This is a genomic window from Marivirga aurantiaca (assembly GCF_016679925.1).
GTDB classification, from domain to species: domain Bacteria; phylum Bacteroidota; class Bacteroidia; order Cytophagales; family Cyclobacteriaceae; genus Marivirga; species Marivirga aurantiaca.
In genome coordinates, this window is sequence record NZ_JAEQBW010000016.1 from 57,672 (window position 1) to 100,965 (window position 43,294).

Genomic DNA, 43,294 nt, shown 5'->3' on the forward strand with positions numbered 1-43,294 from the left:
ACCTTATCATTTTTTGAAGCAAAAAAGATGAAGTAAGGAACGTTTTTATCAGCATCAAAATAATACTCAAATCGTCCGTCTTCCACTTCTTCTTTAATAATAGCAACTTTACCATTTTCAGCAGAAACCTTGTACTTATCAACTGTAAAAGTTTCCAGGTCTACATCTCCTCCGTTAATTCGATAATACCTGTCCCGTACGGATTGAATGACTTCTTCATTTTCTTTATCCTGGCTGAATACGCTATGACCAATTACAAGAGAAAGAAGGAAGGTCACCGTAATAATTAACTTCATAGTACTGGTTTTATGTGATTGACATTGATAGTGGAAATAGTGATAATTTATTGATAAATACAAATTCTTTAAGTTGGATATGCTGCAGCTTACTTTGTATCGGATGCTTTTCTCAGTAAATAGTATATAAGGGCCTTTTGATGCCCCACTAATAAACCTATTGCATCAATAAACCTTAACCTCCGATACCACCCCGTCACTGTTAAAACAGGACTGTCGGCATCCCCTATATTATCACCATAATTTATAAATTTGAGTTTAACAGCCCTTTAAATCATAATATTCCTCTAATCATTTTAATCATAGTACAAGACTATTCATGGAGTAGAATGTCAATCAGCTTATTTTGTGCCCTACTCAATGTCTATCAGTAAATCCGTAAAATGCTGAAATGCTTTCACTCCCCCCATTTCAAAAAATAATTTCACCCTTTCATCCTATTTATTTGGAAATATGAAATGTATCTTTTACTATTGTACTGTATTAGTTAAGTAGTACAGTAAATCAGTTGATATGATCAGCATAAAAAATTTAGGATTCAGTTACACCAAAAAACAGCAGCCATTATTCCATCAACTGGATTGTGAGTTGCAGGCGGGGAGCATTGCCGGACTCCTTGGTAAGAATGGTGCCGGAAAAACCACACTGCTCAAGCTAATGATTGGCTTGCTCTTCCCCACTGAGGGGCAGGTGAGCATTATGGGGCATCAGCCGGCAAAGCGTGAGCCTTCTCTGCTTCAGGATATTTATTTTTTGCCTGAAGAGTTTTACATTCCCGGCATTTCCATGGCTAAATATGTAAAGGCCAATGCAGGATTTTACCCGCGATTTGATCAAGATTTGTTGAAGCGACTGATTAGCGACTTTGAGCTACCGGAGACAAAAAGTTTGCAAAAGCTTTCTTACGGACAGAAAAAGAAGTTCCTAATCTCTTTTGCGCTATCCACCAAATGCAGGCTGCTGGTATTGGATGAACCTACTAATGGGTTGGATATTCCCTCAAAAGGAATTTTCAGAAAAGTGCTGGCGGGCTCCCTGGACGAAGATCAGCTGGTCATTATCTCCACACACCAGGTAAGGGATGTGGAAAACCTGATTGACAGGGTGCTGATGCTGGAAAACGGCAGATTCATTATGCAGAAAGATCTTTTTGATATATCGTCACAATTGAATTTCAGCACAGCTTCCTCAGCAGAAGGTGAAAATGTATTGTACAGCGAAATGGTGCCAGGGGGTTATCGGGTAATCACCCCGCAAACCAATGGCAACTCTAATGTTGACATCGAATTATTGTTTAATGCCATCTCTCATGGCACAGAAAAAATGAAAGCTTATGTCCAGTAATATTTTTAACGGAAAGCGCTTCCTCCTACTTTGCAGGCAGCATTTCATCCACAGCAATAAAATGCTACTATTTTCTGCAGTGGCCTATATCGGGGTAATCTTCATTATCCTTTCATTGGTTCAGATGAGTAACGACCGCGTGCCTCATGATGCTGAAATTTTCCGAGAACTACTACTGACTTTTGTGGCCATATTTGGAATCTTATATGTTGGATATTCATTTCCCTCATTTAGATCGAAAGAAGCTACTATTAACTACCTCATGCTTCCGGGTTCTGTTCTCGAAAAGTTTTTGTTCGAGTTGATAATTCGTATAGGGCTGATGTTAATCCTCCTCCCCATCTTGTTTTGGATTACTTTTCATCTGCAAGGCTACTTTTTCAGTCTTTTCACCACTGAAACATTCCAACCGGTAGGATTTCAGCAGACCATGGATTTTGAAATGCCCAGCGAGATTAAAGAAGCCATGTTTTGGTTTTATACATTTATTGTCTCCCTTGTTGCATTAGGATTTGTATTACCTTTTACGGGTGGCGCTATGTTCTCCAAACAACCTCTGGTTAAAACGCTGTTTTCAGTAGCTATTATCATTATCGCCTATGCGGGTTTCACTTACATAGCTGTAGAGAAACTCGGTGTTGGGAGATATAATGTAAATGATTCTATGTGGCTGATTCCCACTGATAATAAAGGCATCTTTAGATTTCTTGCCTTTGCGGCTATTATAGCTAATGTGACCATGCTTTTTGTTGCTTATCGAAAGTTAAAAGAAAAGGAGGTATAATATGGAATTCCAAAATGGCAAAAGCATTTTCCTTCAGATTGCAGACACTATTACCGACAAAGTGGTGAGTGGTGAGTTTCCTGCCGGAGAGAAGATACCCTCCGTTCGGGAGCTGGCTGCCGAAATGGGTGTAAACCCCAATACTATCATGAGAACATACAGTGAACTACAAGCTATGAATATAATCGAAAACCAGCGCGGAATCGGATATTTTGTAAATCCTGAAGCTCAGCATATTATCCTGAAAAGCAAAAAAGAAGATTTCTTTAATAAAGTACTGCCTGAAGTCTTAAAACAGGCAGATCTGTTAGGAATCACATCCAGTGAATTGAAAAAACATTTAGATAACCTAAACTCAGCATCATGAAGCTCAGCAATAAAATACTCATCGGATTTTTCGGGTTGATACTGCTCTATATGACAGTCGCTTTTACCGAAATAAGACTGAAAGGCGATCTGAACAGCATGGACAATTCCAACAGTATAGCAGAAACCGCAGATATCCAATCGTTTTCTTACCTGATTTTACCTGAAATGGAGCAGCGCATTGATATAATTGGATCAGACCAAGCGAAACTGGAAGTACGGAGTATCTCAGGAGATTTACTCCAAAAGGTAAAGTACCAAATAGTTGGTGATACCCTTACAATAACACCTCCGGCACTTGAAGAAAATGAAAACGTCAAAATCACCCTTTATGTAAAGAAAAACTACTTCAGGGGCATGACTGTAAATAGTCCGGGTATGCGCATAGATTCATTGGACCAGCAGGAGCTAAATATTATCCAAAATTCCGGATGGATCAGAATGCTTGACCATAATAAAGTAAATCAACTCAATATTAAAGCCTCCAACGAAGGAAGCCTTAATATTGAAGGGATGGAACTTGACCTGCTGAATGTACAGCTTGATGATTCTAAAGTGGTAAGTAATGCCGGGATCAAAATTTTGGAAGGTTCCATATCAAATGAATCTTTCTTATATCTGGGAAGCACTGATGAAATCCGAATGAAAAAAGATGACAGCAGTCGGATTGATTTATATTAAAAAATAAATATTTACAAAGGCTGTAACAAAACGATTCTTTAAACTTCTTTAACCAAACAGATACAAATAGAAAATTTGCATCAACACCCAAGGTACGCCCAATTCAGAACGCTATGAACATACAAATAACAGGACTCACCAAGACATATCCCAATGGCCATACTGCCATCAAAAATGTAAATCTGGAGATAGGAAGTGGCATGTTTGGCTTATTGGGGCCTAATGGAGCAGGAAAATCCAGTTTTATGCGGGTGTTGGTTACTGTTCAGCAAGCCACAGCAGGCACTATCCTGATGGATGGTTTGAACATTAATGAGCACAGACAAAAAATCAGAAAACTGGTAGGCTACCTTCCTCAGGATTTCACCTTTTTCTCTAAGCTTAAAACCTGGGAATTCCTGGATTATGCCGCTCAGCTGTCAACCAATCTGAAGAAAAAGGATCGTTTAATCAAAGTGGATAAGCTGCTGGACCAGGTAGGATTGCTCGATGTGCGCGACAGAATGGCCAATAAACTTTCCGGAGGAATGAAAAGAAGGCTTGGCATTGCACAGGCGCTGATTGGCGAGCCGAAGTTGTTAGTAATAGATGAGCCCACTACAGGTCTTGATCCCGAAGAACGTATAAGATTCCGTAATATCCTTTCCGACTTAAGCCAGCAGGATGTCACCATCATCCTTTCCACCCACATTGTAGGCGATATCAGTAGTACCTGCCATAATATGGCCATGCTCAATAAAGGCGAGGTGGCTTTTAAGGGATCTCCCGAAGGCATGATAGATCAGGTACGTGGCCATGTTTGGCAGGTAAATTTAGATGATGAAGAATTTAATATCTTAAAAACCAAACATTCAGTGGTTTCCACCATCCCTGTGGATGGTAAATGGGAAGTGCAACTGATAGCTACAGATCAACCTCACCCTAAGGCTGTTAATGCCAATCCGAATCTGGAGCATGCTTATGTGTATTTTATGGAAAATGAATTAGGCGTTTCACTGGTATGATTTCCATTAAAAACATATTGACCATATCCCGATTTGAATCAAAAGTGTTGTGGAGAAACTGGTTTTTCAGAATTCTGGCAGTGGCGGGCATAGGATTCCTTTCCTTATTGTTCATATTAGAATTCTCTGAAGTTAATACGCCTGATTGGGACCAGCTTTCCAATAGCTGGATGATGCCCTATGCCGGCATGATACTCATAAGTATCCCACAAGTAGCTGCAGTGATTTTTTTAGCTACCGGGCTTATTAAGAAGGATAAGAAAGTTGATACTAACGAAGTATTCTTTGTAAGACCTATTACCAACCTGGATTATGTATTGGGAAAAGCACTGGCCCTTTTCAAGCTTTTTTTCCTGTTAAACATGGTATTGGTTTGTATTCCATTGATTATCAATATTACCAATCCCTACACCACATTTAACCCTTTGGCATATATCGTCTATCCGCTGCTGACGAGTATACCCACCATCATATTTACCACAGGGGTAGCATTTTTGGCGGTTACACTTCTTAAGAATCAGCCGATTACCATTGTATTATTGCTGGGTATTGCCGGAGTGCAGTTGATCTACTATTTTGATCAGTTCTCCAATATCCTGGATTTTATGGCTTTTCGCCTGCCCATGTATATTTCTGAGATCTCGGGCTTTGCCGACATGGAATTTGCACTTTGGCAAAGGGCTTTTTACCTCATTACAGGTGTGGCATGTTTATTCATTACTGCAATTTTTCTCGATCGTCTTTCCAGTCACAGAGTGGCTATTATTTCGACCGCAGTCATTGGTGTGGTATTTTTAGGCATCTCCTCTTTTATAATGCTTAGGCTTTGGGACATGCGACAGGAACCGATCAAATTGCGCCAGGAGATGATCACTGTTAACGGAAAATGGGCAGATGTTCCGAATGTAGATATAGTTTCGAATGCGATTGACCTGGAGTGGCTGGGCAGTAGCATCAGCGCCACTTCCGAAATGGTGGTAAGGAATATCAATCAACAACCGCTTGAGAAGGTTTACTTTACCTTAAATCCGGGCTTAATAGTAGATGAGGTTTTAGTTGGTAATAAGCCGCTGGAATTTAAAAGGAATCAGCATATAATCTCTTTGGAGCAGGGCTTTACATTAGCTCCAAATCAGGAGGTGAAGGTGCTGATAAAATATCATGGGTCGATTAAGGAATCAGCTGCCCATTTGGAAGTGGATCAGAAAAGATTTGAATCTGCCCGGGAATACTTTGTTCACTCCATGCAAAAGAAATATGCCTTTTTGCAACCTGATTATGTACTACTTACCAAAGACGTATTTTGGTATCCCGACATCGAAATCGGTTACAGCAGCAAGTCACCCAGAAAGGCAAGACAATCATTTATTGATTTTCAACTGAAGGTGAAAACGGCAGAAGGAAAAATGGCTATTTCTCAAGGTGATCCGGTAATAAAGGGAGACACTTATGAGTTCAATCCCGAATATCCTCTGCCTCAGATCTCCCTTGCTATCGGTGATTATGTGAAGAAGGAGATTTTGGTGGACAGCATTACCTATGCAGTTTATCATTATCCTAAAAATGATTACTTCCTAAAAGAACTGGATCAGTTGCAGGACACTCTGAGCTACCTGATCACAGATCTTGTCAATGAATATGAAGATGCGCAGAAACTCTCTTATCCTTTCAAAAGATTGAATTTTGTAGAGGCTCCGATCAGTTTCATGGCCTATAACAAGGTTTATGAAAGCCATCAGGCATATCTGCAGCCTGAGACTGTGTATTGGCCCGAGGAAGGAGGCAACATCAGTCAGTTTGACTTAAGAAGACAGAAGATCTACATGGATAAGCAGGCCAATGCTCAGAATCAGGTGCTTACAGACAAGCAAAAGCAAGCCAATGTTTTTAACGATCTGATAAAAAAAATATTTACCGGGCAAATCGGGGCAGAATATGTTTTTGATGGATATCATGAAGACGTAGCTGATTATTCTCTTTTTCCCAATTATTATGATTATAACGCTGGCATTGTCAGTCGGGAGTGGACATTGCTGAATCGCAGCATTGCCACCTACCTTAAGAATGAAAAGCCACCTCAAACTGATTATTCCAGAAACAAAAATGGGATCTCATTTACAGAAGAATGTAATAATCTGATGAGAGAATCTTCATTACAGGAAATCCTTTCCGGGGCTGAATTCAATAAAATCCAGAAGTCGGTATCATTGAAGAGCCAGTATCTTTTTTCCTATATAGGTCAACTGGTGGGAGAAAATAATTTTAAAACCTTTCTGTATAACTGGTTAAATGCACATCAACACCAGCTTACTCACTATGAGGAGTTAAGAGAGGCGTTGATTTCGGAATTTAGCTTAGACATAGATCCCATCATCAGAAAGGTGTACTCAGAGAGTGATCAAGCTGCATATGAGATTCTTGACATTCAGAAATATGAAGTGCTGGATGGCGATAGAAAGCGTTACCAGCTGCTTATAAAAGTGAAAAATTCAGGCGAGAATGATGGCGTTTTGGAAGTGAAATTTAATACAGGAGGTAATCTGATAGCCAATCAGGATGATGATGATGTTTTCCTGCAAAAAGTAAATAAAGAACTGGCGGAATCTACTGCACGGAACTTTGTACTCAGGCAGGGAGAGACCAAGTTACTGGGCTTTGTAATGGATGAAAAGCCAAATAACATTACTTTAAACACTATCATCTCCAAAAATATTCCATCAGAAATCGTGCTAGCCATCGGGCCTTTAACCAAACGTGAAGGAGGCGCCTTGTTCGAAGGAGAGCGCGTGATTATTGAAGAGAAAGCATCAAATCTGTATGAGATCATAGTGGATAATGAGGATTCGGAATTCAGCAGTTTCAGCCCGATTAAACCCACTTATTTAAAAGCTTACCTCGACAGTCGGAAAACAACTGAGCAAAAATATTATGGCAGCTGGGACCGACCCTATTCTTCGTGGCAGGCCACTACCGGATCAGAATTTTATGGGACAGTGATACGGTCAGCTCATTTCACCCGCTCAGGAAATGGTGAAAAAGTGGCCACATGGACTCCTGAAATTAAAGAAGAGGGCTTTTATGATATTTACACCTATATGAAAGGGAAAAACCAAAATGAATTCCGTGGGAAAGATGGCGATAACAAGCAGTTCTACTATCACTATACCATTCAGCATGCGGATGGTGCCGATAATATCACATACAATATTTCAAACGCAGAGCCGGGCTGGAATTTCCTGGGATCATATTATTTCAATCAAAACGGAGGAAGTGTTTCGTTGTCAGACGAATGCGGTCTCCGAACAGTCTATGCAGATGCGATAAAATGGGTTAAGCAATAAAAAATATATGAACAGTATTAAAGAAAATAAAACAAAGAGGTCCGCAGTTCATGGGAAACTGGCGATGGTACTCATGATCATTGGCTGCCTCATATCTACAGATATGATGGCACAGCGTACACTTACACTGGAAGAAGCCATTCAAATTGCCCAGCAAAGCAGCCCCACCATCAAGAAATCCATACTAAACCTTTATGGAAATCAAAGAAGCCTTGATGCGCAGCGTGCTGCCTTGAAATCCAGATTTTCACTGGATATCACACCCTTTGATTACAATAGAAACCGTAATTTTAATGACCTTTTCTCGCAGTGGAATACTAATGAAGATTATAACTCTTTCGCCAATTTTTCAGTAACCCAGCCCATAGTTGCCACAGATGGCACCATCTCACTCATCAACCGTTTGGGATATAGAGATAACTATTCTGAATTTCAGAACCTCAGAACAAAAACCTACAGCAATAATTTATACCTGCAGCTTGACCAGCCCATATTCACCTATAACCGAACCAAGCTTCAATTGAAAGAGCTGGAGCTTAACCTGGAAAATGCTCAAATAAGCAATGGAATACAACTTCTTAGCCTTGAGCAAAATGTGACACAATCGTTCTACAATTTCTACCAGCGTCAGAATAACCTGGAGATTTCCAGGGATGAATATGAGAATCAAAAAGTCAGTTATGAGATCACTTTAAATAAGGTAGAGGCAGATCTCCTGGCAAGAGAAGAATTGTACCAGGCAGAGCTGAATTTGGCTACTTCCAAATCCACAGTAGAAAATAATGAGGTGTTGCTGAGCAATGCAGCTGATGATTTTAAGCTATTGTTAGGAATCAGCCTGGAGGAAGAATTGGCCGTGATGGTGGATATCAACTTCATCACCCGCAAGGTAGATCTTAGTAAAGCCATAGCCTACGGTCTTGAGCACAGAATGGAATTGAGACAGCGAACCATCGACATTGAGCGATCTCAATTTGAATTAATCCGCACCAAAGCTTTGAATGAGTTTAAAGGCTCAATCGGCTTGTCACTGGGAGTTTTTGGCGACAATGTAAAGGCACCTGAAATATACGAAACACCCAATATGAACCCAAGAGTAGCTATTTCCTTCAGCATTCCGATATGGGACTGGGGCGAAAACAGAGCTAGAATGGATGCTGCCAATGCCAATCTTGAAATCAACAAAGTAGACCTGCAAGTGGAGGAAAACAACATCATCATCAATATCAGAAAGGTCTACAGGAACCTTCAGAATCTGGAGAATCAGGTGGCAATAGCTGAGCAAAATGTGAAGAATGCTAAACTAACCTATGATATTAACCTGGAACGGTATAAAAACGGAGACCTGACGAGTATTGATCTTAATAGGTTCCAAAGCCAGCTTTCCGAAAAGAAAAGTGCGCTTGCCGATGCCCTGATCAATTATAAAATGGAGTTACTGAACCTCAAGATCCAGTCGCTCTATGATTTTGAGAAAAATGAACCGGTTATTATAAGGAAATAGTAATTAGTCATCGGTAACTGGTAATTCAATGTTGGTTAGTTAAGACATGCTTCCTTCTACCCTCGGAGAAGGATGAAAGGATGAGGTCTAAAAAAAAGCTTAACTAACCGACATTGATAATTAACATTTAAATGCATAAAACAATTGACAAAAAACAGTAAACAAAAGTAGTAAGCAATAATGAGTAAATCTCAATACACACTACTTAATACATAACACAAAATATCAACATTCAAATTTAAAAATATGAAAAAGCTACTCAAATGGTTCACTCCTCTCCTGTTAATGACTGTTTTGTGGTCATGCAGTAACGAGCAGTCCAACATTCAAACTGAAATAAAGATTCCGGTATCGGTCGTGAGCATCAAACCACAAAGCATCTCGAGATTCATCGAAACTACAGGCACTGTCTATTCTTCCAAGGAAGGCACCATGAAGTCTGAGCTGGGAGGAATCTACAAAATCCAAAGAAACCCATCTACAGGAAAACCCTTCGCATTAGGTGATGCAGTAAAGGAAGGCCAAGTATTGATCAGGATTGAGGACAAAGAGTTTGTCAACAACCTGCAAATAGAAAGCAAAAAACTGAACCTGGAACTGGCAGAAAGTAACCTCACCAAACAAAAACCTTTGTACGACAAAGGAGGAGTTACCGAAACCGACCTAAAGAATGCCTCAATTACCCACGTAAATGCCAAATATGCATACGAAAATGCCGCAATTCAAATGGCCAAAATGGCTGTACGTGCTCCATTTGATGGAGTGATTGTGGAACTTCCTTACCACACCGATGGGGTAAAGATTGAGCAAGGTCAGCAGCTTTTTAAGGTAATGGAGTATGAAAAACTGTTGATGGATGTGAAGCTGCCTGAAAAACATTTACCTGAAGTTACCCTGGATCAGTTGGTACAAATTACCAACTACAATATTGCAAAGGATACTATTAAAGGAATAATAAGCCAGATTTCTCCTGTCATTGATGCGGATACCCGAACATTCAAAAGTGTTCTGCAAATCAACAATGACAAACATCTGCTCCGTCCGGGCATGTTCATCAAAGCAGCCATACTTTCCGAAAAGCGGGACAGCACCATTGTGATTCCTAAAGAAACCATTATTTCCCGGCAGGACGGCAAAGTAGTTTTCATAGTTGAAAATGGTATTGCCACAGAAAAGAGAATCACTACCGGGCTTGAAACAATGGATGTGATAGAAGTTGTGAGCGGTTTAAAAATCAATGACAGATTAGTAGTCAGTGGTTTTGAGACGCTAAGGAATAAGTCAAAGGTAAGCGTTTTACAATAATCGCTGATTTTAAATACCTATACCAATGTCGTTTAGTTAAGACCATTTTCCTTCTCACTTCGGAGAAGGATAAAAGGTTGAGGTTTAAAACCAAAGCTTAACTAAATGACATTGATAACCATACTCTAATGTTCCCATTATTTAAATCAATGTAATTTGAAAAAGATAGTCTCACTGGCCGTATCCTACCCTATTTCCATCCTGATGATGGCATTAGCCGTCATTTTATTAGGTACCATTTCATTTGGAAAATTGCCCATTGAATTGTTCCCCGATTTAAAGAATCCCACCTTATTCGTGGAGTTAAAGGCAGGAATTAAGCCCCCATCAGAAATTGAAAAGCAATTTATTGAGTCCATTGAGTCGGTGGCCATCAGGCAAAATGGCGCTATGGAAGTGAGCTCTATTAGCCAGATGGGCTACGGACGGGTCACCGTGCAATATGATTGGAACAAAGACATGGATGAAGCTTTCCTGGATCTTCAAAAATCGCTCTCCAGCTTTTCAATGAATGAGGAGATCGAAGAATTTGTCATTTCGCAATTCGATCCCAATGCCACACCTGTTATGATTTTGGGTATTTACAATCCTAATTCCAACGATACCGAAGCATTGCGCAAAGTAGCGGAGAACAACTTCAGAAATGAGATCATCCGGCTTCCGGGAATAGCCGAAGTGCGCCTTTCAGGTGAGCAGGAAAAAGAAGTGGTATTAGAAACAGATCCCAATTTGCTCGCCTCATTTGGCCTTACTGTGAATGACCTGGTGGCGAAAATACAGAATTATAACCGTAATGTGTCCGGTGGATTTATTGAGGAGCTGGGAAAAAAGTATGTAATCAAAGGACTGGGCATTATCGAAAAACCTGAAGACCTGGAAGAACTGGTAGTAGGCTATACCACTCGTCAAAACACAGCTACTAGTACGAACCCTGATGCTACAGAGGTTTCCACTGAAGTAGTGCAAACTTCTAACTCTCAACCCACAGCCTCCACCTCCGATCAGGTGCCCGTACTACTGCGTGAAGTAGCCAGGCTGAAAATCCTGAATAAAGAAGCCAGCAGCATCGTTCGGGTAAACCAGCAAAGAAGCCTGGGCATGTCAATATTCAAAGAAACTAAGTACAATACAGTCAATGCGGTGAATGAATTGACCAAAGTGCTGGACGGTTTAAAGAAATCCGTTCCCGGTTATGAATTTGTGATCATTCAAAACCAGGGAAGATTCATTCAGGGAGCCATTGATGAAGTGAAAGATTCCGGTCTTTACGGAGCACTCTTTGCCGTAATTGTTTTGTTTGTTTTCCTGCGCAGAATAGGTTCAACACTTATTATCAGCATCGCAATTCCAATTTCCATTATTGCCACTTTCAACCTCATGTATTTCAATGGCCTTACGCTCAATGTAATGACCCTGGGTGGATTGGCACTGGGTGCAGGGATGCTGGTGGACAATGCCATCGTAGTGGTAGAGGCTATTTTCAGAAAGCGGGAAGAAGGATTGAGTGTGATAGATGCAGCCATTCAGGGAACCAGTGAAGTGAGCGGTGCCATAACTGCCTCTACGCTTACCACTATTGTTGTCTTTCTACCCATTGTTTATTTGCAGGGTCCATCCGGAGAATTATTCAAAGATCAGGCCTGGACAGTGGCTTTTTCATTGATTTCCTCTCTGGCCGTAGCTATTCTGGTAATACCTATGCTTTTTACCCGAATTTTCCGCAAGGATAACACAAAGCTGGAAGAAAAACCGCTGAAATATAAAGCCTACAGAACCTTCTTAGATAAAGTATTACGCTACAGAATTGCTTTAATAGTCGCTTCCTTTCTGCTGGTAATCGCTTCCTATCAATTGATCGATATCATTGGCAGCGAATATATGCCACAAGCAGGCACCAAAGCTATTTCTGTGGATCTGAGCCTGACCAATGGCACTCCGCTTGCCAGAACATCTTCTACCGTAGACCAGATAGAAGGCCAGCTCCTGCTGCTTTTCGAAGGTCAACTGGATCATGTGTATGCACACATTGGTCCGGAGAAAAACCAGTCGAGCATAGAGAATGAAAATGTGTACGATGAGAATAAAGCCAGTTTGAAACTCATATTTAAGCAAGATATGGAGCTAGATATTGCCTCCGTTACCTCCACCCTTTCCACTTATTTTGATGGAATCCCAGGCATTGAAGCCAGCTTTTCAAATGATGAAAGTGCGCTTAATGCGGTGTTGGGCGATGAGCAGATGCCGCTGGTGGTGGAAGTAAGTGGTGCTGATTTCAACTCATTGAGTACACTCTCCGATTCGGTAATGCTCGTACTAGGCAATAATGAAAATGTTTATGAACCGGTTTCCAATCTGGAAGAAGGTGTGCCACAGATCCAGGTGGATGTAGATAAATACAGGGCCGGGTTAATGAGTTTGTCTATAGACGATGTCATTATTCAGATCAAAGACCAGCTGGAAGGCAAAAAAGCAGGCACCATTGAACGTGGCGGTGAAATGCAGGACATCATGATCAAAGTCCCTAAAATCTCCCTTTCCGGATTGGAGAACATGAGGATTAAAAGCAGTCAGCGTGAATTCCCGTTAAGTGAAATTGCCGAAGTAAGTGTGCAGTATGCCGCCAACTCCATTTACAGGAAAAATCAAACCCGGATGGTTTCCATTAGCGCAAGAGTGAACCAGGACCAGCCCTATGATCAAATTGTGAAATCTATTGATGGCTCCTTTGGAAAAATAGCTGTGCCTCCTCAGTACAAAATAAGTGTAGCCGGGCAGGAAATAAAACGTCAGGAGTCTATGAAAAACCTCACTTTCTCGCTGATCCTGTCTGTGCTCCTGGTGTATATGGTATTGGCTTCACAGTTCGAATCACTTTTACATCCTTTCACCATTCTATTAACTATTCCATTGGCTGTTGTAGGAGCACTTTTGTCCTTCTTTTTCCTTGGAATGCCACTCAACATGATGGCCTTTATCGGTATCATCATGCTGGCCGGAATAGCAGTGAATAACTCCATCATACTGGTCGACAGCATCAACAGGAATAAACAAAATGGTATGGCATTACGGGAAGCCATACTGGATGCAGCACAACGCAGGTTCAGACCCATCATTATGACAAGTCTCACCACCATTTTAGCACTGTTGCCTTTAACGTTTGGATTTGGAGAGAGTGCCGCCTTACGTGCCCCCATGGCCATAGCAGTAATTGGTGGGTTGGTAACTTCCACCCTATTGACACTGATTGTCATCCCCTGCTTTTACGAAAGCATTGAAAACCTGGTCACAAAGATCAGAGGTACTGTAAAAACAAAAGCTTAAGATGGCCAGGAACGGAATATTACACACGATCATCAAGAGAAAAGTACTCGTATCGATGCTATTCATCGGGTTTTCGGTGATGGGCTATATCTCTTATAACAAACTTCCGGTGGAGCTTTTCCCGAATGTGGAATTGCCTATACTGATAGTGCAGATAAGCCCTACCTCTGAGGTAGACCCCAAATATATGGAACGTGAGGCCATTGTGCCATTGGAAAGTGTAATCAGCACCCTCGAAGGTGTTGAGGAAATTACTTCCAATGCAGATAGCCAACAGGGCATGATTTTCATTTCATTTCAGCAAGGGGTCAATATCAAATATGCCTACCTCAAACTGGAACAAAAAGTCGGGGCCATCAAATCAGATCTTACTCCTGAGTTTATTGTAAATATCATTAAAATTGATACAGAACAGTTTACCAATACCTTTATGGACCTGCAGGTGCTCGGTAGTGGTGGTGTGGACCGTGTGAGAAATGTGACAGATCAATATATTACCGACCGCCTGAATGACATAGATGGCATCGGTGGTGTGGAAGTATTTGGCGGAAAGCAAAAGACTGTAGAAATTATCATGAACGATGCGGTTTGCGAAGCCAATGGCATCACCCCTAATACCATCCAGAATGTATTGTCGCAGAACTCTAACAAAAGTGCCTTTGCAGGACAGATAGAAAGAAACGGGCAGCATGTTTTCGTGAATGTAACTGCCGAATTAAAGGATATCAAGAATATCCAAAGCCTGGTGGTATCAGAAAAAGGACCTTTACTGCTCAGCGATGTGGCTGAGGTGTTTTTCGGTGTGAAAGAGCAGACATCACTAAGTCGGGTCAATGGAAAAGATGCCGTTTCCATTCGTTTATCTAAAGATACGCAAGCCAATCTGATCGCTCTGTCAGAGGTAACGCTTGCCGCTATTGACGCTATCAATAAAGATCTTGAAGGCTTCGGTGTGGAGATCGTGGTACAAAGCAATCAGGCAGAGCAGATGACTACCAATATAGACCAGATCAAAAACCTGGCAATTACCGGTGGCCTCCTGGCGATCTTTGTATTATGGGTATTTCTAAGAAGAATGAAATTCATCCTCAGTATAGCGTTGGCCATTCCTATTTCGGTTTATACTGCATTCAATTTTTTCTATGCTGCCGGCATTTCCATCAACAGCCTTACGCTTATTGGCATGGCGCTGGCCATTGGTATGCTACTGGATAATAGCGTGGTGGTGCTTGAAAACATTTATCGGCATGTGGTGAATAAGAAGCCAAAAGTAGATGCTGTGGTGGATGGTACTAAGGAAGTGATGCGGTCAGTAATTGCTGCAACCCTTACTACGGTCACCGTATTTCTGCCCTTTATCTTCTCTTCTAATTTTCTGGTCACTCTGATCGGAACCCATATAGGGATTTCCATCATTTCCACTTTATTGGTTTCACTGGTAGTTGCCCTGATATTAATTCCCATGCTGGCACATGCTGCCATTAATAAGGATGATCAGGAAAAGGCTCCCTTAATTAAAAATGCCTCCATTCGCCAGCGGATGATCCAGATGTATGTGGTGATTTTAAAATCCTGCTTCAGGAAACCCTTGCTGACAGTCATTGGCGGATTGGTACTGTTTTTTGTCACCATTGGTCTCAGTGTAATTGTCAGCATGTCCGGTCCCTCCGAAGTGGAAAAGACCAACATGAATTTGTTTGTCACCATGCCGCAGGGAGCCACACTGGCATCCACTGATCTCAGGGTGAGAAAGATTGAAGAAAAGGTGATGGAAATACCGGTGGTCAACAAAGTCATTAGCCAGATTTCCGAAGGTGATGCCGTTTTGACCATCTCACTGGTAGAAGGCTTTAAGGATTTGGATACCATTTCGGTGGCTGACGTGCAAAATAAACTCACAGGCATTGCCAAAAATTTTGAAGACCTGGAGATTTCACTGAATGAACCACCGAAAACAGGTGGCGGACAAGGTGGTGCCGGAGGTTCGGCTTCTGCTGATTTCGAACGCATGTTGGGAATCGGTACCGCTTCAGAGAGGATTGTGATCAAAGGTCAGGACTTTGAGCTGATGCAGATTATTGCCAATGACATCAACACCTACGTAAGTGGACTGCAATCCATCGAAAGCAGCTCGGTAAACATTAGCCCTGAGCGGCCAGAAGCGCATATTCTGTTCGACCAAAAGCGTATGAGCGGCAATAATATCACGCAACAAAATGTAGCGGTTGGCCTCAACGATTTTCAACCTTCCTTTGCTTCAGGCTCCAATTTTGTGAGCGGTGGAGAGGAATTTGAAATCACCATTCAAACGCAAAACCAAATCACTCAGGCTGCGAAGGAAATGAAAGACCTGAGGGAGATGCCTATTACCAGTACATCCGGTGTGGTACACTCTTTGGCTGATATTGGTTCAGTGATTTACTCGTCAGGAGAAAGCACCATTACCAGGATGAATCAGGAAAAACGCATTGAGATTACCTATAATTTTATCGATGAAGTATTAAAATCTGAATCCCTGTTGGAAGCTTCCCGAGTGGAAATTGATCAGATTGTAAGTGGTGTCAACATTCCATCCGGTATGGTAGTGGATGTGATCCATGATGAAGGACTTTTTGATGAGTTCTATTTCTTCATATTCGCAGCCATTGTCATCATCTTCATGATTCTGGCGGCTGTTTTTGAATCATTATACCTTCCAATCGTTATTATGTTCTCCATTCCATTGGCAGGTATAGGAGCCTTTTTAGGCCTGACCTTTACAGGCAATTCATTGCTCAATGCCAATACATTAATTGGTCTTTTGATATTGCTGGGAGTGGTGGTGAACAACGGGATCATTTTAATTGATTATTCCCGCATTCTCAGAAGGCAGGGTTATAATAAATACAGATCGCTCATGATGAGTGGTATTTCCCGCATCAGGCCTATACTCATTACTTCCATCACCACCTTTGTGGCCATGCTGCCACTGGCGCTGGGAGATGCAGAATATGTCACCAGCATCGGGCAGCCTTTTGCAGTTACCGTAATGGGCGGGCTGGCATTTGCCACCATTCTTACGCTGATCTATATCCCTACCATGAGTGCCGGACTGGAAAGCGTACTGGACTGGTTCAGGAATTTAAAAACTTCCATTAAGCTGGTGCAGATACTACTCATGGTCGCTATAGCGGCATTGATCTATTTTCAAATAGAAGGTATGATCTGGCAGGTGATTTGGTTTTTGGCAGCAGTTATTCTGATTCCCGGAGGCACCTACTTCGTGATGACTTCCCTGAGACAGGCCAATGCCAAAATGGTGGCCCCTGATGAGGCTATGCACATCGAGATCCAAAACCTGACCAAAGTGTATGGCAGGGATAAACGATGGATCAGGGAATGGAAAGGCAATAAGCGTTTGTTTGTAGCTCGCAATGAAGAGCCTGTTTCAGGCAAAGCCCTCCTGCAAAACCTGATCTGGCAGGGTGCTTTGATCGCTTTCCTGGTGTATTTCATCTACTTCTTCCTGGATAAAGCTTTCTGGCAATTATTCTTTATGATTTCGCTGCATGCTTTATTGTTATCTATTTTTAATGAGGCCGCGCAATTGGTACAAAAGAAAGGAAGGCTTATCAAATTCGCTTATGCATTGCTATACTGGGGATTCCCCATCGTGAGTTCAGCCTACCTTTACAGCGATATCAACGTGAAAGGCGTAGGGATATTCCTGATCCTTCTTTGGTTCATAGGCCTGTTCCTGGTACGGGTGTCCCGAAAACTTTCAGAAAACAAGGTAGTACTCCATGAGATTAAAGGCCGCTTTGCCAAAATGCGCAGGCTATACTATAAACTATTATTAGCCATTCCATTTATAAAACCGAAGCAAGCGCAGTTTAAAGCACTTAAAGGAGTAAGTCTGACGATTGAGCAGGGCATGTTCGGGCTTTTAGGGCCTAATGGTGCCGGTAAAACTACGCTGATGCGGATTTTATGCGGGATTATGGACCAGAGTTATGGCAAAATCTGGATCAATGGCCATGATACCACATTGCGCAGGGAAGAATTACAAGGACTGATTGGCTATTTGCCACAGGCATTTGGCACTTATGAAAACATGACACCTTACGAGTTTTTGGATTACCAGGCCATTTTGCGAAAGATCAGCCAAAAGGATGTTCGGGAAGAGCGGGTACAATATGTACTGAAGGCTGTGCATATGGATGAGCATCAGCATAAGAAGATCGGTTCTTTTTCCGGAGGGATGAAACAACGAATAGGCATTGCGCAAATCCTGCTGCACCTGCCTAAGATCTTAGTGGTGGATGAACCTACAGCTGGTCTTGATCCATTGGAGCGGATCCGTTTCAGGAACCTGCTGGTAGAGCTGAGCCGTGAGCGGATTGTGGTATTCTCCACGCACATTATTGAAGACATAGCCAGCAGCTGTAATAAGCTGGCGGTATTGATCTCTGGCAATATAGAATACATCGGCAGCCCGACTACCATGGCAGAGCTGGCTGATGATAAGGTATGGGAATTTCATCTGTCGCCAGAGGAGTTTGAAGCTGAGAAAGAAAACTACCTGATCGTTCACCACATGCGTGAGGGAGATCAGATTAGGGTGAAGTGTTTAGCAGCAGAGCAACCCAGGGCAGATGCCGTGCATGTGCGGGCTAACCTGGAGGACGCGTATTTATGGTTGATGAAGAGTCGCCCCCTTTAGTTCCCCCAAAGGGGGAGGGAAGCAAAGGCTAATGAACTCTTAACCAAGGTCTGTGACTCACAGACCTTGAAGCACGATGATATTGAGCAGCTAGTCTGTGAGCCACAGACCACGGTGCTAAAAAAGAGAAGGGAATATTGAGGACGGAGTATTTGACGATTTAACTTTCAATAAAATAATCCCCCTTAATCCCCCTTTATTAAGGGGGAGGGTGTACGGACACAATAAAATTATTACCTAAAATTATAGACGCACAAATGAAAATCGGAAAAAGGCAATATAAGTTTAAAGACAAATGATAATTAATATAGGATCTCTCCCCCTTTCGTAAAGGGGGCTGGGGGATTTTGCAGATGGACACAAAAAAACCGTAATAAACAAAAATGAAAAGCTACCTACTACTACTGTACAAACTCATCACCTACAATGTAAAGGTGATATTTGCGAACAAATTCGTCTACTTTGTGCTGGCGGCCTTTTTGTTTTTCGCATTCATCATCACCCTTACCATATTCGATGATCCCGAGTTCAATGAAGCCGCTATTTATGGCTTTTTGGTTTTCCCGGGCCTCTTGCTGATCTTCTATCCTATGGCTTATGGCATCCAGAATGATGATGATTCCAAGATGCTGGAGACCATCTTTGGGATTCCTAATTATCGGTATAAGATATACCTGGTGCGCTTTGTGTTGGCTATAGGCGTGGCGGGGGTGATTTTGCTAGTGCTGGGCAGCATTGCCAATGTAACGCTTTACCGTTTCAGCCTGCTGCCTATGGTCGGGCAGGTGCTCTTCCCTATCGGGTTTTTGTCGGCCTTGGCTTTTATGCTCTCCACCCTGATTAAAAATGGCAATGGAACGGCCATTGTGATAGTAATTGTAGCCTTTATCTTCTTTGTATTTGCCGAGGCCCTGGAATACAGCGTCTATAATGTATTCCTCAACCCTTTCTCAGAGCCTCGTGACATGAGCGAGTTCATCTGGCACACCATCATTTTCAAAAACCGCCTGTACCTGATCGTGGCCAGTGCCCTTTGCCTGCTCTATGGCATGTTTAATTTACAGTTTAGGGAGAAGTTTGTGTAGTGGTAATTATGTCCATCTGTGCGCAACGAAACAACCCTCTCAAATCCTCAAGATTGCCGCACTGCGAATTCCAAAAGCATGTAAATTCGCATGACGTAAAATTGGCGCTTCAACTTTCAATCATAAAAATCCCCCTTGATCCCCCTTTATTAAGGGGGAGGGTGTACGGACCTTTTGCTATTATTACTAAAATTAAAGAACTTCGGGATTAACAATAAATTTAAAAAGCATTGCTTATTCTCACGAGGACTCTCCCCCTTTTTTAAAGGGGGTAGGGGGATTTTAGTAACTGGAATAAAATTAAAATTTGGAACGTCTTTGCGAGGACAGAAGCAATCTCCTTATTCACGACCGAAAACGCTATTAGAAAAATATCGAAGCACAATTAGTATTGGTCTCTCCATAAGTAAGATTGCTGCGCTCGCAATGACGATCCTTAAGCCCTCAAAGTCTCCATTTCTTTTATAGTGGAATCTAATTTATCGAAGATGCCCCCATACATCAATCTGACATCAAATTTGTAGATCTGCCTGGAAAACAACAGCATCAATAGGGCCACCACCGCTGTGAAAATCCAGGCAATGAGCGGAACATCACCAATAAAAGTGAGATTTGGAAATTTCTCTGTCACTTTATTCACCAGCTCCTCCTGACCAGACCAGGTAGAGAAAATCATGTTCATCACAATCAGGAAATAAATAGGATAAGTAAAACGGATCACGCTGCCATTTTTTAATAGAGCAGTATGCAACCATTGTTGAAATGACTTCAAATAATCATAACTATTTTGCCCTGTTTCTACTCCTTGTATCCGCTCAACCTGTCTCTTACTAAACCATGCAGTGGCCAATAGTAAAACAGAAATGGCTACTCCTTGCCATAGTGCATCCAGCAATAAGTAGATGAGAGGTATGGCAATTGCCATTACTATAATAAGCTTCAGGTTGAATTGAAACCTGCTCTTTATTTTGTCAACAATATGTTGTGACTTTTGCTCGTACAGTTGGTTGATTTTCGGTAAATCTAAAGCCCCTTCTGCCAGGAAGCCTTCTTTCCACATGCTTTCAATTGAATTTTTCATCTAATATTTTTTTGAGTCGTTCTTTAATTCTCTTTATTCTTACGCCAATATTGTTTGGGTTGGTACCCAGAATTTCAGCAATCTCCTGCTGTGGTTTTTCCTCTAAGTAGAGAAGAATAACAGCCCTATCTACCTCTGACAGATGTTTAATGGCTGCATATAATTGATTAAGCGTCTCATTCTCGAATGCTTTATTAGTGACAGAAATTGAATCCGGCAACACATCGGAGGTAAAATGGATCGCTTGATTATTTTTCTGCTTCTTGAGTAGCGTGAGGCATACATTCAGGGAAATCCTATAGATCCAGGTTGTCCACGCGCACTGCTCATTAAAGCGTTCCCTGCTTCTCCAGATCTGCAGGCAAACTTCCTGATAGTAGTCCTCAAAATCTTCCTGAGAATTGGTATAAGCCCTGCAGATCTTGACAATGATGGCTGCATAGGGCACTATGGAAGAATGATAAAAATCGCTACTCATTATTTTTGCTTGTTTATCCAGCCTGAGACAGTCTCCAGCACTATGGGTTCCATGGTGGTTTCTATTTGAGCATATTCCTCCATAGCACCGGTTTCACAGAGCTGGAAAAGGTGGTTCATATTGTCAAATTCTTTAATGGTCACTTGTGTATTTCCCCCTTCAAGCAAAGCCTTCTCTATAACCTCAAGGTTTTGGGCACCCACCTGCACATCTTTTCCTCCATTGAGTGCCAACACGGGACAATTGACCTTTGCCAGTGTAACTCGTGGATCATAGCTTAAGAAATAGCGCAACCAGGGACGGGTTAACTGGGCCACTTGCCGCTTTGTATATTCTTCTTTGCTTATATCTTCTAAAACCACTTTATTTTTCTCCAGCTGATGGGTGATATAAACTTCCAGCTTATTTCTTAATATTTGCAAATCATCCCCATTATTTTTTATCAGCTCAAATATACCTTTGGTTACGGCTATTTCATTGCTGATCTTTTGTTCCTCAGTATTTTGCAGCTTCCCTAAAAGCTCGATTTGCTGTAGGGATATTTGCTCTCCGGGAACACCGGGCCCTGCCAACAGCACCACGAAATGCATGGGTATGTCAGCCGCTACGATAGGCGCAATAAGCCCCCCTTCACTATGTCCAATCAGGCCTATCTTCTCCGGGTTTATATCTTTCCGACTCTTCAGGTAGCTGATGGCCGCTTTCACATCTGTGGCAAAATCGGCACTGGTAGCCAAATCATGATTACCGGTGGAAGCTCCAAAGCCACGGTCGTCATAGCGTAAAACAGCAATGCCATTACGTGTTAAATGATCTGCCAACACCAGAAAAGGTTTATGGGTCATAAATTCCTCATCTCTATTTTGGGGGCCGGAACCTGAGATCAGAATAGCAGTAGCAAAGCTCTTTTTATTTTTGGGTAGGCTCAGTGTGCCGGCAAGTGTCAACTCCCCTGCCTCACTGGTAAAACTGACTTCCTCTGTATGGTAAGGATAAGGTAGCTTAGGCTCCTGGGGCCTTACCAGTGCTTTTTCTGCAATGGGTTCGGTTGTAAGATCTAATGGAAAGGATTGGCTGGCCTGCAGGAATTTCCCTTCTACCTTATTGCTCAATAGCTTTCCTTTGTATTGAGCACCTATACTGGTAATCTGCAAATCTAACTGACCCTCATGAAAGCCCACTGAACTGATGGGAATACCAAAGGCTTTTTGGTCCGGGCTATCCATGGTGGCCGAATAAACACCTTCTGATTCGGTTATATGGAAGACTAGTCGCATTTCCATGCCCTGCACTTTTAAGAGGCCATGCCAGTCGCCAGTAATTTGCTGTGCGGATACTAAAAAGGGGGCCACTAAGGCTAGCAATAGTAATTTTATCTTTCTCATAATTGTATGTTTTCTTAATTAGTGGCTTGAGATTGATAATCTTACAGGTGGGTGGTATTTTTTTTGGTTCTACCATAAATTTAATGGTATTGATGACTATGATTAGAAGAATCGGCCTTATTCATTTTAGGGATTTTGAATTTCTAATTGGATCAGAAACAAAATGTTTGACCGCAGGGAGTTTTTTTGTTTCCCAATTAGAAATTCAAAATGCCGTTAAGAAATGAATACAGCCTTGACTTTTTGTTTCTTTTGGGTCAAGCCAAAAGAAAAGAAAGAGTATTAGAACCTGTATCGAATTATCGGTAAGTATCAGTTAGACAGTGAAAATTGATTAAGCATTCTTGTTAAGTTATTTTAAATATTCTAAATGTAGTTTTCCATTAATCAGACCCATCAAAAAGAAAAGGAAGCCTGTGCAGCTTCCTTTCTTTTAGTAAATTTTCAATCTGAAACAGAAATTACTCCATTGCTTTAAAAATATAATCCCTCATGATTTTGTTTGATTCAATCACATAGGCAGGATGCTGCAGGTAAAGGCCCATGGTCATGACGATTACCATATTTTGATCCGGGAATATGTTGATATAGTTTCCTCCATCGCCATCGGCTGAAAGATAAGAGATTCCGGCAAGTTGGCGTAGCCAAAAGCCATGGCTGTAATCAGCTGCACCGGTATTCTCAGCCTCCATCACTTTATCCACGAATGCCGAAGGAATGATCTGTTCGCCATTCCACTGGCCATTGTTCAGATAGGTAACGCCTACCTTCAGCATATCTCTTGGACGCATGTACATTCTCGCTGCACCTTCAGGATAGCCATCGGGTTGGCTTTGCCATTTGAAATCTGATATTCCTAATTGGCCATAAAAGTTTTCTTCCGCCCAGGCTCTGACAGGCTCCTCCACCATGTTTTCCAGCGCCTTCAATACTAAATTCGGACTGGCACTGTTGTATCTCCATTCGGATTCGGGGCCGTTATTGGTACGGCTCAGTAGAAAATCGGCAAAATCATCGGATTGCCAAAGTAAGGTGAGGTCGTTGGAGCCCCATTCATCCCACTGAAAACCCAAAGTCATATTCATCGCATGGTGAAAGGTTAAATCAGCTTTGCTCTGATCCTCTTCAAAATAGCCTGAATATGCGGGTAGGTAGTCTTTTAAAAGTGCATCGGTACTTAAGCCATTAGCATCCAGGGCAATACCTGCTAAAGTAGCGGTCAGGGCTTTGTTTACTGAGGCCACATAATGTAACTCATCCCTTGACCACATGATAGGCTCCGGGGAGTCGTCCACCACTACTCCACCTTCAAAATCAATGGTATCGTTGTTTCCGAAGAAATATTCTTCGAGCACCAGCTTACCCTCTTTATAAATGAGAAGGCTATGTAATTCTGAAAATTCGGATGCCTGAGCTTCAACCATAAGTGTATGGATGATATTAGGATCCAATCCTGCTTCTTCCAGATTGCCTACGGCTAAACCATCTTCTATATCTTCAGGCATTGTGTATCTATAATCCCCTTCAAGCGGTTCCATGATTACTGTAGTATCACCCAGCCCTGCATCCAATTCAATGGAATAAAATTCAGGATGGCTAATGCTAAAGGAATAAATCACGCTGTCTCCGCTATTTTGGCCATCTACTGCATCTAAATCATTTTCGTTAAATACTCCAAGGCCATCGACTCCTGTAGTCACAGTTTTCCCATTATCATTAAGTTGAATACTTGCCCCTTCCAGTGGATCTCCTGTTGCTCCATTTTGAATCAATAATTCAATCGTATAATCAGTAGTATCAATATCAGGGGTGTCGTCTTCCGAACTGCATTGGCTGAAAATTAATCCAAAAGAGATTGCAGTCAGGATCTTTAAGTATTTTATCATCGTTTGTTTAATAAATTTGGTAGTTCAATTTAGGCTGAAAGCACATATTTTCAAAATAGCAGGTGCTACGACAGTTAGAATGGCAATGGAACCGCCATTGTGATAGTAATTGTGGCTTTTATCTTTTTCGTATTTGCCGAGGCCCTGGAATACAGCGCTATAATGTATTCATCAATCCTTTCTCTGAGCCAAGAGAAATGAGTGAGTTCATCAGGCAGACCATCATTTTCAAAAACCGACTGTACCTGATGGTAGCCAGTGCCCTTTGCCTGCTTGATGGGATGTTTAATTTACAGTTTAGGGAGAAGTTTGTTTAGGAAATATTTATCTTAATAGGTTCTTATTTGTAATAGTCCGGTATAAGCGTAGTGCGAGATTTCAAAGCACTTTCCTGTCCGCTTACCGAAAGCTTATTGAATGTAAGTGCTTTTATATTATCACTTTCCCAGAATTGAGTATAACCATTTTTGTTTAATCGTGTTTTCTTTTGTCAGTGCGTGTGGTAAGGCACACTTATTGGCAAGCTTTGGCTAGTACGGCTAACTTTAGCGACTTGACAGTTTGTGAGACCATTACATTGCTATTCAATTACGCTGTCAAATATCCCTACGACTCTAAAACCGACTAACTCATCTTTTGTTAGAACAATATTTGAGTATTCTTTATTTATTGAAAGTGCTTTTAGTATAATAGACGCATGGCTCCATTCACCATCAGAAACATTTTTTACGCTTTCGTATTCTTTTACGGTATAACCAGACCCAAAATCTGCGTCTTGGATACTAGTCGATTCAACTAAAACAATTTTGCCATTTCGTGATCCTCCAGTATAATGCTTGAACAAACACAATGAACCGTTGGGAATGCGTTTATTCATGGATTCGCCAACAACTTTGCATATAAAATCTCCTTCACTAACTCTAATTCCATCAGGCACTTCAACCCAAGTTAATTCCGAATGCTGTTGATTCTCGCTAAAGCTACCTGCTGCTGCTTGTATATCAACTAAGGGAATAGCATTTTTGTAAGGCTCTACTTTTTCAAAATCAAGGACTCTTAAAATTGGTTCTTTTTCGTCAAATGTCAAGCTTTTTACACTTGTTTCATTTTCAATATGAGACGCCAAATAGGCTCGTAATTCCTGATCGCAAGCATAAATCAAAGTTCCCTTAATCCCACGATACATAATGGTTTTATAGATATTGACTACATATTCTTTTAAACGCTCATCATCATCTATCCCTACACTACCATTTCTATCATGGTAGTTTTCTCGAATAATTTCTATACGATTCAAATACTTGTTGTACGTTATCTCTTTGCCAAATATAATTCCAGAGTAATTTAAATCGTAACCTTGGGTAGTGTGGATGCAGCCTACTTCAAGTTTCGGATCAGCAGAGTTTATCCAATCAATATTAACATTGTTCCACTGCAATTTGGTCCCCTCAATCTCAATATCATACAAACTTTTGTCATTTTTGGAAATCCAAGGCCAAGAGTAACCTGCAATGAGTCGGCTCAATCCCAATTCTTTTTCCTTAACAATAATCTCTTTGTGGAAATCTTGGAAGGAAGTAAACAAACGGAAGTCATAATTCTCAGGTATAGTCAAATTTTCAAGAGGCTGGCACTTCAATAAACGGTCAACAAAGTTGATATAGTCGTTTCCCGCAGAAACACGCATTTGGGATGTGAGTTTGATAGGTTTTGCTGACTGACGCTTCACCTCTTGAAACTTTTCTTTAGGGATGTCGGACGGTTTAACTGATTGTGCTTCATCGTAGAAAAATATCTGGTGCTTACTACTTCGCATTATCCAATCGAGTTGTGTACCCTCATTTCCCAATCCTAATGATCGATTGGTGGCGTCAAATGATCCATAGTTAGGAATATTCTTACGCTGAGCCAGGCGATGAGCTTCATCAACAATGAGAATATCGTATTCTTTTTTTACAGCATCCGATGGACCAATAACCATATTTCTTGTAAGCCCACCAATTGCACCGAAAACAGTCTTTAGACTTTTACGCAGTGAGGTCATAGGCACAACCAAACCAATATTCGCATCTCTAAAATTTTGGTGAAATGTTTCAAGTAATCGATACTCCTCTAAGCGATATCCCTCCAAATCCTCAATCTCATCGTCAGCTGGAAGCGGTGAATACAAAAGCTTCATCAAGTATGTTGCGAGAATGGTCTTCCCAGTACCTGCATTACCTTCTACAAATATGCTTGTATGCTGTCGGGAATTTAAAGTATTAATAATCTCCATAACTGAAGCTCTTTGGTCATCAGATAGGGCTTTGTATGGGGAATATTTGAATAAATCTGAATTTTCGATTTCTTCAATCGACTTGCTGACCAAGTTTTCACTTTTAAGTCTTGCCCAAATTTCCTTAAATATATCGCGGTAGAAAGGCTTTTCGTAGTAATTGTGATGAGTTAGTCCACCATTTCCATTTTGGAGTTTATATGTGTTTTCGGCAGATAAATATTGGATGAGTTGCGACTCAATATCTAGCGTTGCGGACTTGTTAAAACGGTCAGAACCAATCAATGTTATGGTATTTAGAACCAAACGATCTTCGTTAGCAAAGTGGTTTTTTATTCGATTAAACGCATTGGTGGTTTCTCCAACATATGCCAATTTACTTTTGTCGTTTTTTATAAGATACACTAACGGCCATTGACTTTTTACCCATTTATTCTCCGCAATCTCGGAAAGTGCATTTTTTGAAAAAGGGTATCTGTTTAAATCAATAACAATGTCTGTTATAGAATTCATAACTCATTATATTTCTTCGCAGTACCCTTAGCTTTATCGACAGGATATTTTTTTTCATTTTCTTTAATTTTAGCTGTAACTATATCCACAACATCAAACTTGTATTTATCAGCCAATAACAAAGCATACGCTATGACATCTGCCAATTCTTCTTTTACTTTCTCCTTATTTGCATCCTCAGCATTTTTCCAAAGAAACGCTTCAAGTAGTTCACCTGCCTCAATATTTAATGCCACAGCCAAATCTTTTGGATTATGAAATTGAGCCCAGTCTCTTTGATCTCTGAAGTCAATTAACTTTTCTGTTAACTTTTTAATATCTGTCATAATATTTACAATTTGGTCATTTGATTAGCCAATTCATATTCTTTATCAAAGGCATTTGCAATTGTGCTAGCATTTCAAGAATAGCAATTGCCCAACTTACTTAATAATATGCAAGTGCCTGATCACCAACAAAAGACTCTATTTCAGGAATAATACCCAGGAAGTTTGCTCCACATAATCCAGTTCACTCCCGCAACCTGCATCCTTATGGAGTATGTCATCTATATTTTTAAAAGTTTGTTCAAACATTATAATTCTCTGCTTTAATCATTTTGTAAATATATCATTCTTCTTGGTGAGCTGGTAATCAAAGGTTGTAAAAGTCTGTTCATCTATTTTTTAGGATGACTCTAAGCCTTGACTAAAATAAAATATATAAATATTTGTATTTGGAACTACAGCTAATGCATTTAGTTAATTTTATTCTTGCGGATATTCATCTATTGTAAATATTGAAGGTTCCATGTTTTGAAACCAATCAATCTTTTTAAGATCTAATATTAGATCATTTTCTTCCTTTTTGTCTAATGGATGCATATCAGCAGTATAACCAAATATAAAGCCAGTCCTTTTATTTGAAAAACCGATCATTACTATCTTCTTAGTCTTATAGCCTTCCCAATGACTGTAACCTAATAATGCAAGTTGAAGAGGTGTCAATGCTTCTTCTCGTGTCATTGAAGAACTGTATAGCATCAAACCTATTATCATATCATTGAATTTTCCGTACCTCCTAGCTATAAATTCAGAGTCCTCATTTTTATATTTATCAGAAAACTCATAAAAATTCTTACCTAAAATTCTTCTTTCAAACCTACTCATTGCCAGTAATTCAGTTGCAAGTTCCAGATTACTGAAGTTGGTCCTATACAACACTTCATTACTTACAAATTTGTCAACAAAATAGCTGTAACGATCATCAGCCTTTTTTAACTGTACTTCCTTTCTGCTTAGGTAGTCTTCCCATTTGCCTTCAATATCAATGCCTATTCCGCTTTGATTTCCACGGTAAAAATGTTTGCTAAATTTTCGCTCATTAAAATAATAATCGGCAAGTAAATCCAATTCATTCCCTGATAGTAGAACAAAGCTTTTAGCTTCATCAAACTTCTTCGCATGAGAATACATTTGTTCATTGGTATCAATGTCATATTGATCACCTGTTCCGGTCAACATTAGTAGCTCTTTATTGAAAAAAGTGTTTTCTCTTTCTTTCAAATATTCAATGAAATCTGGAATAGTATCAAGCTCCCTTACCAATCGAAGAAAAGAGAACCAATTCAAAACATGAGTGTACTTACCTTTGCTTGTCATTAATCCACCGGGATAAAAAACAGGCCTCATATTTAGATTAACAATCACTCTTTGTACCTCATCAATAGTGCTAGGATTGATTTCTTCTAAGGGTTTGTTTGGATGCTTAATTGATATAATTCTTGAACCAAGTAATTTCCTTTCCGCACCTTGTACTTGGGAAATAGCCTTTTTCAATGTGTTGTTAAAATAGCGAGCATAATTGCCCTCAAATGAATAGTTCTTAATTGAAAAGATAATTAGAGTTTTTCTGAAAAGTATGAGCAGATCACAAATTTCTTTTTTATTACCTAGTTCATCTTTTGGATTGGGATAACACCAATATTTCAAATAAGTATTAAAAGCAATCTCATTTACTGCATTCTCACCTATATCACCTTTTTGTTTTGAATCCATAATCTCTAATTACCTATAATATCTTTTTCTATCACCTGAAGACATTGTACTTGATACCAAATATTTAAAAATGCTTACAAAAATTTGACTTTTCCTTTTTGAATTATTAAATGTCTGAACATACACCAACCCCTCATTAAATCCTAATATTTAATCGAAAAGCAATGCATAATACCTATAGGTAGGTAGTGGTTTTGGGGGTAAAGGGAAGGCAATGTTGAAATGAAGTAAAAAAGCTACCCTACTACTCCCCTAAGCACCACGGCAGCTTAATTTTATGTTAAATGCTTAATTTTTAAGCTTCCAGCATGGTTTACAGAAGCCCTTAACCAAATATTATTCGTTCCCACGTGTTTTTTAATATTCCCGCAGAATTTTCTTTCGTCCTGCGTCAATTTATTGTGTCCTGCATCACTTTGCACCCTTCCTGCATGGGTTGGGGGGCTTCCTGCATGACTTTTTACCCTTCCTGCATGACCTTGCACCCTTCCCGCGTGACTTTGTACCCTTCCTGCATAACATTGGAGGCTTCCTGCATGAATCTCAGGGCTTCCTGCATAAATTTTGAGGTTTCCCGCAATGCAGGAAACCTCAAATTCATCTTAAATATGCCTTTTAGGCAATACTGCTACCTTCGATAGTTGCTTTTATACCCTTTTTTACGTGCCTCATCTTTCCAGAAAACATATTTTCCGGCTTCATAAATCTCGTCTACAGCCTGCTTAAGGTAAGTATAGGCTTTGTCGCGTGTAATTTTGGGGCTGCTGTCTTCCCTTCTTTCCCCATTGGCTTTGGCCAGTAATACACTTAGCTCGGAGGCATCACTGGCGGCTTTGTGCAACTTTTCTTCTTCAAAGTTAATGGCTTGCAGTAAGGGCAGGTTGGCCATTCCTAAAGCGGACAGATCACTTAACCCGAATTATTCATGCCAAAAGCATGAATAATGACGATAATCAATTTTCAATTGATTATGTCAGGGTTACCCAGACGATTTATAAAAACCTAAAGCCTAAATTCGAATGGTTTAGTAAATAAATATCATGAGGAAATTAAAATGCAACTACTATATGATTAGGTTTTTATAAATCGTCTGTCCTTCGGACGAAAAATTCAAATAAATTTTTCGGGTAAGTCCTGCACCAAATCGGCATGGCCGCTACCCTCCTCTACACCTTGTACTTTATTGAGTAGGTCCTGGCGTTTACGGAAGGCAAAGCGAAAGGCGTGCTCAATTTCGTTCTTCAAATCATAAGCCAATGGGCTTAATTCGTCCCATTCCTGCTGGGCTTCTTCCTTGGTGTACTGGTCCTTATTCCAAACGGACTGCGCATAGCGCAAGGCACCAATTCGGGCTTCCAGTGTATCAAAATAGACTTCGCCTACACCCACGGCAATGAGTTGCTCCCGGTCCTGGCGGCTCCACTCCTGAAGGTCGGAGGCTTCCTGTACAAATACATCTACAGGCATGTTAGGGATTTTGGTGTCGGCAGGTAATAGGGCTTCTATACTGCCTTGCAGGGATTCAAAATTTTCTTTTGACATTTTACTTATATTTAGTTGAACATTTATTAGAATGGAAATATAAAAGGTTCATTAGTAGATATCAAGATTTTTTTAAATTATTTCAATTATATCATCGGTTGGGGAGATGGTTTGTTTGAGGTGGGGCGGCTGAATCCCCCATAGAAGAGGCACAATGCTCTTAAGTTAAGACAAATTTCCTTCTCTCTTTAGCTTGTCCCGACCACTCGGGAGGGAAGGATGCAAGGTTGATGTCAATGTCGTTAAGTTAAGACAAACCTCCTTCTCCCTTTGGAGAAGGATAAAAGGTTGAGGTTTTAGTTTAAAGATTAACTTAACGACATTGAGGTTTTAATTAAAGCTTAACTTAATAGCATTGGGGGGGCAATATCTAAACCAGCATTTTCCTTATAGATTTTGTCACCATTTTTGTTTTCCCGAATTCCCGGGACAAAAATGTCGGCCAAAATCGGGCAGACTTGGTGCACTATTCCCAGGGCTCTGCCCTGCGTTATCAAATTATACCCCGTTGGGGCTTTTGTTCTAACTAAGTTTTTGGGTGAATTTTAAACGACCTGCCTGATTCATTTGAGGTATTCCAGCCAAAGGAGGTAATCTCAACATTGATAACACCCCTATTCAGCCAGAGGCTGACCAGCCTTTGGCTGGAATCCCCTCGAGGGGATAGCCGCACGGAATTAGGGCCGGAGGGAACAAAAAACTTTATCACTATTATTCTCAATGTTTATCCAATAAGTTAATATTATAAGAATCTATCAAATTAAAAACTACAGTACTTCTGTGCGTCTTCCCCCTTTGGGGGAACTAAAGGGGGCACGGGAACTAAAGGGGGCTAAATCTCCCATTGAGGGGATAGAACCTTCGATTCAAATTAGCAGGGAATAATAAACTTTGTTACTCTTATTCTTAATCTAGAAGCAAAAAAATTTGGGAAAGTGGTACTAAAATTTTTAAGCAAAAATCAAAAAGCCCCCCTTGAGGGGGGCAGTTCCAACGGGCCGTGATTCGTTTAACCTGGTCCCTATTTGTCACCAACGCTAAGTTGTTGGGAAGGATTTTCTTTTAAACTAGGTTTGGTTATCAATAGTATTAGAATTTCCTTAACTTAATTTGAGCAGTATTGCAGCTGTTGCGACTGGAACAGATAAGGCTAATGCCGCTGCTATTTTTGGCGCTAATGCAACAACTAAAACGCTCCCCCCTATAATAGCTAAAACAACTAAAATTGCCATACCCATATCCCTCCAAGGTAAATCTTTAATTGATTCAGCTAGCTCTTCAAATACATCACCTGTCCTAGTAATTATATCCTTTAGAAGTTCAACAATTGCTTCCAATAATTCGAAAACGTGTTTAGCATTTAAGATCAATCGCCATTGGGTTTCAATGCAAACTTTATAAAGAATCAAACCATTTACCGTTTCAAAATTTAATGACACTTGAATAGGCACAGTCACACCATTAATGGTTATTGCAGTTCTACCAATTACAAACTCAGGTATATCAAGTAACGGCCCCCTAACATAAGGCAGCCCATAGGTGTTCATATACGTGTCAATTGCCGATAGCTTTCTCCTGCCCGCGTAACGTCCAGAAGGCGAGTTTGGTTTGATTTCATAATAATCTTTAATTGTCCCACTGTCAATTAATATATCCGGTCGTTTGTGTGGTACGGTAGATAATAAATCAAAATATAATGGATTAATTGTTGGATTCTTTAATTTTATAAAACCCGCAAGTGTTTTATCAATGCTTCCTTCAAAAGAATAATCTTGATAAATATCCCGGGGCGCAATCATATTCCTACTAAAGTATTCTGTTAAGTTAAAATTAATAAACGGTTCTGCAATAATTCCAAAACCTTTTGCGATTTCTTCGCCAAACAATTCAGAAGGTGCAAAGCAAAGTTTATTTATATCAAGAATATTGGAGTGGTTTTGCAACACTGAACCACCTAAAACTTGACTATTAAGGACATCGTTGCTGTTTTGTAAAGCCGATTGTTTTAATATATCAGGCATTGCTTATTTCTTTATGCTGTGAGCAATTACATCCTTGGACTTGTGGACAACATGGATAAATGGTTTGATAAACTTTTGCTTTTTCATCATCACCATTTTCTATTAAAGAATTAATAAGCTGCAATTTTTTAAGTTCTTGCTCTTTAATTGAATTAAATAATTGCTTTTCTTTTATTGCTTCATCTTGCAAACTTTGAGAGTAAGCATCTAAAGCACTTCCCTGTCCTAAAATTGAATCAACAATAACACCATCTGTTCTTAAAACATTCTTCTTTACTGATAGCATAACTCCATTAACCATAATCTCTCTTCCAGTTTGATCAGTAAATTTTGAATAGAAATCTTTAGCTATTTGGTAGTATTCGCTGGTTGGATTGTCGTTTATATCCAGGTATGATTTTTTTTGAATAAATGATTTATTGGTTGTGTTTCCGTCTTCCTCAAATCCTGTTGGTTGATTATCTTTATAGTCTTTAATATTTAATAATTGATTCAATATTGCATCTTTAACTTCTTTCTTTTTTTTGGCATCATCTATTATAAATTCATCTATTAATTGGTCAAGTTCTGGCAAGGTAAATTCTTTTTTACTTTTCCCTTCTCCATTAAAAAAAGCTAATCTTATATCTGTTAAATGTAAAAGTGAGATAAATTCTTGGTTCATTTGGCGAAAAACAAAATTCAATGTTCTACTTACATTAATGTTTGATATTTCACGTACAATCTCTGTTTCTCCTCCTGATTGTTCTTTAACTTCTGAGCTAGTGTTTATTTGAACATCTCTTTTTGCAGAAGCTTTATTAGCGTGTTTTGAAGTAGCATTTTGGGTATTCTTTGCAAATTCTTCTCTTGAAGAGTTACTGCCGCCTTTAATTCCTCCGCTTACTTTAGCACTTCCCCAACCCCAAGATGCAGATGCTTCAGCTTCTGCATGATATTCAAAATTTTCAGATTCGTTTTGTTTTGCAGAATTTTCACTTGCTACACTCTTTTCAAAATCCTCTGAACTTTCTTTAGTAAATGAGTCTAAAATACTCGAAGCTGCTTTTGAAGTTGTTTCAGTTTTATGGTAAGTATTAATGCTGATTTTAGTTTTTTCACCTGGCAGTAATGAGAAAGTTTTTAAAGTTCTACCAGCCCCATAACTTCCTAAAAAAGATGATAATTTATAGGTTTCCACTAAAACTATTCTTGGTCTTAACTCTGGTTTGATGGGAATATAATTAGAAGTCAATTCGCCAAACATATTTTTATATACATTTAACTTTAAACCTGATTTTAATTGATGAGCTACATCATCAATTTTTAAATTGGAAAGTGTATTTGAAATTTTTTGGTCACTAACTATTTTTGTCACACCATCAACCTCTCCAAGTTTGAGCATTCCGGTTGACATTCTTGCATTGGCAATTGCAGAATTTGCAATACTATTTGCAAATGATTTGGCTATTGTTTTGTTTAAAACTGAACTTTCTAATGATTTTACCCTACTAATTTCTTTATTATCAGAATCTATCTTAGATTTAAAACAATCTGGTTTAAAATAGTTTTTAGCTGTTTTTCCAGTAGGAATGAAATCTAATTCAATAAAATTCTGCCCAGTATAAGAAGTCGGTTCTGGAACATTGTAACTTAAAACAGGAACTCCTTTTGGGTTCGGGTCAAGTTCAATCATTGGTTTTACATTTGACATAATTATTTAATTTATTATTGAAAAAAATTTAAGTGGCTTCGCAAGCTTTCTCACAAGTGGCTAGTATACCCCATAATACAATAGCTGTATTATATTCTTGTGTTCGGTTCCGAACATTTACAAAGGCTTGAAGATATTTACAAACACAAAGTTTTTAACCATTTATAATCTAACTCATAACATAAGGCCTCTCTCTATCAAATCATAATTATTCATCGAAAAACAATGAAAAATACCTACATGTAGGTAGTAGGTTTGGTATTGTGGGTGTGGGAATTGAAAAGAGTGGAGAATAAATGAGACAGTACCGATAACACTCCTATGATCCCCTCAAGCGCCAAAGGCATCCCTATGGGAGGGATAGCCTCACAGATATAAATCAGCAGGAAACAGTAAGCTTTACCTCTATTACTCTAGATGATAAATCAAAAATTTTGAATCTATGATGTCCTATCAAATTAAAAAGCAAAAGTGCATTCCGTGCGTCTTCCTCCTTTGGGGGAACTACAATGCTATTAAGTTAAGACAATTTTCCTTCTCCCATCGGAGAAGGATGAAAGGTTGAGGTTTAAATAAAAGCTTAACTTAAGAGCATTGGGGGAATCTAAGGGGGCCAGGGGAACTAAAGGGGGCTGTACTGGCTTTTATACCCCTTCTTCCGGGCTTCATCTTTCTGGAAAGTAGCCAGCTTAGGATACCGTAGCAACCTCCAAACCATAGTGAACGTTGCCAATCTGTAACTTATACTAAAGAATATTGCACCACATGAAATGAACATAAATTTTAGAATCCTCAATATACCAACCGAGGATGAATAAAATTTATTGAATTCCATGTGGCCATTGACAATAAACATATACACATGAAAGTTGATGAAAACTCAGGCCATTTTATAAACATCTACCATGAGCATTGGGTCTGGCGCTTAAAAATGAGTAAAAGGCCCACCCTCATTAATAAAGTGGCCAAAGGTATGCAGCACAAGATCAACAGAATCATCCCTGAAAAAGTCCATCGAGTGGTTACCAAAGCAGTAAAAGAAATAATAAGAGCGGTTTTATTTGGTGCCGGGTTTACCACTTTTAAACGATTGCAGCCCGGCACTTTGGAGGAAGTGGAGCAACTTGCTCTAAAAAAGATCAAAATTTACTCCTCCTCTTCTGCTGCAGAGGGTGCGATCACCGGCTTTGGCGGTTTCTTTTCCAGTCTGGCTGATTTTCCCTTGTGGCTCTCACTCAAAATGAAAATGTTATTTGAAATAGCCAATGTGTATGGTGTGGATGTGACAGATTACAAAGAAAGGTTATACATTCTACATATCTTCCAGCTCACTTTTTCCAGTCAAAATCACCGCAATGCCATCTTTAAAATAATGAGCGACTGGGAACAACAAAAGGAACAGCTACCCACTGATATTCATGAGTTCGACTGGCGAACTTTTCAGCTGGAGTACCGCGATTTTATTGATCTGGCCAAGCTAATCCAATTAATACCTGGCATTGGTGCCATTTCAGGGGCATTAGTTAATCACACCTATACCAAAAAGCTGGGTAAAAATGCCATGAATGCCTATAGGATGCGAATAGCCGAATTCAATTCCTGAGAAATATGCCCAGATGTTGGTGAAACACTAACCGGGAAGGAGTATACTAGTCAAAGGCTGGTATAAAGAGGCATCTCATGAAAATTGTTGTTGAAATAAAATTCATCTCTACGACTTTATAAAGTCCTTTATAAAAGCATTTTAGTTAAAACTTCAAAAATTAGGCTTTTCATCAAAAAGTGAGGCGTTACATTGAGTTTCTAACATTTCATTTCCAAATTTTATTTCACTTTCTTTTTGTCCCGATACTCGGGAACAAAACAATGCTTCTACGCTTATCCCAACGCTGGCCCGCTGTTTTGTCCACCCCTCCCGCTCTCTCCGAGCAAAACTTGTCCCGGCAAGTCGGGATTTTATTTGGTTTTTCTAACATTGAAGCATTTATCAAGAGTTCCCTAAAGAAAGTAAAAAAAATCAAAGTATCCTTTCCTACAAAACCAGCCATAGATTATAGCTTCATTAGTATCAGTTTATTTATCAACCCGCTTCAGGTCTAAATCTTGAAAATCAAAACTAAAATCAATATTGGGTGAAATGCCTTTCATTTTTATGCCTATTCCTTTGCCTTCTTCATTCAAGCTAAAGGTGGCAAATGCATCTGCATTCATGTCTGTATACTCCCATTTAATGGCGAAAGTAGTAGCCTTATAAAAGAACATCTGGCCATTCAACTTTGGCGATCGCCTGGAGGTAAACCAAAGTTTCCCATCCTCCATAGTAATCTCTATTTCACCAAACCAATTGTCTTTATAAGTTCCTATGTAGTTATTTAAATCAATGATAGAGGATTTGTTTTCTTCAACAACCTTCCACACTTCAGTTGTTACAGAGTCCGACTCATTGCTATTAGCTTTTGCTCTATCTGCCAATTCCTTAACCCAATCCCTTTCTTCAATCTCCAAATAAGAATCAAGTATCGTTTCAGGAATGGAGTTATAGGCATTTCCTCCGGGTGATGAATTTGTTAAAACCACAATTCCCAAATTAAGCTCCGGAACTAAAATTGTTTTTGATAACATGCCTGGTAAGCCACCTGTATGACTAAGAACAATTTTTCCTTGTTTATCTGCGATGAACCAACCCAAACCGTAGGCCGCAAAATGTTGCTTTGTTCTTGGGTTCGGTTTTGTGGTGAATCCTAAATGGGTGTGGGGCTTCCACATCTGGTTTTGCTGGCTTTCAGAAAACAATTCATTGGAGAGCTCATTTCCATATTTACCGTTGTCAAGTTGCATGATCATCCATTTACTCAAATCATCGACAGTGGCATAAATACCACCTGCGGCAGCTACAAGCTCACTAGCGGAATTAGGCAATTGTTTAATTGTTTCACCTTCAGAGTTGTGGGGAAATGCCAGGTTAGCATTTTCTTGCAATCTTGAATTTGTGGCTACTGAATTATTCATTTCCAGTGGTTCAAATATCCGTGATTGAATAAAATCTACCCAACTCATTCCACTTATCCGGGCCACTACTTCTCCTGCGACAATATAAAGAAGATTATCATAATCATATTTAGTACGAAAGGCCGAGACGGGTTTTTGATATTGAAAACTGTTAAGTACATCTTTAATGGTGAAATCGGCTCCATCAGGAATGAACAATAAATCTCCTGCTCCAAGCCCTAAACCGCTTCTATGCGTCAGGAGATCTACAATAGTAAAATTGGTAGTTACATAGTCATTGTACATTTTAAATTCGGAGATATGATCTATCACCTTATCTTCCCAATTCAGTTTCCCCTCGTCAACCAATATTGCCAGGGCAGCGGCTGTAAATGCCTTCGAATTTGAGGCAATAGCAAATAAGGTATGCTCATCTACCTTTTTATCACTATCAATAGATTTAACTCCATAACCTTTAGAATGAATGAGCTTGCCATCTTTTACAACAGCTACAGCAATTCCTACGGAAGGAGTTGATTCTAATGCCCTGCTAACAAGAGCGTCAATTTGAGTTGAATTAATACCCTGGCCAAAGAGTGAATTGCCCAAAGAGAAAATGAGTAATGATGAGAGAAGAAGTGTTAGTTTTTTCATAATTGCTATTTTATTATGACTAAAGTTTACCAAAATGGTAAAAATCAATCTTTTATATTTAGTTCATTTTCATTAATGCTGTCAATTTTCAAGCTCTGTTCGAAGCCAAATTATATCGAAATGAATTTTACTCATCCTCAGTTTGTCCCGAGTACTCGGGATGCTCATTTCATATATGTGTTACCGCTTTTTAAATTTTATTCTCCATTAAGTCTTTTGCTAAGCTAGCTCTTTTTAACTTTTTATTTTTTATCAAATAATCTATATCGTACTTGTTATCAACCATAAGTTGAATGTGATAATAGTTTATGTACTCCAAAATCGCAAATACATTAGCTAAAATTCCCCAAGACAACATCTTATTTGAACTAACATTCCAATTCTGTAAATACACCTGAAAAATAAACATTAACGGCATTATGCCAATTAAAAACTGGTTTGCTTTTTTTGATTTATGGAAAAAATTCAGGTTCCTTTCGTTATCCACTTCTTTACCAATTAATCTTTCCAATTTTAATTTCCAATATAATTGCCCTTGATATAGGATAGCAATGCAAACTAATAATCCATATGAAAGAAAAATTACGTTTTCAATTGAATTAGCAAATAGAAGGTATAACAGCAGAGCAGGAAAGGTGAGATATGTATGAAACCTTTCAGTTGGATAATACCATTTTAACCTTTTTATCAACCGGGTTTTGCTCATTTTTTTCTGACTAACGTTTTATTAAAATGTTAAAAATAAGCAATTTGTAATTATTAGTCCAACTTCATTCAATTTCCATACCTTCTCGTTAGCTTGCGAAGTCAATGGCTGCTATTGGAAGATAACACAGAGCCCTTAAAATTTCCCCATAGGTGGCAGGGAAAAACTAAAGGGGGCTGCAATCTCAACATGGATAACACCCCTATGATCCCCTCAAGCGCCAAAGGCATCCCTATGGGAGGGATAGCCTCACAGATATAAATCAGCAGGAAACAGTAAGCTTTACCTCTATTACTATAGATGATAAATCAAAAATTTTGAATCTATGATGTCCTATCAAATTAAAAAGCGCGGGCTTTTCCGTGCGTCTTCCCCCTTTGGGGGAACTAAAGGGGGCAGCGACCCCTATAATATATCTACTCCGACAATTACTTCACTTGTATTTATTTGGAATATTTTAGATATTTATCTTTCAACCAATACTAATTTACCCATGCACAGTGATAATGACCCACTTAAGAAAAAGAATGAAAAAATACGACAAGAGAATGAAATTAAAAAGCTTAAGCTAAGTGCCGAATTCGGTGCGAATTTCTATAATAGTGAAAATACCAACCTCCCTGCGGATGTTGAATCCCAATTTCTGAACTACATCCAACAATTTGAAGAGGCTGCTGCCAGAAAGGAATCCAAAAAAATAAAGGAAGTATTAGGCAACCCGGTTTTCAAACCCAGAGAAAGTCTTACTGATGAAGAGTTAAAAGATGAGCTATCCAAAGTATTGGAATTCATGGATTTGTATCATATTAATCTGGATGTTATTTATGAAGTAAACGAGAGGGAAATCTATCGTTTTGTTACAGAAGAACTTATGGAAGAGCAGTTAAGCATTTTTGGTGTTCCGGGCATGACTTCCTGTTTTATTTATGAGGAATTTTACCCCAATCATGAGGAGGATATCAAACGGTACAGTGTTGAATTTCTGGACTCCCTCTTCAATAAGAATTTTGAATTTATGCACTACAATATTGCGCAAAAAATGCAGATCAATGGCGAAAACACCTGTGCAGAATTATTCGTGGAGAAAGCAAAGGATTTGATGGAGAAAGCCGGGGAAATAATTCTTCCCTCATCAGAAATAAAATCTATCCACTTCAATAACGATAAAGCAGAGGTTCAATGTGAAATTGAATTTGAAAAATTAAACCAATACACTGTTAATAAGAAGCAGAAAGTCACTGCACACTTGTTTTACTACAATGATTATAATTATTGGTATATCAACAGAATAGTGTTGCCGGAACTGGGATTTAGTTGAACTAGGCTTTAAGGAGGGGGGTGCCGCATTGCTATTAAGTTAAGACAAATTTCCTTCTCTCTTCGGAGAAGGATACAAGGTTGAGGTTTAAATTACAGCTTAACTTAATAGCATTGGGAGGATACCGACATGGAGAGCTTGGCCAACGAGTTTAGTTTAAAAACCGGTCTGACCTGCGGTGCTGACCTCGCAGCAATGGTTAAAGTTGGCAGTACTAAGTGGTTCGTGAGACACGAACCACGGCTGTGAGAGGAGTTGACAAAGTTTGCCACGCTGCGCTCGCAAGGACGTTCTAATTTTAGTTCTCTATAATATCAAGATCGGGTTACTTAGGTAATACACCTGATGTCGGTACGTTGAAAACGTCAGACATCCCGGTTTTAACCAGAATAATAAGCTACAAGCAAAGAACCCAGCAACCAACGGTTTAGAAAGAATGGAAAACTAACGGTCTGACGACTTATAGCCGTACTGACCGGGGATAGCCAACAAGTTTTGGGTTAAAAACCGGTGCGTCAGGCAGGTCGGTGCCGGGATTTGCTTCCACTGGTTATTGCGAGCATGTTATTCCGTGTCAACGGAATTCATGTAAAGCAATCTGTTGGCTATAAACTTAGTTTTCCGTTGAAAACGTCAGACATCCTGACTCAAAGCTTTAAAACCTGCGGTACTGACCTTAGCCCCCGGTCGGTGGCGCACCGATCGGAAGCAGAAAAGATAGTTATTTGAGTCAGATGGTCGAATCAAAGTCGGCAGTAGAATCAAAGTCGGCAGTATTAAGTGGTTCGTGAGACACGAACCACGGCTGTGAAATAATTATCGGAACTGGGGTTTAATTTAATAAACCATTCTATATAGTGCGTCAGGCAGGTCGGTACCAGGATTCGCTTCCACTGGTTATTGCGAGCATGTTATTCCGTGTCAACGGAATTCATGTAAAGCAATCTGTTGGCTATAAACTTAGTTTCCCGTTGAAAACGTCAGACATCCTGACTCAAAGCTTTAAAACCGGTCTGACCTGCGGTACTGACATGGCAGCGATGGTTAGCCCCCGGTCGGTGGCGCACCGATCGGAAGCAGAAAAGATAGTTATTTGAGTCAGATGGTCAAATCAAAGTCGGCAGTATTAAGTGGTTCGTGGGACACGAACCACGGCTTTTTTAGTGAGACACGAACCACAGCTATGGTGAAACTGGAGTTTAACTGAACAAACTTTCATAGAGAGGGTGAAACATTCCTCCCTCTCTCAAAGTCTCATTTTCATCCCTTCATGGGAGGCTTTAAAGCCTAATCTTTCGTAAAAACGAAGCGCATCAGGCCTCATTTTATCTGTAGTCAGCTGAATAAGATGTGCCTTTCTGGCTTTTGCACGATCAATTGTCCAGTTAATCATTTGCTGGCCTACCTTATTGCCCCTATACCGCTCACTTACCCTCACGGCCTCAATCTGAGCCCTGATTCCTCCCTGATAGGTTAGGTATTGGATAAATGATAATTGTAAGGTGCCTACAATTTCAGCTTCGGTTTTAGCTTCTGCCACTATCAATTCCTGATGGGGGTCATTATTGATGTTCCGGAAGGCTTCCTGGTACTTTTCGGAAACAGGAATTGTAAAGTCCTCTCTTGTGCTACCCAGTGGGTCATTGGCCAATAATTGTACAATTGCAGGCAAGTCCTCCTGCTTTGCTTTTCTAAATATGATGTTGCTCTCCATTATGGTTTTTCATTATTAGTATCAATCAAGGGGTTACCAACAAGCACTACAACTAAATTCCGTTCAAATTTACAGATTTATTATTTTTGGCATAATGGATTTAGAAGAAACCAAAAAATCTACATAATTTACCGCCATAAATACATCTTATATGTCACTTCATTCCTTTAATTTACAGCCTGCTCATTTGAAAGACAGCCTCATCAGTCTGCATCCACTACAACTTACTGATTTTGAACAACTCTTCAAGGTGGCATCAGATCCCGAAGTATGGGAGCAACATCCCAACAAAAATCGTTATCAAAGAGAGGTATTTGAAAATTTCTTCAAGGGGGCCATGGAGTCCGGTGGGGCATTTTTAGTTTATGATGCCATGGGAAACGCAGTGGGAAGTTCCCGCTTCTATGACTATAATGAAGAAGACAAGTCCGTGCATATCGGCTATACATTTTTGGCCAAAAGTTGTTGGGGAAAGGGCTATAACCAGGCGCTGAAAACCTTGATGCTGGATTATGCCTTTCAATTTGTGGAAAAGGTCATATTTCATGTGGGCTCAACCAATATTCGCTCTCAAAAGGCAATGACTAAATTAGGTGCTGTTAAAACAGGTGAAATTGAAGTGGCCTACTTTGGGGAAGCGGTGAAGCATAACTTTGTATATGAAATGACTAAAGCGAGTTGGCAAAATAGGTAGTAGCGGAGCTTAGCCAACAAGTTTTGCGTTAAAACCGGTCTGACCTGCGGTACTGACCTGGTAGGAATGGTTAAGGTTGGTAGTACTAAGTGGTTCGTGAGACACGAACCACGGCTGTGAGAGGAGTTGACAAAGTTTGCCACGCTGCGCTCGCAAGGACGTTCTAATTTCAGTTCTCTAAAATATCACGACTGCGGTGCTGACCTGGCCCCCGGTCGGTGGCGCACCGATCGGAAGCAGAAAAGATAGCTATTTGAGTCAGATGGTCGAATCAAAGTTGGCAGTACTAGTGGTTCGTGAGACACGAACCACGGCTTTCAGTGAAGCACTGATGTCGGTACGTTGAAAACATCAGACATCCCGCCTCAAAGCTTTAAAACCGGTCTGACCTGCGGTGCTGACCTGTAGCAAATCTACCAGCCACTACCCTACTTCAAATTTCATTCTTCTCCTGTTTTGTGCAACGCGTGACCCAAAATTAAATTTTCATATTCAATAGCCATTCCTGCTCCTGAGTGGGCTTCAGGATTTTGGTTTTTATCTCTTTAGATTTGGGGAGAGTGTATTTTAGTTGCTT

At 39.9% G+C, this 43,294-nt stretch carries 30 protein-coding genes (1 of these 30 running past the window's edge); 15 read left to right on the forward strand and 15 right to left on the reverse strand.

Annotated elements, in window-relative coordinates:
• Positions 1 to 296: the start of a hypothetical protein gene (locus JKA74_RS19895; protein WP_201433001.1), read on the reverse strand. The gene continues 589 nt to the left of window position 1, outside the view; the window shows 296 of its 885 coding nt (coding positions 1–296); the start codon lies at positions 294 to 296; its stop codon lies beyond the left edge, outside the window.
• Positions 297 to 809: 513 nt separating this feature from the next.
• Here JKA74_RS19895 and JKA74_RS19900 point away from each other — a divergent pair.
• From JKA74_RS19900 to JKA74_RS19950, 11 genes are all read left to right on the forward strand, one after another.
• Positions 810 to 1,640, forward strand: coding sequence for an ABC transporter ATP-binding protein (locus JKA74_RS19900; RefSeq protein ID WP_201433002.1), 831 nt, complete (start codon positions 810 to 812; stop codon positions 1,638 to 1,640).
• Positions 1,630 to 2,424, forward strand: a complete 795-nt coding sequence (locus JKA74_RS19905; RefSeq protein WP_201433003.1) for a hypothetical protein — start codon at positions 1,630 to 1,632, stop codon at positions 2,422 to 2,424. Before JKA74_RS19900 ends, JKA74_RS19905 begins: the two co-directional genes overlap by 11 nt.
• Before the next feature lies 1 nt (position 2,425).
• Positions 2,426 to 2,791, forward strand: a complete 366-nt coding sequence (locus JKA74_RS19910; protein WP_201433004.1) for a GntR family transcriptional regulator — start codon at positions 2,426 to 2,428, stop codon at positions 2,789 to 2,791.
• Positions 2,788 to 3,471, forward strand: a complete 684-nt coding sequence (locus tag JKA74_RS19915) for a hypothetical protein (RefSeq protein WP_201433005.1) — start codon at positions 2,788 to 2,790, stop codon at positions 3,469 to 3,471. Before JKA74_RS19910 ends, JKA74_RS19915 begins: the two co-directional genes overlap by 4 nt.
• A gap of 113 nt (positions 3,472 to 3,584) precedes the next feature.
• Entirely contained in the window at positions 3,585 to 4,475 is an 891-nt protein-coding gene (locus JKA74_RS19920; protein ID WP_201433006.1) for an ABC transporter ATP-binding protein, read from the forward strand.
• The gene (locus tag JKA74_RS19925; RefSeq protein WP_201433007.1) at positions 4,472 to 7,816 is read left to right on the forward strand and encodes a golvesin C-terminal-like domain-containing protein; all 3,345 of its coding nucleotides are present in this window, start codon (positions 4,472 to 4,474) and stop codon (positions 7,814 to 7,816) included. The genes JKA74_RS19920 and JKA74_RS19925 overlap by 4 nt, the downstream gene beginning before the upstream one ends.
• Before the next feature lie 7 nt (positions 7,817 to 7,823).
• Positions 7,824 to 9,320, forward strand: coding sequence for a TolC family protein (locus JKA74_RS19930; RefSeq protein ID WP_201433008.1), 1,497 nt, complete (start codon positions 7,824 to 7,826; stop codon positions 9,318 to 9,320).
• Between the two features lie 246 nt (positions 9,321 to 9,566).
• A complete protein-coding gene (locus JKA74_RS19935) occupies positions 9,567 to 10,625 on the forward strand; it encodes an efflux RND transporter periplasmic adaptor subunit (RefSeq protein WP_201433009.1) in 1,059 nt (352 codons plus the stop codon).
• A 156-nt stretch (positions 10,626 to 10,781) separates the two neighbouring features.
• Positions 10,782 to 13,946: an efflux RND transporter permease subunit gene (locus tag JKA74_RS19940; protein WP_201433010.1), complete on the forward strand. Its 3,165-nt coding sequence runs from the start codon at positions 10,782 to 10,784 to the stop codon at positions 13,944 to 13,946.
• A gap of 1 nt (position 13,947) precedes the next feature.
• Positions 13,948 to 18,648, forward strand: coding sequence for an efflux RND transporter permease subunit (locus tag JKA74_RS19945; RefSeq protein WP_201433011.1), 4,701 nt, complete (start codon positions 13,948 to 13,950; stop codon positions 18,646 to 18,648).
• Between the two features lie 383 nt (positions 18,649 to 19,031).
• Entirely contained in the window at positions 19,032 to 19,733 is a 702-nt protein-coding gene (locus tag JKA74_RS19950) for a hypothetical protein (protein ID WP_201433012.1), read from the forward strand.
• Between the two features lie 436 nt (positions 19,734 to 20,169).
• Here JKA74_RS19950 and JKA74_RS19955 read toward each other — a convergent pair whose 3' ends face one another.
• The 4 genes from JKA74_RS19955 to JKA74_RS19970 all read right to left on the reverse strand — a co-directional run bounded on the left by JKA74_RS19955 (position 20,170) and on the right by JKA74_RS19970 (position 24,563).
• On the reverse strand, positions 20,170 to 20,814 hold the full coding sequence (locus tag JKA74_RS19955) for a hypothetical protein (RefSeq protein WP_201433013.1): 645 nt from the start codon (positions 20,812 to 20,814) through the stop codon (positions 20,170 to 20,172).
• A complete protein-coding gene (locus JKA74_RS19960; RefSeq protein ID WP_201433014.1) occupies positions 20,798 to 21,292 on the reverse strand; it encodes an RNA polymerase sigma factor in 495 nt (164 codons plus the stop codon). The genes JKA74_RS19955 and JKA74_RS19960 overlap by 17 nt, the downstream gene beginning before the upstream one ends.
• Positions 21,292 to 22,677 carry an alpha/beta hydrolase family protein gene (locus JKA74_RS19965; protein ID WP_201433015.1) on the reverse strand — a complete coding sequence of 462 codons (1,386 nt, stop codon included), beginning with the start codon at positions 22,675 to 22,677 and terminating at the stop codon, positions 21,292 to 21,294. Before JKA74_RS19965 ends, JKA74_RS19960 begins: the two co-directional genes overlap by 1 nt.
• A gap of 461 nt (positions 22,678 to 23,138) precedes the next feature.
• On the reverse strand, positions 23,139 to 24,563 hold the full coding sequence (locus JKA74_RS19970) for a serine hydrolase domain-containing protein (RefSeq protein ID WP_201433016.1): 1,425 nt from the start codon (positions 24,561 to 24,563) through the stop codon (positions 23,139 to 23,141).
• Positions 24,564 to 24,625: 62 nt separating this feature from the next.
• On the opposite strand from JKA74_RS19970, the gene JKA74_RS19975 reads away from it, so the two are divergent.
• The gene (locus JKA74_RS19975; RefSeq protein WP_201433017.1) at positions 24,626 to 24,880 is read left to right on the forward strand and encodes a hypothetical protein; all 255 of its coding nucleotides are present in this window, start codon (positions 24,626 to 24,628) and stop codon (positions 24,878 to 24,880) included.
• 263 nt (positions 24,881 to 25,143) lie between these two features.
• Here JKA74_RS19975 and JKA74_RS19980 read toward each other — a convergent pair whose 3' ends face one another.
• From JKA74_RS19980 to JKA74_RS20010, 7 genes are all read right to left on the reverse strand, one after another.
• On the reverse strand, positions 25,144 to 27,351 hold the full coding sequence (locus JKA74_RS19980; RefSeq protein WP_201433018.1) for a DNA/RNA helicase domain-containing protein: 2,208 nt from the start codon (positions 27,349 to 27,351) through the stop codon (positions 25,144 to 25,146).
• Entirely contained in the window at positions 27,348 to 27,677 is a 330-nt protein-coding gene (locus JKA74_RS19985) for a nucleotide pyrophosphohydrolase (protein WP_201433019.1), read from the reverse strand. Before JKA74_RS19985 ends, JKA74_RS19980 begins: the two co-directional genes overlap by 4 nt.
• Before the next feature lie 420 nt (positions 27,678 to 28,097).
• A complete protein-coding gene (locus JKA74_RS19990; RefSeq protein WP_201433020.1) occupies positions 28,098 to 29,387 on the reverse strand; it encodes a hypothetical protein in 1,290 nt (429 codons plus the stop codon).
• Positions 29,388 to 30,015: 628 nt separating this feature from the next.
• Positions 30,016 to 30,276 carry a hypothetical protein gene (locus JKA74_RS19995; protein ID WP_201433021.1) on the reverse strand — a complete coding sequence of 87 codons (261 nt, stop codon included), beginning with the start codon at positions 30,274 to 30,276 and terminating at the stop codon, positions 30,016 to 30,018.
• A gap of 221 nt (positions 30,277 to 30,497) precedes the next feature.
• Positions 30,498 to 30,929 carry a hypothetical protein gene (locus tag JKA74_RS20000; RefSeq protein WP_201433022.1) on the reverse strand — a complete coding sequence of 144 codons (432 nt, stop codon included), beginning with the start codon at positions 30,927 to 30,929 and terminating at the stop codon, positions 30,498 to 30,500.
• A gap of 1,100 nt (positions 30,930 to 32,029) precedes the next feature.
• On the reverse strand, positions 32,030 to 32,950 hold the full coding sequence (locus tag JKA74_RS20005) for a hypothetical protein (protein WP_201433023.1): 921 nt from the start codon (positions 32,948 to 32,950) through the stop codon (positions 32,030 to 32,032).
• Positions 32,943 to 34,643: a hypothetical protein gene (locus JKA74_RS20010; RefSeq protein WP_201433024.1), complete on the reverse strand. Its 1,701-nt coding sequence runs from the start codon at positions 34,641 to 34,643 to the stop codon at positions 32,943 to 32,945. Before JKA74_RS20010 ends, JKA74_RS20005 begins: the two co-directional genes overlap by 8 nt.
• Before the next feature lie 862 nt (positions 34,644 to 35,505).
• Here JKA74_RS20010 and JKA74_RS20015 point away from each other — a divergent pair.
• Positions 35,506 to 36,246 (forward strand): EcsC family protein, encoded by a 741-nt coding sequence (locus JKA74_RS20015; protein ID WP_201433025.1) that lies wholly within the window; start codon positions 35,506 to 35,508, stop codon positions 36,244 to 36,246.
• 470 nt (positions 36,247 to 36,716) lie between these two features.
• On the opposite strand, the gene JKA74_RS20020 is transcribed toward JKA74_RS20015, so the two are convergent.
• The gene (locus JKA74_RS20020) at positions 36,717 to 38,285 is read right to left on the reverse strand and encodes a serine hydrolase (RefSeq protein ID WP_201433026.1); all 1,569 of its coding nucleotides are present in this window, start codon (positions 38,283 to 38,285) and stop codon (positions 36,717 to 36,719) included.
• A gap of 190 nt (positions 38,286 to 38,475) precedes the next feature.
• Positions 38,476 to 38,991, reverse strand: a complete 516-nt coding sequence (locus JKA74_RS20025) for a hypothetical protein (RefSeq protein ID WP_201433027.1) — start codon at positions 38,989 to 38,991, stop codon at positions 38,476 to 38,478.
• Positions 38,992 to 39,316: 325 nt separating this feature from the next.
• Between JKA74_RS20025 and JKA74_RS20030 the strand changes: the two genes are divergently transcribed.
• Positions 39,317 to 40,309: a hypothetical protein gene (locus JKA74_RS20030; protein WP_201433028.1), complete on the forward strand. Its 993-nt coding sequence runs from the start codon at positions 39,317 to 39,319 to the stop codon at positions 40,307 to 40,309.
• 1,246 nt (positions 40,310 to 41,555) lie between these two features.
• On the opposite strand, the gene JKA74_RS20035 is transcribed toward JKA74_RS20030, so the two are convergent.
• Positions 41,556 to 42,023 (reverse strand): GNAT family N-acetyltransferase, encoded by a 468-nt coding sequence (locus JKA74_RS20035; RefSeq protein WP_236587973.1) that lies wholly within the window; start codon positions 42,021 to 42,023, stop codon positions 41,556 to 41,558.
• 151 nt (positions 42,024 to 42,174) lie between these two features.
• Here JKA74_RS20035 and JKA74_RS20040 point away from each other — a divergent pair, with 151 nt between their 5' ends.
• Positions 42,175 to 42,717: a GNAT family N-acetyltransferase gene (locus JKA74_RS20040; protein WP_201433029.1), complete on the forward strand. Its 543-nt coding sequence runs from the start codon at positions 42,175 to 42,177 to the stop codon at positions 42,715 to 42,717.
• The last annotated feature ends 577 nt before the right edge of the window (positions 42,718 to 43,294 follow it).

Bases quoted from the DNA above. Each gene is read 5' to 3' on its own strand.
- JKA74_RS19900 (WP_201433002.1), top strand. From the start codon at position 810: ATGATCAGCATAAAAAATTTAGGATTCAGTTACACCAAAAAACAGCAG.
- JKA74_RS19905 (WP_201433003.1), top strand. From the start codon at position 1,630: ATGTCCAGTAATATTTTTAACGGAAAGCGCTTCCTCCTACTTTGCAGG.
- JKA74_RS19910 (WP_201433004.1), top strand. From the start codon at position 2,426: ATGGAATTCCAAAATGGCAAAAGCATTTTCCTTCAGATTGCAGACACT.
- JKA74_RS19915 (WP_201433005.1), top strand. From the start codon at position 2,788: ATGAAGCTCAGCAATAAAATACTCATCGGATTTTTCGGGTTGATACTG.
- JKA74_RS19920 (WP_201433006.1), top strand. From the start codon at position 3,585: ATGAACATACAAATAACAGGACTCACCAAGACATATCCCAATGGCCAT.
- JKA74_RS19925 (WP_201433007.1), top strand. From the start codon at position 4,472: ATGATTTCCATTAAAAACATATTGACCATATCCCGATTTGAATCAAAA.
- JKA74_RS19930 (WP_201433008.1), top strand. From the start codon at position 7,824: ATGAACAGTATTAAAGAAAATAAAACAAAGAGGTCCGCAGTTCATGGG.
- JKA74_RS19935 (WP_201433009.1), top strand. From the start codon at position 9,567: ATGAAAAAGCTACTCAAATGGTTCACTCCTCTCCTGTTAATGACTGTT.
- JKA74_RS19945 (WP_201433011.1), top strand. From the start codon at position 13,948: ATGGCCAGGAACGGAATATTACACACGATCATCAAGAGAAAAGTACTC.
- JKA74_RS19950 (WP_201433012.1), top strand. From the start codon at position 19,032: ATGAAAAGCTACCTACTACTACTGTACAAACTCATCACCTACAATGTA.
- JKA74_RS19955 (WP_201433013.1), bottom strand. From the start codon at position 20,814: ATGAAAAATTCAATTGAAAGCATGTGGAAAGAAGGCTTCCTGGCAGAA.
- JKA74_RS19960 (WP_201433014.1), bottom strand. From the start codon at position 21,292: ATGAGTAGCGATTTTTATCATTCTTCCATAGTGCCCTATGCAGCCATC.
- JKA74_RS19965 (WP_201433015.1), bottom strand. From the start codon at position 22,677: ATGAGAAAGATAAAATTACTATTGCTAGCCTTAGTGGCCCCCTTTTTA.
- JKA74_RS19970 (WP_201433016.1), bottom strand. From the start codon at position 24,563: ATGATAAAATACTTAAAGATCCTGACTGCAATCTCTTTTGGATTAATT.
- JKA74_RS19980 (WP_201433018.1), bottom strand. From the start codon at position 27,351: ATGAATTCTATAACAGACATTGTTATTGATTTAAACAGATACCCTTTT.
- JKA74_RS19985 (WP_201433019.1), bottom strand. From the start codon at position 27,677: ATGACAGATATTAAAAAGTTAACAGAAAAGTTAATTGACTTCAGAGAT.
- JKA74_RS19990 (WP_201433020.1), bottom strand. From the start codon at position 29,387: ATGGATTCAAAACAAAAAGGTGATATAGGTGAGAATGCAGTAAATGAG.
- JKA74_RS19995 (WP_201433021.1), bottom strand. From the start codon at position 30,276: ATGGCCAACCTGCCCTTACTGCAAGCCATTAACTTTGAAGAAGAAAAG.
- JKA74_RS20000 (WP_201433022.1), bottom strand. From the start codon at position 30,929: ATGTCAAAAGAAAATTTTGAATCCCTGCAAGGCAGTATAGAAGCCCTA.
- JKA74_RS20005 (WP_201433023.1), bottom strand. From the start codon at position 32,950: ATGCCTGATATATTAAAACAATCGGCTTTACAAAACAGCAACGATGTC.
- JKA74_RS20010 (WP_201433024.1), bottom strand. From the start codon at position 34,643: ATGTCAAATGTAAAACCAATGATTGAACTTGACCCGAACCCAAAAGGA.
- JKA74_RS20015 (WP_201433025.1), top strand. From the start codon at position 35,506: ATGAAAGTTGATGAAAACTCAGGCCATTTTATAAACATCTACCATGAG.
- JKA74_RS20020 (WP_201433026.1), bottom strand. From the start codon at position 38,285: ATGAAAAAACTAACACTTCTTCTCTCATCATTACTCATTTTCTCTTTG.
- JKA74_RS20025 (WP_201433027.1), bottom strand. From the start codon at position 38,991: ATGAGCAAAACCCGGTTGATAAAAAGGTTAAAATGGTATTATCCAACT.
- JKA74_RS20030 (WP_201433028.1), top strand. From the start codon at position 39,317: ATGATGTCCTATCAAATTAAAAAGCGCGGGCTTTTCCGTGCGTCTTCC.
- JKA74_RS20035 (WP_236587973.1), bottom strand. From the start codon at position 42,023: ATGGAGAGCAACATCATATTTAGAAAAGCAAAGCAGGAGGACTTGCCT.
- JKA74_RS20040 (WP_201433029.1), top strand. From the start codon at position 42,175: ATGTCACTTCATTCCTTTAATTTACAGCCTGCTCATTTGAAAGACAGC.